This is a genomic window from Arthrobacter sp. G.S.26 (assembly GCF_050847375.1).
Taxonomy (GTDB): Bacteria; Actinomycetota; Actinomycetes; order Actinomycetales; family Micrococcaceae; genus Arthrobacter.
The window spans coordinates 2,782,459-2,840,129 of the sequence record NZ_CP193752.1 but is presented as its reverse complement, the minus strand read 5'-3'; the positions used below and the strand labels follow the sequence as shown (position 1 = coordinate 2,840,129).

Annotated in this window: 49 protein-coding genes and 2 tRNA genes (2 of these 51 only partly in view); 33 read left to right on the top strand and 18 right to left on the bottom strand. The window is 67.4% G+C overall.

The genetic code is table 11. From position 1 onward, the window contains the following. The 3 genes in view from thiO to ACRB8A_RS12960 are tightly spaced (at most 4 nt apart) and all read left to right on the top strand, a layout consistent with a single transcriptional unit that may run on beyond the window. Positions 1-883, top strand: partial view of a glycine oxidase ThiO gene (thiO, locus tag ACRB8A_RS12970; RefSeq protein WP_285240709.1) — the 3' portion only. Its footprint begins 377 nt before the window's first position; the window shows 883 of its 1,260 coding nt (coding positions 378-1,260); its start codon lies beyond the left edge, outside the window; its stop codon occupies positions 881-883. Beyond that, a complete protein-coding gene (thiS, locus tag ACRB8A_RS12965; protein WP_050685922.1) occupies positions 880-1,116 on the top strand; it encodes a sulfur carrier protein ThiS in 237 nt (78 codons plus the stop codon). Before thiO ends, thiS begins: the two co-directional genes overlap by 4 nt. A gap of 4 nt (positions 1,117-1,120) precedes the next feature. Then, positions 1,121-1,939, top strand: a complete 819-nt coding sequence (locus ACRB8A_RS12960; protein WP_285240710.1) for a thiazole synthase — start codon at positions 1,121-1,123, stop codon at positions 1,937-1,939. Positions 1,940-2,020: 81 nt separating this feature from the next. Here ACRB8A_RS12960 and ACRB8A_RS12955 read toward each other — a convergent pair whose 3' ends face one another. The 3 genes from ACRB8A_RS12955 to ACRB8A_RS12945 are packed head-to-tail and all read right to left on the bottom strand — an operon-like array spanning position 2,021 to position 3,295. Beyond that, on the bottom strand, positions 2,021-2,323 hold the full coding sequence (locus tag ACRB8A_RS12955; RefSeq protein ID WP_285240711.1) for a hypothetical protein: 303 nt from the start codon (positions 2,321-2,323) through the stop codon (positions 2,021-2,023). 31 nt (positions 2,324-2,354) lie between these two features. Further along, positions 2,355-2,579: a DUF3107 domain-containing protein gene (locus ACRB8A_RS12950; RefSeq protein WP_050685980.1), complete on the bottom strand. Its 225-nt coding sequence runs from the start codon at positions 2,577-2,579 to the stop codon at positions 2,355-2,357. Between the two features lie 50 nt (positions 2,580-2,629). Further along, positions 2,630-3,295, bottom strand: coding sequence for a TetR/AcrR family transcriptional regulator (locus ACRB8A_RS12945; protein ID WP_050685927.1), 666 nt, complete (start codon positions 3,293-3,295; stop codon positions 2,630-2,632). 86 nt (positions 3,296-3,381) lie between these two features. Between ACRB8A_RS12945 and moeB the strand changes: the two genes are divergently transcribed. Beyond that, positions 3,382-4,581 carry a molybdopterin-synthase adenylyltransferase MoeB gene (gene moeB / locus ACRB8A_RS12940; RefSeq protein ID WP_285240712.1) on the top strand — a complete coding sequence of 400 codons (1,200 nt, stop codon included), beginning with the start codon at positions 3,382-3,384 and terminating at the stop codon, positions 4,579-4,581. An 83-nt stretch (positions 4,582-4,664) separates the two neighbouring features. Here moeB and ACRB8A_RS12935 read toward each other — a convergent pair whose 3' ends face one another. After that, complete coding sequence (locus ACRB8A_RS12935) at positions 4,665-6,017, bottom strand: glutamyl-tRNA reductase (protein ID WP_285240713.1); 1,353 nt, start codon at positions 6,015-6,017, stop codon at positions 4,665-4,667. Between the two features lie 159 nt (positions 6,018-6,176). Here ACRB8A_RS12935 and hemE point away from each other — a divergent pair, with 159 nt between their 5' ends. Beyond that, positions 6,177-7,271, top strand: a complete 1,095-nt coding sequence (gene hemE / locus ACRB8A_RS12930) for a uroporphyrinogen decarboxylase (RefSeq protein WP_285240714.1) — start codon at positions 6,177-6,179, stop codon at positions 7,269-7,271. Positions 7,272-7,275: 4 nt separating this feature from the next. Further along, entirely contained in the window at positions 7,276-8,742 is a 1,467-nt protein-coding gene (hemG, locus tag ACRB8A_RS12925; protein ID WP_285240715.1) for a protoporphyrinogen oxidase, read from the top strand. Between the two features lie 116 nt (positions 8,743-8,858). Here hemG and ACRB8A_RS12920 read toward each other — a convergent pair whose 3' ends face one another. Further along, positions 8,859-9,275, bottom strand: coding sequence for a hypothetical protein (locus ACRB8A_RS12920; protein WP_432244829.1), 417 nt, complete (start codon positions 9,273-9,275; stop codon positions 8,859-8,861). On the opposite strand from ACRB8A_RS12920, the gene ACRB8A_RS12915 reads away from it, so the two are divergent. From ACRB8A_RS12915 to hemL, 8 genes are all read left to right on the top strand, one after another. After that, positions 9,274-9,672, top strand: coding sequence for a hypothetical protein (locus ACRB8A_RS12915; protein WP_285240717.1), 399 nt, complete (start codon positions 9,274-9,276; stop codon positions 9,670-9,672). The genes ACRB8A_RS12920 and ACRB8A_RS12915 overlap by 2 nt on opposite strands. Positions 9,673-9,785: 113 nt before the next feature. Continuing rightward, positions 9,786-10,487, top strand: coding sequence for a hydrogen peroxide-dependent heme synthase (gene hemQ, locus ACRB8A_RS12910; protein WP_056597120.1), 702 nt, complete (start codon positions 9,786-9,788; stop codon positions 10,485-10,487). Then, positions 10,484-11,743, top strand: coding sequence for a ferrochelatase (locus ACRB8A_RS12905; RefSeq protein ID WP_285240718.1), 1,260 nt, complete (start codon positions 10,484-10,486; stop codon positions 11,741-11,743). Before hemQ ends, ACRB8A_RS12905 begins: the two co-directional genes overlap by 4 nt. Next, complete coding sequence (gene hemC, locus ACRB8A_RS12900; RefSeq protein WP_050685944.1) at positions 11,740-12,738, top strand: hydroxymethylbilane synthase; 999 nt, start codon at positions 11,740-11,742, stop codon at positions 12,736-12,738. The genes ACRB8A_RS12905 and hemC overlap by 4 nt, the downstream gene beginning before the upstream one ends. 7 nt (positions 12,739-12,745) lie before the next feature. Next, entirely contained in the window at positions 12,746-13,630 is an 885-nt protein-coding gene (locus ACRB8A_RS12895; RefSeq protein WP_285240719.1) for a uroporphyrinogen-III synthase, read from the top strand. 61 nt (positions 13,631-13,691) lie between these two features. Continuing rightward, positions 13,692-14,672: a porphobilinogen synthase gene (gene hemB, locus ACRB8A_RS12890; protein WP_050685948.1), complete on the top strand. Its 981-nt coding sequence runs from the start codon at positions 13,692-13,694 to the stop codon at positions 14,670-14,672. Then, positions 14,672-15,772, top strand: coding sequence for an LLM class flavin-dependent oxidoreductase (locus ACRB8A_RS12885; RefSeq protein WP_285240720.1), 1,101 nt, complete (start codon positions 14,672-14,674; stop codon positions 15,770-15,772). The genes hemB and ACRB8A_RS12885 overlap by 1 nt, the downstream gene beginning before the upstream one ends. Before the next feature lie 16 nt (positions 15,773-15,788). After that, on the top strand, positions 15,789-17,120 hold the full coding sequence (gene hemL, locus ACRB8A_RS12880; protein WP_050685952.1) for a glutamate-1-semialdehyde 2,1-aminomutase: 1,332 nt from the start codon (positions 15,789-15,791) through the stop codon (positions 17,118-17,120). Positions 17,121-17,203: 83 nt separating this feature from the next. Here hemL and ACRB8A_RS12875 read toward each other — a convergent pair whose 3' ends face one another. The 4 genes from ACRB8A_RS12875 to ACRB8A_RS12860 all read right to left on the bottom strand — a co-directional run bounded on the left by ACRB8A_RS12875 (position 17,204) and on the right by ACRB8A_RS12860 (position 20,693). Further along, entirely contained in the window at positions 17,204-17,941 is a 738-nt protein-coding gene (locus tag ACRB8A_RS12875) for an amino acid ABC transporter ATP-binding protein (protein WP_050685953.1), read from the bottom strand. Then, a complete protein-coding gene (locus ACRB8A_RS12870; protein ID WP_050685954.1) occupies positions 17,938-18,702 on the bottom strand; it encodes an amino acid ABC transporter permease in 765 nt (254 codons plus the stop codon). The genes ACRB8A_RS12875 and ACRB8A_RS12870 overlap by 4 nt, the downstream gene beginning before the upstream one ends. A 16-nt stretch (positions 18,703-18,718) precedes the next feature. Beyond that, positions 18,719-19,654: an ABC transporter substrate-binding protein gene (locus ACRB8A_RS12865; RefSeq protein ID WP_050685955.1), complete on the bottom strand. Its 936-nt coding sequence runs from the start codon at positions 19,652-19,654 to the stop codon at positions 18,719-18,721. A gap of 328 nt (positions 19,655-19,982) precedes the next feature. Beyond that, positions 19,983-20,693: a 3'-5' exonuclease gene (locus ACRB8A_RS12860; protein WP_056597129.1), complete on the bottom strand. Its 711-nt coding sequence runs from the start codon at positions 20,691-20,693 to the stop codon at positions 19,983-19,985. 63 nt (positions 20,694-20,756) lie between these two features. Between ACRB8A_RS12860 and ACRB8A_RS12855 the strand changes: the two genes are divergently transcribed. From ACRB8A_RS12855 to ACRB8A_RS12845, 3 genes are read left to right on the top strand one after another with little or no spacing between them, the layout of a single operon-like run. Then, complete coding sequence (locus ACRB8A_RS12855) at positions 20,757-21,173, top strand: MGMT family protein (protein ID WP_050687949.1); 417 nt, start codon at positions 20,757-20,759, stop codon at positions 21,171-21,173. Between the two features lie 38 nt (positions 21,174-21,211). Then, complete coding sequence (locus tag ACRB8A_RS12850) at positions 21,212-24,454, top strand: ATP-dependent helicase (RefSeq protein ID WP_432246041.1); 3,243 nt, start codon at positions 21,212-21,214, stop codon at positions 24,452-24,454. A 29-nt stretch (positions 24,455-24,483) separates the two neighbouring features. Next, positions 24,484-27,996, top strand: a complete 3,513-nt coding sequence (locus ACRB8A_RS12845; RefSeq protein ID WP_432246040.1) for an ATP-dependent helicase — start codon at positions 24,484-24,486, stop codon at positions 27,994-27,996. Positions 27,997-28,019: 23 nt separating this feature from the next. Here the strand turns inward: ACRB8A_RS12845 and ACRB8A_RS12840 are convergent, their stop codons facing one another. After that, positions 28,020-29,348, bottom strand: coding sequence for a macrolide 2'-phosphotransferase (locus tag ACRB8A_RS12840; RefSeq protein ID WP_432244828.1), 1,329 nt, complete (start codon positions 29,346-29,348; stop codon positions 28,020-28,022). Positions 29,349-29,491: 143 nt separating this feature from the next. On the opposite strand from ACRB8A_RS12840, the gene nudC reads away from it, so the two are divergent. Genes nudC through ACRB8A_RS12825 form a run of 3 tightly spaced genes read left to right on the top strand, consistent with a single transcriptional unit; the run spans position 29,492 to position 33,348 of the window. Next, entirely contained in the window at positions 29,492-30,514 is a 1,023-nt protein-coding gene (gene nudC / locus ACRB8A_RS12835) for an NAD(+) diphosphatase (RefSeq protein ID WP_285240722.1), read from the top strand. 51 nt (positions 30,515-30,565) lie between these two features. Beyond that, positions 30,566-32,701 carry an ATP-dependent DNA helicase UvrD2 gene (locus ACRB8A_RS12830; protein WP_050687890.1) on the top strand — a complete coding sequence of 712 codons (2,136 nt, stop codon included), beginning with the start codon at positions 30,566-30,568 and terminating at the stop codon, positions 32,699-32,701. Beyond that, complete coding sequence (locus tag ACRB8A_RS12825; protein ID WP_285240723.1) at positions 32,698-33,348, top strand: M48 family metallopeptidase; 651 nt, start codon at positions 32,698-32,700, stop codon at positions 33,346-33,348. Before ACRB8A_RS12830 ends, ACRB8A_RS12825 begins: the two co-directional genes overlap by 4 nt. Before the next feature lie 75 nt (positions 33,349-33,423). Here the strand turns inward: ACRB8A_RS12825 and ACRB8A_RS12820 are convergent, their stop codons facing one another. Then, positions 33,424-34,824 (bottom strand): zinc-dependent metalloprotease, encoded by a 1,401-nt coding sequence (locus tag ACRB8A_RS12820; protein ID WP_285240724.1) that lies wholly within the window; start codon positions 34,822-34,824, stop codon positions 33,424-33,426. 136 nt (positions 34,825-34,960) lie between these two features. Between ACRB8A_RS12820 and ACRB8A_RS12815 the strand changes: the two genes are divergently transcribed. The 5 genes from ACRB8A_RS12815 to ACRB8A_RS12795 all read left to right on the top strand — a co-directional run bounded on the left by ACRB8A_RS12815 (position 34,961) and on the right by ACRB8A_RS12795 (position 40,771). Next, on the top strand, positions 34,961-36,145 hold the full coding sequence (locus ACRB8A_RS12815; RefSeq protein ID WP_432244827.1) for a YlbL family protein: 1,185 nt from the start codon (positions 34,961-34,963) through the stop codon (positions 36,143-36,145). 164 nt (positions 36,146-36,309) lie between these two features. Then, complete coding sequence (locus ACRB8A_RS12810) at positions 36,310-39,309, top strand: UPF0182 family membrane protein (RefSeq protein ID WP_056597140.1); 3,000 nt, start codon at positions 36,310-36,312, stop codon at positions 39,307-39,309. Positions 39,310-39,433: 124 nt separating this feature from the next. After that, positions 39,434-39,507, top strand: a tRNA-Met gene (locus ACRB8A_RS12805). 114 nt (positions 39,508-39,621) lie between these two features. Continuing rightward, positions 39,622-39,698 (top strand) — tRNA-Met (locus tag ACRB8A_RS12800). Positions 39,699-39,838: 140 nt separating this feature from the next. Next, the gene (locus tag ACRB8A_RS12795) at positions 39,839-40,771 is read left to right on the top strand and encodes a cytochrome b/b6 domain-containing protein (RefSeq protein ID WP_050687885.1); all 933 of its coding nucleotides are present in this window, start codon (positions 39,839-39,841) and stop codon (positions 40,769-40,771) included. A gap of 42 nt (positions 40,772-40,813) precedes the next feature. Here the strand turns inward: ACRB8A_RS12795 and ACRB8A_RS12790 are convergent, their stop codons facing one another. The 3 genes from ACRB8A_RS12790 to ACRB8A_RS12780 all read right to left on the bottom strand — a co-directional run bounded on the left by ACRB8A_RS12790 (position 40,814) and on the right by ACRB8A_RS12780 (position 45,283). Further along, positions 40,814-42,241 carry a cryptochrome/photolyase family protein gene (locus ACRB8A_RS12790; RefSeq protein ID WP_285240725.1) on the bottom strand — a complete coding sequence of 476 codons (1,428 nt, stop codon included), beginning with the start codon at positions 42,239-42,241 and terminating at the stop codon, positions 40,814-40,816. An 89-nt stretch (positions 42,242-42,330) separates the two neighbouring features. Continuing rightward, on the bottom strand, positions 42,331-43,119 hold the full coding sequence (locus tag ACRB8A_RS12785; protein WP_050687883.1) for a PspA/IM30 family protein: 789 nt from the start codon (positions 43,117-43,119) through the stop codon (positions 42,331-42,333). Between the two features lie 112 nt (positions 43,120-43,231). After that, on the bottom strand, positions 43,232-45,283 hold the full coding sequence (locus tag ACRB8A_RS12780; RefSeq protein ID WP_197273622.1) for a TPM domain-containing protein: 2,052 nt from the start codon (positions 45,281-45,283) through the stop codon (positions 43,232-43,234). A 288-nt stretch (positions 45,284-45,571) separates the two neighbouring features. On the opposite strand from ACRB8A_RS12780, the gene ACRB8A_RS12775 reads away from it, so the two are divergent. From ACRB8A_RS12775 to ACRB8A_RS12760, 4 genes are all read left to right on the top strand, one after another. Next, entirely contained in the window at positions 45,572-47,137 is a 1,566-nt protein-coding gene (locus ACRB8A_RS12775; protein WP_050687881.1) for a S1C family serine protease, read from the top strand. 242 nt (positions 47,138-47,379) lie between these two features. Continuing rightward, a complete protein-coding gene (locus ACRB8A_RS12770) occupies positions 47,380-48,180 on the top strand; it encodes an electron transfer flavoprotein subunit beta/FixA family protein (protein WP_050687880.1) in 801 nt (266 codons plus the stop codon). Between the two features lie 14 nt (positions 48,181-48,194). After that, on the top strand, positions 48,195-49,148 hold the full coding sequence (locus tag ACRB8A_RS12765) for an electron transfer flavoprotein subunit alpha/FixB family protein (RefSeq protein ID WP_285240726.1): 954 nt from the start codon (positions 48,195-48,197) through the stop codon (positions 49,146-49,148). Between the two features lie 4 nt (positions 49,149-49,152). Continuing rightward, positions 49,153-49,932 (top strand): PIG-L deacetylase family protein, encoded by a 780-nt coding sequence (locus ACRB8A_RS12760; RefSeq protein WP_050687878.1) that lies wholly within the window; start codon positions 49,153-49,155, stop codon positions 49,930-49,932. Positions 49,933-50,010: 78 nt separating this feature from the next. Here the strand turns inward: ACRB8A_RS12760 and ACRB8A_RS12755 are convergent, their stop codons facing one another. The 4 genes from ACRB8A_RS12755 to ACRB8A_RS12740 form a co-directional block, all read right to left on the bottom strand. After that, complete coding sequence (locus ACRB8A_RS12755; protein WP_157370897.1) at positions 50,011-50,868, bottom strand: anti-sigma factor; 858 nt, start codon at positions 50,866-50,868, stop codon at positions 50,011-50,013. A 10-nt stretch (positions 50,869-50,878) separates the two neighbouring features. Next, positions 50,879-51,487: a sigma-70 family RNA polymerase sigma factor gene (locus ACRB8A_RS12750; RefSeq protein ID WP_050687876.1), complete on the bottom strand. Its 609-nt coding sequence runs from the start codon at positions 51,485-51,487 to the stop codon at positions 50,879-50,881. A gap of 229 nt (positions 51,488-51,716) precedes the next feature. After that, positions 51,717-52,184 carry a tRNA (cytidine(34)-2'-O)-methyltransferase gene (locus tag ACRB8A_RS12745; protein ID WP_285240727.1) on the bottom strand — a complete coding sequence of 156 codons (468 nt, stop codon included), beginning with the start codon at positions 52,182-52,184 and terminating at the stop codon, positions 51,717-51,719. Positions 52,185-52,204: 20 nt separating this feature from the next. Then, on the bottom strand, positions 52,205-53,149 hold the full coding sequence (locus ACRB8A_RS12740; protein WP_285240728.1) for a J domain-containing protein: 945 nt from the start codon (positions 53,147-53,149) through the stop codon (positions 52,205-52,207). A gap of 234 nt (positions 53,150-53,383) precedes the next feature. On the opposite strand from ACRB8A_RS12740, the gene ACRB8A_RS12735 reads away from it, so the two are divergent. The 4 genes from ACRB8A_RS12735 to ACRB8A_RS12720 form a co-directional block, all read left to right on the top strand. Continuing rightward, positions 53,384-54,079 (top strand): hypothetical protein, encoded by a 696-nt coding sequence (locus ACRB8A_RS12735; RefSeq protein WP_350224280.1) that lies wholly within the window; start codon positions 53,384-53,386, stop codon positions 54,077-54,079. Positions 54,080-54,139: 60 nt separating this feature from the next. Then, the gene (locus ACRB8A_RS12730; protein ID WP_285240729.1) at positions 54,140-55,375 is read left to right on the top strand and encodes a cysteine desulfurase family protein; all 1,236 of its coding nucleotides are present in this window, start codon (positions 54,140-54,142) and stop codon (positions 55,373-55,375) included. A 98-nt stretch (positions 55,376-55,473) separates the two neighbouring features. Beyond that, on the top strand, positions 55,474-56,607 hold the full coding sequence (gene mnmA / locus ACRB8A_RS12725; RefSeq protein WP_056597157.1) for a tRNA 2-thiouridine(34) synthase MnmA: 1,134 nt from the start codon (positions 55,474-55,476) through the stop codon (positions 56,605-56,607). A 285-nt stretch (positions 56,608-56,892) separates the two neighbouring features. Beyond that, a protein-coding gene (locus tag ACRB8A_RS12720; protein WP_432244826.1) for an ABC transporter substrate-binding protein crosses the window boundary here: on the top strand, positions 56,893-57,671 show its start. Its footprint extends 853 nt past the window's final position; only the first 779 of its 1,632 coding nucleotides appear in the window; its start codon is at positions 56,893-56,895; the stop codon falls past the right edge of the window.

Here is a 57,671-nt window from a genome sequence, read left to right as displayed (position 1 = left end):
GCAGCAGGCGAACGGTTTGACCGTGGAACCGCTCACCATCCGGGAGGCCCGCCGCCGGGAGCCATTGCTGGGCCCCGCCATCGCCTGCGCCTTCGATACTCCAGCAGACCACCAGGTGGATCCGCGGCTTCTGCTGGCCAGCATGCGGCGTGCGCTCGCCGGCGATCCGTTTGCGGTAGCGGCCAAGGCCAGCGGCTTGCTGTGGGAAGACGGTGCCGTCGCAGGTGTGCAGCTCGCCGGTGGCGGGACGGTCCGGGCGGCCGAAACCGTGGTGGCCAACGGGCTGCAGGCGGCAGCACTGGGTGGCCTTCCCCCCGGCCTGAGCCTGCCGTTGCGGCCGGTACACGGCGACATCCTGCGGCTCGCCGTGCCACAGCACCTGCGCCCACTGCTGGGCTCCACAGTCCGCGGTCTGGTCCACGGCGTCCCCGTCTACATCGTGCCGCGGCAGGATGGCACGGTGGTGATCGGCGCCACCCAGCGCGAGGATGCCCTGGCCGGCCCCACCGCGGTCTCCGCGGGTGGGGTGTATCAGCTTCTGCGGGACGCCCAGGCCCTGGTGCCTGCCGTTGCCGAGCTCGAGCTGCTGGAGAGCACCGCCCGGGCACGGCCCGGCACTCCGGACAACGCTCCCCTCCTGGGCCGGGTGCCTGCACCGGACGGCACCGGTGCGGACGCGGGCTTCGGGATGGCCGCGCACGTGCCGGGCCTGATCATTGCCACCGGCTTCTTCCGCCACGGCATCCTCCTGGCCCCCGCAGCCGCAGCCATCTGCCGCGACCTGATGGACGGTCACGCTGATCCCCGTTGGGCACCCTTCAACCCCGCCCGGTTCTCCGGTTTTGCCCCTCACCTTCCCCGCACCATCAAGGAGACAGCATGAACATCACCCTGAACGGAACTCCACATGCGGTGGTGGACAGCGCGTCCATCAGCATGCTGGTCAGCCAGGTCACCGGCCGCGTCCTCGCAGCCAATGGGCAGGCCGCCGACGGCGCACGGCTGGGGGTGGCGGTGGCGCAGAACGCCCAGGTGGTGCCGCGCAGCCAATGGTCCGCCACGGCGCTCGCGGACGGCGACGACGTTGAACTCGTCACGGCAGTCCAGGGCGGTTAGGGCCATGGCCAACACCAACACCGAACTGCTGAACCAGGCCGGTGGCACAGGCCGCGATGACCTGGTCATTGACGGCGTCGCCCTGGCCTCGCGGCTCATTATGGGCACCGGTGGCGCCCCCAGCCTCGACGGGCTCGGAGCCGCCCTGATCGCTTCCGGGACGGCCCTGACCACCGTGGCCATGCGCCGGTACTCCACGGCAGAAACCGGCTCGCTGTTCCAGCTGCTGGTGGACCACGGCATCCGGGTCCTGCCCAACACCGCCGGCTGTTTCACCGCCCGCGACGCCGTCCTGACCGCCGAACTGGCCCGCGAAGCACTGGAGACGGACTGGGTGAAACTCGAAGTCATCGCCGACGAACACACGCTGCTGCCGGACGCCGTGGAACTGGTGGATGCCACGGAACAGCTGGTTAACCGCGGCTTCAAGGTGTTTGCCTACACCAATGATGACCCCGTCCTGGCTTTGCGGCTGGAGAACCTCGGAGCCGCCGCGGTGATGCCGCTGGGCTCACCGATCGGCACCGGCCTGGGCATCCTCAACCCCCACAACATCGAACTGATTGTTTCCCGCGCCTCGGTGCCGGTGGTGCTGGACGCCGGAATCGGGACGGCATCCGATGCTGCCCTGGCCATGGAGCTGGGCTGCGATGCCGTGCTGCTTGCCACGGCCGTGACCCGCGCCCAGAACCCGGTCCTGATGGGGGAGGCCTTCAAACACGCTGTCAAAGCCGGCAGGATGGCCGCAGCGGCCGGCCGGATCCCGCGCCGGGAACATGCGTTGGCTTCCTCAGCCATGGCCGGCCGGGCCGAATTCCTCTAAGCCGGCTGCCGCCGTCGGACGCCCTTAAAGTCCTGTGGCCACCACCTCAACGGGTGGTGGCCACAGGACTTTGGCTTGGCGTCAGCGCCGCAGCACCGCAGTGAGCCTATCGGTGTCCTGCCGGGCCCGGGTAGAGCCCAGGTAAACGGCGGCGGCCACGGCGGCGGCAGCCCCCAGCACGATGGGCAGGACCCACGGCAGCCAGGTCAGGCCGGGACGGTACCCGAAGCCCGCAGCCATCAGGATGAGCCAGGCAAGGGCCGCGACGCTTACCGAAACGCCGGCGGGCAGGCCTGCCCCGTACTTGGCATGGCGTTTGTCATTGGCCCACACTATTAACCCCACCGCGACGGCGGCCAGGACAACGATGGTCAGCGAAAGCATGGGGCTCCTTTATTACCTTGCAGGCAGCGCGTCAGAACTGGCCGAAACCGACCCGGCGGGCTTCTTCGGCACCGATTTCCACGTACGCGAGGGCCTTGCCGGGAACAATGACCAGACGGCCCTTTTCATCCTTCAGGCGCAACTCGGTGCCTTTGGTGATGGCCTCTTCCACAACCTTGGCCACCGAATCCGCGTCCTGCGTGGATTCCAGCACAATTTCGCGGCCAACATTCTGAATGCCGATCTTAATTTCCACAGGGGGCCTCCCAGCCAGTCAAAGTTCGTTGCTGATGTCTCCTTTGTAGTCTAGGACTCTTTGGGGAAGCGAGAGATTCCGCGCCAAGCTAAACGGTAGATCAGGTCGCTGGCCACATTGAGGTCCAGGTTTCCGTCCGTTTCAAGCCAGTACCGGGCGCTGACCTGCGCCATTCCGGCGAGGCCGCGGCCCAGGAGCTCAGCTTCCAGGTGCGGAAGCTTGGTGTCCTCGGCGATGACGTGCGCGATGGCGTCGGCAAAGGTCCTGTTAAAGGTTTCCAGCCGGGAACTGACGTCCGGATCGTTGATCAGGTCCGATTCGAAAACCAGCCGGTGGGCCTGGTCATCGCTGGCGATGAACTGGAAGTAGGCACGCATCACCGCCTGGACGCGCTCGTCGTTGTCGGTGGTGGAGTTCAAGGCACCCATCATCAACGCGGTGAGGGAGGTCAGGTGGCTGTCCAGGAGAGCCAGGTACAGCTCCCGTTTGGAGGGGAAGTGCTGGTACAGCACCGGCTTGCTGACATGGGCCGTTTCGGCGATCTCGTCCATGGCGGCGCCGTGGTAGCCGTTGGCCACAAAAACTTCCTGCGCTGCTGAAAGGAGTTGGGCGCGCCGCTCGTCCCGGGGGAGCCGGGCGGAGCGTTGGCCTGCAGGGCGCGGGGAGGTGGGCGGAGCTTCGGCGTTCGGGTGATCAGCCCGTGCATCAGGGACCACGGTTGTCCCTCCTTCCATTGCAGTTACATAGACACTTTACTGCCGGGTAATATGACCGCGCGGTATCCCGGGGCATACATTGAAGTATGGCTTCGATGTTCACCGCAAATGTGTCAGCAGAAACCCTTGAACCGCTGGTGGAACCCGCGGCAGGGCTCAGCGCTGAAGAGGTGGAGCGCTACTCGCGGCACCTGATCATTCCGGAGATCGGCGCGCTGGGCCAGCGCCGGCTCAAAAATGCCAAAGTGCTGGTTATCGGCGCGGGCGGACTCGGTTCCCCCGCACTGCTGTACCTGGCGGCTGCCGGGGTGGGGACCCTGGGCATCGTTGATGATGACGCCGTGGACCTCAGCAACCTGCAGCGCCAGGTCATCCATGGTGTGGCGGACGTGGGGCGGCCAAAGATCGAGTCCGCCCGGGACGCCATCGCGGAGCTGAACCCACTGGTGGACGTCCGGCTCCACAACGTCCGGCTGGATACATCCAACGCCCTGGAGCTTTTTGCCGGCTATGACCTCATCCTTGACGGCGCGGACAACTTCGGCACGCGTTACCTGGTGAACGACGCCGCAGCCATCCTGGGCAAACCCTACGTGTGGGGGTCCATTTTCCGTTTCGACGGCCAGGTCAGCGTCTTCTGGGAGAAGCACGGACCCACCTACCGGGATCTCTACCCCGAAGCCCCGCCCGCCGGGTCAGTGCCCTCCTGCGGCGAGGGCGGCGTCTTCGGGATGTTGTGCGCAGCCGTGGGCTCCCTGATGGTGACCGAAGCGGTCAAGCTGATTACCGGCGTCGGGCGTTCACTGCTGGGCCGGGTGGCGCTGTTCGACGCGCTGGGCGGCAGCTGGCGCGAAATCCGGGTGTCCAAGGACCCGGCCGCGGAGCCCATCACCGAACTGGTGGATTATGACGCGTTCTGCGGCATCACCCCCGACGTTCCCACGGACACCGAGCACACTGTCACCGCCACCCAGCTGGCCTCCATGCTGGCCTCACGGAAGGCCGGGCTCCGGGACTTCGAGCTGGTGGACGTGCGGGAATCCGGTGAGTACGACATTGTCCGGATCGAGGGCGCGGTACTGGTGCCGCAGGGCCGGATCCTGGCCGGGGAAGCCTGGGGCGAGCTTCCGCAGGACAAGGACATTGTGTTCCACTGCAAGGCCGGGACCAGGTCCGCCAATGTGCTGGCCGCGGCCCGGAAAGCCGGTTACCAGCGCGTCAGCCACCTTGACGGCGGCATCCTGTCCTGGGTTCGCGACGTGGAGCCCAACAAGCCGGTCTACTGACCCCGTTGCGCTATCACCTCTGGTCGCAATAAGGGCCCGCAGGGGACCATAAGTGATAGGGCAACGCGGGGGTGCGGGGCGGGTCAGGCGGTTTCGAGGCCCTGGTGACTCTGGTGGCGCTGGTGGTCCTGCCGGCCCTGATGGTCCACGGGGCATTCGGCCTGCGTGGCCTGCGCTGCGGGCTGGTCCACCGTGATGCCGTAGAGCGCCTCCAGGGCGGCCACGTACTCGTCCTGCTGGCCGTTGGCGGCGAGTTCCCGTGCCCGGACGGTGGGGACGTGCAGGAGCTGCTTCACCATGCGGCGGAGCGCGAACTCGACCTCTTCAGCAGCTGCCGTGCAGCCGTGCCGGGCCCGGACCTTTTCCATTTCGGCGTCCAGGACGTTCATGGTGTGCCGGCGGAGGGCAACGATCGCCGAATCGACGGAGCGTGCCTCGCGTTCCTGCTCGAAGGCGCTGGCGGCAGTCCTGACAATCCCGCTGGCCTGGGCCAGGGATTCGGCCTGTTCCTGCGGCGCCGCGAGGCGCACGGATTCGAGGGTGAGCAGTTCCACGCCGTCGAGTTCTCCGACGGCGGGGTCGAAGTCATGCGTCAGGGCAAGGTCGATGGCGATCAGCGGCTGCGGGGAGCCGGCGCGGACCTGCGCCAGTTCGTCGGCTTCAACGCGGGTATCCGAGCCGCTGCAGCCGATCATGACGTCAGCCGCGGCGACCGCGGAACGCAGGGAATCGGCGTCGAGGGCCGTGCCTCCGCGGGTGGCTACAAACCCTTCGGCGCGCCCGGACGAGGAGAAAACCGAGATATCGGTGCAGCCGCGTTCGCGAAGCAGCGCCATGGTGGCGCCGGCATAGGCGCCGGTACCGAAGACGACGACTTTTTTGGCGGCCCAGCCGGGGTTTTCGGAGAGGTCGGTGGCCAGGTCCAGCGCCACGGAGACGATGGAGAGGCCCCGGGAGCCCAGGGCGGTCTGCGCGCCGACGTCCTTGGCGGTCTTGGAAGCGGCCTGGAAGAGCCGGACCAGGCCGGGGCTGGCGGTGCCCTCGTGCTGGGCCATGATGAGGGCACGGCGCACCTGGCCGGCAATTTCGCGTTCGCCCACGACGGCGGAATCCAGTCCCGCGCTGACGGCAAACAGATGCTTGGTCACTTCAGTGCCGGTCCGGGTGCTCAGGGACCGGGAAACGAGCGGTTCGCTAAGCCCACTGGCATCGCTGATCCGGGCCACGAGCGCTGCGCGGGCCGCTTCGACATCATCAGGATGCGGCGCCTCGCCGTAGATTTCGTACCGGTTGCAGGTGGCAAGGACAACCGCACCCGACACTGCCGGCGATCCGGTCAGCATGGATGTAGCGATACCGGAGGAACCGTTGCTCAACTGGGCAACGGTCTCAAGGTCGATGTCGGCGTGTGTAGCCACCAATGAAAAAAGAACCACAACGGACCAATCATAGCTTTTTCGCGGCTCGGTAGAACAACTGCGGCCGCCGGGAAGGGCAGATGGCTGCTGTGATTCCTGCCACGGGGGCTCCTGTCATGGTTTGCGGCGCCTGCCCGCCGTTATCTTTTGCCGCCGATTTTGGGCACAATCGAGAGCATGACTTCCAGCCCTGCCGTGTCCGCTGCCGGCGTCCTAGCGCCAGACCACCCGCTGTTGGATGGCCGCACCACCGATTCCCCGCTGATCACCGCCTACCGTGGCGGCAAGCCGTCCCGCCGTCCCGTCTGGTTCATGCGGCAGGCCGGCCGTTCCCTGCCGGAGTACATGAAGGTCCGCGAAGGCGTGGCAATGCTGGACTCCTGCCTCCGGCCGGAGTTGGCCTCGGAGATCACCCTCCAGCCCGTGCGGCGCCACGACGTGGACGCTGCCATCTTCTTCTCGGACATCGTTATTCCCCTGAAGCTGGCCGGTGTGGGCGTAGACATCGTCCCCGGCGTTGGCCCGGTGCTGGACAAACCGGTCCGGACAGCTGCTGACGTGGCGGCGCTGCCGCAGCTGACGTGGGAGGCCCTGGAGCCCATCCGCGAAGCCGTCCGCCTCACGGTGGCCCAGCTGGGCAAAACCCCGCTGATCGGCTTTGCCGGCGCGCCGTTCACCCTGGCCGCATACATGGTGGAGGGAAAGCCGTCCCGCGACCACCTGGGCCCGCGGACCATGATGCACGCTGACCCAGAAACCTGGAACGCGCTGGCCAACTGGGCAGCTGACGCTTCCGGCATGTTCCTGCAGGCGCAGCTTGAGGCCGGCGCCTCCGCAGCCCAGCTTTTTGATTCCTGGGCCGGTTCGCTGGGCCTGGCCGACTACGAGAAGTACGTTGCCCCCGCCTCGGCCCGCGCCCTGGACCACGTCCGCCACCACGGTGCCCCCCTCATCCACTTCGGCACCGGCACTTCCGAGCTCCTGGTGGCCATGCATAACGTCGGCGTCGACGTCATGGGCGTGGACTACCGGCTGCCCCTGGACGAAGCCAACCGGCGCCTGGGCGGAAGCGTCCCACTGCAGGGGAACATCGATCCTGCCCTGCTGCCCGCCCCTTGGGAGGTACTGGAAGCCCATGTCCGTGAGGTCATCGCCGCCGGCTCCGCAGCCCCGGGCCACGTCCTGAACCTGGGCCACGGCGTGCCGCCCGAGACGGATCCGGCAGTCCTGACCCGCGTGGTTGAACTCATCCACTCCATCGCACCGGAGTAGTCCGGTGGGCACGTTGGCGGCGCAGCCCGGAGCCGCCCTGGTGATCGGTGGCGGCATCTCCGGCCTGCTGGCGGCCAGGGAACTGTCGGCCGCCGGGCACGCCGTCACGGTCCTCGAAGCCGGTAGCAGCTGGGGCGGCTGCATCGGCAGCCACACGCTGGCCGGGCTCACCCTGGACAGCGGCGCCGAATCCTTTGCCACCCGCAGCGACGCGGTGGCCACCCTTGCCGCTGAGCTGGGACTGGCCGGCGAAATTGTGGCACCGCGTCCCGGCGGCGCCTGGGTCCAATTGCCGGATGGTCCCCGCGAGCTGCCTAAAACCGGCGTCCTGGGCATACCCGCCAACCCGTGGGACCCGGAGGTCCGCCGGTCCCTTGGCCTGCTGGGCTCCCTGCGCGCCTCCCTGGACCGCTTCCTGCCGGCCTCGGTGGGCACTTCCGCTCCCGTCACCAGCGTGTCCGCCCTGGTCCGGGTGCGGATGGGCACACGCGTCCTGGAACGTATGGTGGCCCCCGTCGTGGGTGGCGTGCATTCGGCGGACCCGGGACTGCTCGACGTCGACATGGTGGCCCCGGGGCTGCGGGCAGGAATCAGGGACCACGGTTCGCTCGCTGCCGCGGTCTCCGCCCAGCGCCGGGCCCGTGCAGGGACTGCCACCGGGTCAGGGGCTGCCACCGGCAGCGCTCCCGGCCGGCCTGCAAAAGCCGGCTCCGCTGTGGCCGGACTGGCCGGCGGCATGCATACCCTCGTAACCGCGCTGGTAGCTGACCTTCGTGGCCGTGGCGTTGCCCTCCTCCCGAATACCGCAGCCGGCAGCGTCACCAGGAACCCGTCGGGTTGGCAGGTCACCACGCCCGGACAGACTCTTGCCGCAGCCCTCCTGGTGGTGGCTGTGGACGGCCCGGCCGCCGTCGGCCTCCTGGAAAACGCCGTGCCGGCCATTGCGGGCAAGCAGCCCGCGTCCGGCCCGGACGTGAAACTGGTGACCCTGGTGGTGGACGAGGCAGGCCTGGACGCCCGGCCCCGCGGCACGGGCGTGCTGGTGGCGCCAGGCACACCCGGCATCGAGGCCAAGGCACTCACCCACGCCACCGGGAAGTGGGACTGGCTCGATGCAGCGGCTGGCCCCGGCCGGCATGTGCTCCGGCTGTCCTACGGAAAGGTCGATGGCGCCGGCGGGCAGCAGGCGGGCCCGGAAACGGACGGGGACCTCCTGGCAGCTGCCTTGCGCGACGCCACCGCCCTGTTGGCGCAGGCTGTCGGCCCGGACCACGTGGTGGCCTGGGACGTGGTCCGGTGGCGCGGCGCCCTGCCGTTCGCCGCGGTGGGCCACAAGGCCCGGGTGGCCGACATCCGGGCGGCGTGCACGGCCGCCGGCAACCTGGCCGTGGTGGGTGGCTGGGTGGCGGGCAACGGCCTCGCCGCAGTGGTTTCCGACACACGGGAACAGGCGCGCATCCTCATCGGCTGACCATCGTTGCTGGTCAGCGCCGGGTGTAGCGGAAGGGCGCCGAAAACGCGCGTTGTGGGCCCGGGTCACGGACTTCACCCTGCCCCGAACGGGCGGCTAGGGTCGGTGCCCATGGTTTACAACAGGTCCAGGCCAGCACTGTCCTCGGCCGGTATCCATGGGGGAATCCGGCGGGGCGCGGCAGCTGCGGCCATCGGAACGGTACTGGTCCTTAGCTCCGGAGCCGCGTCGTCATGGGGTGCGGATGCGCCGCCCTCCGCGCCGCAACAGAAATCCCGGCCGGAGGCAACTTTTGCGGCAGCCGAGGAGAAGACCCCGGAGCCCGAGCCGGGGAAATCCACTGCCCCTGCCACCACGCCGGCCTCCACGGCTACGGGGTTTCCCACAACGCCGGCCAGCACGGCACCGTCGCCCGGATCGCCGTCGGCCGTTCCCGCTGCCACTGCACCAGCCACTGCGGCGCCGGCACCCACCACGTCACCCACCGCGGCGACGCCGTCGACCACAACACCGACGCCCACCACCCCGGCCATGCCACCCACCACAGCAACGCCCAACGCCGCAACACCCCGTAGCATCCCGGCGGCACCGCAGGCGCCGGCCAGCGAAGCCGCTGCGGCGCCGGGCGGAACCGCACGACAGAATCCGGCGGACAACGGGGGAGCGGCGGCCGCCCCGTCCACTCCGGTACCCGCCCAAACCCCAGCCCCGGGCCCGGCCGCGACGCCGCAGGGCACGGGCATCCCCCGCGTCGGCTCCCAGGGCAGCACGTCGCTGGCGGTCAGCCTGCTGCACGCCGCCAATCCGGCGGCCGCGCCCGGGGCAGATCCAGCGGCCGGCCCGCAGCTGGCGATCGTGGGGCTCGGCGCCGGACTCATCGGCCTGGCCTGCGCTGCGGGCGCCGCGCTGTTCCGGCTCCGAAGCCATTAACCAAGGGCCCCGGGCCAACCCCACCCCGCGCATTGTGTGACATTCAACACTTCTACGCGTTGTAGAAGTTGTGGGTTTCGCCTTGGCGCCCAACAGGGGGCAAACTTGTAACCATGAGCCACACTTCTGCCGAATCTGTCACTAAAACCGAAGAATCAGCCGAGCAGTTCTTTACCCTGTGGACCGTGTTCAAGCGGTCCGGGGAGGTGGTCCGCAGCGCTGACGCCGCGGCCGACTTCGAAGCCCTGCTGGAACGCCTGGGCCAGGCCGGCGTGACCCACCGCGGCAGCTACGACGTTTCCGCCATGCGCGCCGATGCGGACATCATGGTGTGGCTCCACGGCGCCAAACCCGAAGCCCTGCAGCAGGCCATCCGCGACATCCGCAGGAGCGGCCTCTTCGCCGGCACGGAAATCGTCTGGTCCGCCATGGGAGTGCACCGCGAGGCCGAGTTCGCCAAAAACCACACGCCTGCCTACTCCCGCGGCGTGGCGCCGGCCGAATGGCTGTGCGTCTACCCGTTTGTCCGCTCCTATGAGTGGTACATCCTGCCCGAGGAGGAACGCGGCGGAATGCTGCGCGAACACGGCCTCCTGGGCCGCGAATTCCCGCAGGTCATCTCCAACACCGTGTCCTCCTTCGCCCTCGGTGACTGGGAATGGATCCTGGGCCTGGAAGCCCCGGAACTCGTGGACCTCGTGGACCTGATGCGCCACCTGCGCAACACCGAAGCCCGCAACCACGTCCGCGAAGAGGTCCCGTTCTATACGGGCCGCCGCGTGTCGGCAGCTGAAGTTGCGGAGGTCCTGGCATGAGCGCCAACGGATCCGGCATCAGCACCGCCATCAACCCCGTCACCGAAGCCGGCCGGATGGCGCCCAAGGAATATGACGGCGTCCTGCTTGCCTCCTTCGGCGGCCCCGAGGGCCAGGAGGACGTCATTCCGTTCCTCCGCAACGTGACCCGCGGCCGCGGCATCCCGGATGAGCGCCTCGAAGAGGTCTCCCACCACTACCGCGCCAACGGCGGCATCAGCCCCATCAACCAGCAGAACCGCGAACTCAAGGCGGCCCTCGAGGCCGAGCTTGCTGCCCGCGGCATCAACCTGCCCATCCTCTGGGGCAACCGCAACTGGGATCCCTACATCCCGCAGACCCTGCAGGACGCGTACGACGCCGGCCACCGCCGCCTGCTGATGCTCACCACGAGTGCCTACTCCTGTTACTCCAGCTGCCGCCAGTACCGCGAGGACATCGGCATGGCCCTGACGGAAACCGGCCTGGACGGCCGGCTCGAAGTGGACAAGGTTCGCCAGTACTTCGACCACCCCGGCTTTGTGGAACCGTTCGTCGAAGGCACCGCAGCCGGCCTGGCCGATGTCCGCGCGCAGCTCGCCGCGGCCGGGACACCGGATGCTCCCATCCAGATCCTCTTCGCCACGCACTCCATCCCCACCCGCGACGCCGATGCGGCCGGCCGGTCGGACGGCGAGCCCCGCGAATTCGAGGAGGGCTCGGCGTACGTTGCCCAGCACCTTGCCTCCGCCGCCGCCGTCATCCGGCGCGTCGAGGAGGAATCAGGCCTCACCGCTCCTTGGTCGCTGGTGTACCAGTCCCGCTCCGGCGCCCCGCACGTGCCGTGGCTGGAACCTGACATCAACGATGCCATCGAGGAACTCGCCGGCAAGGGCGTCAGGGGCATCGTCATTGTCCCGCTCGGATTCGTCAGTGACCACATGGAAGTTGTGTGGGACCTCGACACCGAGGCCCTGGAGACCTGCGCCAACCTGAGCCTGGCCGCAACCCGGGTACCCACCCCGGGCACCCACCGCACGTTTGTTGCCGGCATGGTGGACCTCATCCTGGAACGGACCGCCACCAACAACATCAGCGACCGGCCCGCCGTCACCGGTCTGGGGCCCTGGTACGACGTCTGCCGTCCCGGCTGCTGCGCCAACTTCCGCGGCGAAAAGCCCACGATCGCCGCAGCCGACACCACTGTAGGCACCGGCCACGACCCTTATCCCGGGACAGCCGCAGCAGGTCCGGCCGGGGGAGCCTCGCAGCAGTGACGGTAAGGATCGGAACGCGCGCCAGCAAACTCGCGCTCACCCAGACGCAGCAGACCGCGGACCAGCTTGCCGCCGTCGGGGGTTTCCCGGTGGAACTGGTGCACATCAGGACCGACGGCGACGTCCTGACCGGGTCGCTGTCGCAGATGGGCGGCACCGGCGTTTTTGTGGCTGCCCTTCGCGACGCCCTGATCCGCAACGAATGCGACGTTGCGGTTCATTCATTGAAGGACCTGCCCACCGGCGCTGCCGTGGGACTGAGCCTCGCGGCAACGCCGCGGCGCGTTGATGTCCGCGACGTGCTGTGCGCACGGGACGGGCTCAAGCTGGCCGACCTGCCTGCCGGCGCAACCGTGGGCACTGGGTCGCCCCGGCGCGCCGCCCAGCTCCGCGCCGCCCGGCCCGACCTGGACATCCTGGACATCCGCGGCAACGTGGACACGCGGCTGGGCCGCGTTGCCGGCCTGCCGGGCAACACCACCGCCGAGGTGGTCCCCGGAAAGACCTGTGACCTGGACGCAGTGGTCCTCGCAGCCGCCGGACTGGAGCGGATCGGCCGGCTGGACGCGGTCAGCGAATTCCTCGAAACCGATGTGATGCTGCCCGCCGCCGGCCAGGGCTCCCTGGCCATCGAATGCCGGACAGCGGACGCGCCGCGGAAGGCCGGCAGTACCGAAGGCTCCCAGGCTGTCCTGGCCCAGGCCCTCGCCGCCCTTGACGACCCCGACACCCGGCTGGCCGTCACCGCCGAACGTGCCCTCCTGGCCCGGCTTGAAGCGGGGTGCGCGGCTCCCGTCGGTGCTTACGCCTACCGCAAGGGCAGCATGCTCCACCTCGAAGCTGCTGTCTGTGCAGTGGACGGCACGGCCACCGTCCGGGACAAGCGCGCTACGGACGGACTGACCGAAGTAGGTGCCACCCTCCTGGGAATCGAACTGGCTGAGGCGCTGCTGGCTGCAGGGGCCGCGGACATCGCCGATCTCCAGGCGTCCTGATCCCGCAATGGGACCCACGTCCAGCGAATCCGGAACCGGGCAGCCGCTGCGCGGCACCCAGGTGCTGGTAACCCGCAGTCCCGAACGGTCCACCGGGCTGGTCGCAGCACTGGAGGCGGCAGGAGCCACAGCCCTGGTGCTGCCCCTGATCGACTTTGAACGGGCAGCGGACCAGCACGCCCTTGAGGTGGCCTGCGACGGCCTGGGTGCCGGTGCCTTCGAATGGCTGGTGGTCAGCAGCGCCACCACCGTCCACGTCCTGGTGGCCCAGGCCGTCGACCGTGGGCGATCCCTGGGGGCCTGGCTGCCCGCTGCCACCCGGGTCGCGGCCATCGGGCCGGCCACCCGCAGGCTGCTCGAAGCCAACGGGGTCACTGTCACCCTGGTCCCAGCCCGCGAACAGTCCGCCGCCGGGCTCCTTGAAGTCTGGCCCGGCGGAACCGGCCCCGTCCTGCTGCCCCAGGCAGACATCGCCGCTTCCCGGCTGGCGGACGGACTGGCAGCTTCCGGCAGCAACGTCACGGCTGTCACCGCCTACCGGACCGTGGACTTCCCGGCCGCACCGGAGCGCCGCCTGGCCATCGCCGCGGAACCCGGCACCCCACAGCCGCGGCTGGTGTCTGCGGCCACTGCAGCTGCCGGCATGTCTGCGGGCACCATCCACGCCGTTGTGGCGGCCTCACCCAGCGCCGTCCGGCGGCTTGCCGTCCTGTTCCCGCTCCAGGCCTGCCGCCTGATCGCCATCGGGACGTCGACGGCGGACCAGGCTGCGGAGCTCGGCTGGCCCGCCGCGGCAGTGGCTACAGACCCCACATCTGCCGGGCTGGTCGAAGCCCTGACAGGTTCCATTGGACCAGGGCACGAGCCCGGTCTGGCCGCAGCACCGCCCTGACCGGCCCTGGCCACTGCCCCCCAACTTCCAGCACCTGAGACACCGTGAAGGACACAGGACCATGACGTTCCCCAACCACCGCCCCCGCCGCCTGCGCACCACCCCCGCCATGCGGCGGCTGACCGCCGAAACCCGGCTGGCGCCGGCAGAGCTGATCCTGCCAGCCTTCATCCGCGAGGGCCTCACCGAACCCAACCCCATCACGTCCATGCCCGGCGTAGCCCAGCACACCACCGAATCACTCCGACGCGCGGCGGCCCAGGCCGTGGAGCTGGGACTGGGTGGCATTATGCTGTTCGGCATTCCCGAGGTCCGCGACGCCGAGGGAACCGCCTCGCTGGACCCTGACGGCGTCCTCAACAAGGCCATCCGCGACGTCCGCGCCGAAGTCGGCGATGACCTGGTCATCATGAGCGACGTGTGCCTCGACGAATTCACCGACCACGGCCACTGCGGCGTTCTCGACGCCGACGGTTACGTTGACAACGACCGCACCGTGGAGATCTACGCCAGGATGGCCGTAGCCCAGGCCGACGCCGGGGCCCACATGCTCGGTCCCTCCGGCATGATGGACGGCCAGATCGCGGCCATCCGCACTGCCCTTGATGCGGCCGGCCACACCACCACGTCCGTGGTGGCCTACGCCGCCAAATATGCGTCCGCCTTCTACGGCCCGTTCCGCGAGGCCGTCGATTCCCAGCTCAAGGGCGACAGGCGGACCTACCAGATGGACGCCGGCAACCGCACCGAAGCGCTCCGCGAAGTGGAGCTTGACCTCGCCGAAGGCGCCGACATCGTGATGGTTAAACCCGCCATGAGCTACCTGGACATCGTGGCGGACGTCGCGGCCATGAGCCCCGTCCCCGTGGCCGCCTACCAGATCTCCGGCGAGTACGCCATGATCGAAGCGGCCGCCGCCAACGGCTGGATCGACCGGAGGGCCGCCATCACCGAATCCGTCCTTGGCATCCGCCGCGCCGGCGCCAACATGGTGCTCACCTACTGGGCCGCCGAGCTTGCCGGCTGGCTGAAGGAATCCTGATGACTGAGACGCAACACGCCACCGCCGGCGGCCCGGCACCGGCCAGCCCCACTGCACCCGTGGGCGCGAACCGTATCCTCCTGGGCCTGAACACGTTCGGGGACGTTGGCGAGAATCCGGACGGCAGCCCACAACCGCACGCCCAGGCCCTGCGCCAACTGCTGGAACAGGCCGAACTTGCCGACGCCGTCGGTCTTCACTCCTTCGGCGTGGGGGAGCACCACCGGCAGGACTACGCCGTCTCCGCCCCCGAGGTCTTCCTGGCTGCTGCCGCCGCCCGGACGCAGCAGATCCGGCTGGGCTCCGCCGTGACGGTGCTCAGCTCAGATGATCCCATCCGTGTTTTCCAGCGTTTCTCGACGGTGGACGCCATTTCCAACGGCCGCGCTGAAGTGATGCTGGGGCGCGGCTCCTTTGTGGAATCGTTCCCGCTGTTCGGGCTTGACCTTGCCGATTACGAGGTCCTCTTTGAGGAAAAACTGGAGCTGTTCGACAAGGTCAGGGCGCAGAAACCGGTCCACTGGGAAGGCCGCACCCGGCCCGCGCTGCACGGGCTGAGCGTCTACCCGCCGTTGGAGCACCACCTGCTGCCCACCTGGATCGGCGTAGGCGGGACCCCCGAATCCGTGCTCCGCTGCGCCCAGTACGGCTACCCCATCATCTTTGCGATCATCGGCGGCCAGCCCCGGTCCTTCGGCCCGTTGGCGGACCTGTACCGCGAAGCGATGGGCAAGTACGGGCACCCGGCGCAGCAGGTTGCCACCCACTCGCCCGGACACGTGGCGGACACCGACGAAGCGGCGAAGGCGGAGTTCTTCCCGCACTGGCTCAAACTCCGGAACAAGCTCGGCGCCGAACGCGGCTGGGGCCCCGCCGGCCGGGGCGAGTTCGAAGCCCTGTGCGCCCCGGAGGGTGCCCTGTACGTCGGGTCACCGGAAACGGTGGCCGGCAAGATCGTCCGGCTCAAGAAGGACCTGGGAGCTGACCGCTTCGACCTGAAGTACAGCAGCGGACCTTTGCCCCACGCCGCGATGCTGCGGTCCATTGAACTGATGGGTACGGCGGTGGCGCCCAGGGTGGCGGAACTGCTGGCCGGCTAACTGAGAGAATAGACCAATGACTTCCAGCAACCTCCGCAACGAGGAACTCTTTGACCGTGCCCGCAAGCTGATGCCCGGCGGGGTCAACTCCCCGGTCCGGGCCTTCGGGTCAGTCGGAGGCACACCGCGCTTTATGGTGTCCGCCAAAGGGCCGTACCTGACGGACGCCGACGGCAAGGAATACGTGGACCTCGTCTGCTCCTGGGGGCCGGCCCTGCTGGGCCACGCCCACCCCGCCGTGCTGGATGCCGTCCACACGGCAGTGGACCGTGGCCTGTCCTTCGGTGCGTCCACCCCGGATGAGGCCAACCTCGCCGCCATCGTGCAGGAGCGGGTGCCCGCCGCAGAGCGTGTCCGGATGGTTTCCACCGGCACCGAGGCCACCATGACCGCTGTCCGGCTGGCCCGCGGCTTCACCGGCCGCAACCTGATCATCAAGTTCGCCGGCTGCTACCACGGCCACCTGGACGGGCTCCTTGCCGCCGCCGGCTCCGGCCTGGCCACGCTGGCGCTGCCCGGCTCCGCCGGCGTCACCGCGGCCACCGCCGCTGAAACGCTGGTACTGCCGTACAACGACCTTGCCGCCGTCGAAGCCGCGTTTGCCCTGCATGGGGCCGACATTGCCGCCGTCATCACCGAGGCTGCCCCCGCCAACATGGGTGTGGTCACCCCCGCGGAGGGCTTCAACCTGGGCCTGTCCCGGATCACCCGGGCACACGGCGCGCTGCTGATTGTGGACGAGGTCCTGACCGGCTTCCGCACCGGATACTCGGGCTACTGGGGACTCACCGGCGGCGCCCCGGACGCGGCGGAGCCCTGGACCCCGGACCTGCTCACCTTCGGCAAGGTCATCGGCGGTGGAATGCCGACGGCGGCCCTTGGCGGGCGTGCCGACGTGATGGATTACCTGGCACCCGTGGGCCCGGTGTACCAGGCCGGTACGCTGTCCGGCAATCCCGTGGCCATGGCTGCCGGGGTTGCCACCCTCACCCACGCCACCCGCGACGTGTACTCCTTCATCGACGTCCGGTCCCTGGAACTGTCCTCGGCCGTGTCCAAGGCCCTCGACGCAGCCGGGGTTGACCACTCCATCCAGTTCGCCGGGAACCTGTTCTCGGTGGCGTTCGGCACCTCGGCCAACGGCGTCCACAACTACGCCGACGCCCAGGCCCAGGAAGTCTTCCGGTACGCACCGTTCTTCCACTCCATGCTGGAGTCCGGCGTGTACCTGCCGCCGTCGGTGTTTGAGGCATGGTTCCTGTCAGCCGCGCACGACGACGCTGCCATGAACCGCATCTTCGACGCCCTGCCGGCCGCCGCTGGGGCCGCCGCCGCAGCCCAAGGCTAGTCCCGGCGTCGACCCTTACCCGCGCAAAAAAATCCCCGGTTGCCACCAAGGCAACCGGGGATTTTCCGTTCCAGCGACGGGGCCTAGAGGACGTCCGAAAGGAAGCCTTTGAGCCGGTCCGTCGCGGGGGACGTGAAGATCTGCTCGGGCGGGCCCGACTCCACCACAACCCCGGCGTCCATGAAGGTCACGGAGTCGGAAACGTTGCGGGAGAAGCCCATCTCGTGGGTCACCACCACCATTGTCATGCCGCCCTTGGCGAGGTCGGTCATCAGCGCCAGGACGCCCTTGACCAGCTCCGGGTCCAGGGCTGAGGTGGCCTCGTCGAAGAACATCACCTCTGGCTTCATGGCCAAAGCGCGGGCGATTGCCACCCGCTGCTGCTGGCCGCCGGACAGGTTGGCTGGCCGTGCATCGGCCTTGTGCTTGAGGCCCACCAGGTCAAGCTGTTCCAGGGCTTCGGCGCGGGCCTGGTCCTTGGACAGCTTGCGGAGCTTCTGCAGCGCCAGCGAAACGTTCTCCACCACTGTTTTGTGCGGGAACAGGTTGAACTGCTGGAACACCATGCCGATGCGCTGCCGGAGCTCGTCCGGATTGTCCTTCAGGACCGAGCGGCCATCCAGAAGGATGTCACCCTGGTCCGGTTCGATGAGGCGGTTCATCACCCGCAGGAGCGTGGACTTGCCGGACCCAGAGGGGCCGATCACCGATGCTGTGGTGCCCTTTTCCACGTGCAGGTCGATGCCACGGAGGACATGGTTGTGCCCGAAGGAGAGGTGCAGGTTCTTGCCGGTCAGGGTGCCGGAAGTAAAGTCCGTCATGCCTGTGCCCCCTTGCCGATAGGTGCTGCCAGCTCGTCCGGTTCACGCTTTTCCGGTTTACCGGTCCGCAGCCTGTTATCGATGTAGTTCACCAGGTGCGTGAGCGGGACGGTCAGGATCAGGTACATCACGCCGGCCGCCACAAGCGGCGACAGGTTGCCCGTGTTGGCCATGGCGTCGTTGCCGATCCGGAAGATTTCCCGGTCGGACGCCGCGAGGCCCAGCATAAACACCAGCGACGAATCCTTCAGCAGTGAGATGAATTGGTTCACCAGCGCCGGCAGGACCCGGCGGATGCCCTGCGGCACCACCACCAGGCGCATGGACCGGCCGTAGCTGAACCCGAGTGCACGGGAAGCCTCCAGCTGCCCCTTTTCCACGCTCTGGATGCCGGAGCGGAAAATTTCGCCGATGTAGGCCGCCGCAATCAGCGTCAGCGCCAGGATACCCAGCGGATACGGGTTGCGGGTGCCGGTGATTTCCCGGGCGATGGGACTCAGGCCGATACCGATCACCAGGATCACCAGGATGGCCGGCAGGCCGCGGAACAGGTCGGTGTAGATGCGCGCCGCCCAGCGGGCGCCGGCGTTGCGCGAAATTCCCATCAGCGCCAGCAGCAGGCCCAGAAGGCATCCGAGGATGCCGGACGCTACGGCCAGAATCAGGGTGTTGGGCAGGCCCACCATCAACAGGGAGGGAATGACCTTGGCCATTTCCTCCCAGTTGAAGAAGGTGTCAGCGAGCTGGTCCAGGAGATCCATGAACGTTGCCGCTCAATCAGCTCTGCGGAACCGTGGCGGCCTTGCTGCCCGGCTTCCAGTCGGTGGGGGTTTCGCGGTCCGGGTACCACTCCTTGGTCAGCTTGGACCAGGTACCGTCGGCGATGACCGCGTCAAGGCCTGAGTTCAGGGCGTCGATGAGCGGCTGGTTATCCTTGGCCACTGCGTAAGCCGTGAAGTTCTGCGTGTTGACCACGGACTCGGCGATGACGGTGCCGTCGCCTTCCTTGACCTGGCCGGTGGCCTGCTGGGAAGGAGCCACCCAGGCATCAACCTGGCCGTTGCGCACGTTGGCGTAGACGGTGGCGTAATCCGGGAAGCGGACCGGTTCCAGCTTCAGGGTGTTGGTGACGTAGTCATCCTGCACTGTGCCCTGGACAACGCCGATGCGCACGTCGTCCTTGAGGTCGGCGAAGCCCTTGATGTCGCCGTCGGTCTTGGCGACCACTGCCATGAAGCCGAAGTCGTAGCCGTTGGTGAAGCCGACGTTCTGGCGACGGGCATCAGTGGTGGAGATCGAGGAGGACCCGACGTCGAACTGCTTGGTGGACACCTGGGAAAGCAGCGCCGAGAAATCGGTGGCAACAAACTCAACCTCAAGGCCCAGCTTGCCGGCAACCGCACGCAGGAGTTCGTTGTCGTAACCCGTGAACTTGCCCGACGGATCGATGAAGATGTTGGGCGGTGCGTCCGAAAGGGTACCCACCTCAAGCTTGCCCTCGGTGTTGAGCCCCAGCTTGGTTTTGTCGATCTTGTCGATCGGGGTGACCTCGGCGGTGGTGTATTTATCCAGCGTCTGCTGGTCGCTGCCGGCGAGGGCGTCCGTGGGGGTTCCGCTCGGCGTGGAGGCTCCCGAGCCGCACGCGGCCAGGGAAACAGCCAGGGCCAGGGCAACAGGAGCAGCGGTGAACCACTTCATTGCTTTGATTCTCATTGGGGATGTCACTTTCATTGAGTCATAAATCAACCGGCCGCGAGGCTGCGCTGGTGGCGCCTGGCATCCGCCCATGCTGATGTGGGCATGAAAGGCAGGGGTGGCCGCAAAACTTTATTGTCTCACCCCCGCCGAACCGACCCGTGAGGTGAATAATAGACGGACGACGGCGGCGAGTCCCGAACGATATTCAGCTTGCAACGGATAACAGTGGCAGGCAGTCCGGGGGGGATGCGGCCGGACCGAATGACCTGCGGATGATTGTGGCGGTTTTATGAAGCAGGGTTACTGTGACTTGCCTCGCAGCCCCGCGGGTGTCCAGCGGCGGTCAGAACCCGCCGACGCCGGCATCCTGTGGCGGCAGGACCGGCCAGTCGCCTTCGATGACCGCCGCCGGCTTGGTTTTGCGCAGGTAGCCCTGGAAGTCGGCGGCCTGGCTGACGGCCCAGTCCACCTGCAGCTGGTGCAGCTTGCTGGCGGGCATGGCCAGCTTGGGGAACTTGCCGGCCATGGCATCGAGTACCCGCAATGTGGCCAGCGCATCCGCAGCTGAGGTGTGTGCGTTGTCCAGGACCACGCCGTACTCCTCGCACAGGGCTGTCAGGGTGCGCTTGCCCTTGCGGTAACGGTCCACCTGCTTGTTCATGATGTAGGGGTCCAGGACGGGGAACCTGGTCAGCTGGGGGACACCGTACCGGGCCGACTCGGCTGCCAGGACCGTGAAGTCGTAACTGGCGTTGAAGGCAATGACAGGGGTTCCGGCGTCGAAGAGTTCCTGCAGCAGCGTGGCAAGTTCCTGGGTGACCTCGCGGGCGGGCCGTCCCTCACGCCTGGCTTTTTCCGTGGTGACGCCGTGGATGTCACTGGCCTCGGTGGGAATCTCCACGCCGGGATCTGCCAGCCACTCGTGCTCGCTGATGACCGCACCCTGGTGGTCCACCACCGTGACCGAGGCGGTGACGATCCGCGCGGAGCGGGAGTTACGGCCCGTGGTCTCAAGGTCAAAGGCTGCGCGGGGGAGGGTGTTCCAGGTGCTCATACCTCAACGCTAACGGTGACCGCAGACAATTCCGGGGAGCGCCACTGCGGCTACATTGGATCAATGCGGATTGAGTATGTGGAGGCGGTACTGGCGGTGGTACAGCTGGTTCCCGCCGGGTCCGCGGTGGCCTACGGCGATGTCGCCGAGCTCCTGGGCGCGGGCGGGCCGCGCCAGGTGGGGGCGGTGATGAGCCATTACGGCACCGGTGTTCCATGGTGGCGCATCCTCAAGGCCAGCGGCCAGGCTCCGGAGGGCCACGAAGCCGACGCGCTGCGGCATTACCTGGCCGAGGCCACCCCGCTCCTCGGTGCCCATCAGGCGTTCCTGGCAACGGGGGAGGGCCGTTGGCGCGTGGATCTGCAGGCTGCCCGGTGGGCGCCGCTGGATGCGGACTTCGACCGGATCGACGCCATCGCCGACCTGCTGGAGCGCCAGGTGCATCGATTGTCAGTGGCTGATGATGGAATGTCGGTGTGAGCGTAACCATCCCCTTCACCGGCGTCCGCGACGGTTTCCTGCAGGACCCGGACCAGCGCTGGGCCACCCCGGAACCGGCCGGTCTCCGGCTTCTTGCGCCCCGCCAGCTGCACGCAGGCGTCCCGCGGCTCTCCGGGGACCAACAGGCCGCCGTGGACGTCAGTCACGGCGCGGGGCCGGTGCTGGTCCCCGGCGCGCCGGGAACGGGCAAAACCACTGTCCTTGTGGAGGCGGCCGTCAGGCGGGTCCAGCGGGACGGCGTCGACCCTGAACGGATGCTGATCCTGGCGCCCAGCCGCCTGGCAGCAGACTTCCTGCGTGACCGCTTTACCGCCCGTCTGGACCGAAGCCTGAGCACCACGCCGGCGCGGACCTGGGCGTCCTATGCCTTCGACGTGATCCGCCGGGCCAAAGTGGCAGGCTTCCTTCCCCTGGACCGGGCGCCACGGCTGCTGTCCGGGCCGGAACAAGACCTCATCATCAGGGAACTCCTTGAGGGGCACCGGATTCCCGGCCTGGAACTGCCGTGGCCCGCAGATCTTGACGGGGCATTGGAGACGCGGGGTTTCCGCCATGAGGTCCGGCAACTTTTTGACCGCATCATCGAGTCCGGCAGGACCGCCGGGGACCTTGAGGACCTGGGCGCCGCCTGCGGGCGGCCGGACTGGGCTGCCGCTGCCCGGCTGTACGCCGAGTACCGCGACGTCCTGGACCTGCGGATGCCTGAGGCCTTCGACCCGGCAGGAATCATCACGGCGGCACGCCAGGTTTTCCAGGACTTTCCTGAATTCCTCGCTGCCGAACGTGACCGTCTCCAGCTGGTCCTGGTGGACGACATCCAGGAAGCCAATCCGGCCGTCTTCGAGCTGTTGGCGGACATCGCTGCGGGGAAGGACTGCTACGTCACCTCGTCGCCGGACACAGTGGTCCAGGGCTTCCGCGGGGCGCGCCCGGACCTCGTGGCCGAACTGCCCCGGCTTCTGTCGCCGGCCGGCCCCGTGGTGGAGCGTCCCCTCGGCTATGCCCACCGGCAGGCACCGGCCGTTGCTGCCGCCTGGCTGGACGTGGCCGGCCGCATCTCGGTCCGGGCAGGCGGCCAGCTTGCCCGCAGGCTTGAAGCACCGGAACCGGACCGGGCCCGGGGAATGGTCGAAGCACACCTGGTTCCCTCGCCCGTCCATGAGCTGCGGTACGTTGCCCAGCGCATCCTGGACCAGCACATCAACCATGGCAGGAACCTGACTGACGTGGCCGTGATCGTCCGCAACGGCGGGCAGGTCAGCGAACTCCAGCGCTACCTCTCCGGCCAGGGCATCCCGGTCCGCGTTTCCGTGGCAGAGTCCGCCGTCCGGGACGAGGTGGCGGTCCGGCCCCTGCTGGACGCCTTCGCCATTGCATTGGACCCGCAACTGTTGACCCCCGAGGCGGCAGTTGCGCTCCTGACTTCCAGGATTGGCGGCGCCAGTCCCATCGAGCTGCGCCGGCTGCGGCAGTCGCTGCGCCGCGAAGAACTCCTGGGCGGCGGTGGCCGGACCAGCGACGCGCTGTTGATCGAAGCCCTGCTGGACCCCGCGGAGCTGGCATCGCTGGGTATCGAGGGCAGGGCCGCCCGGCGGACGGCCCGGATGCTTCAGGCCGGCCGCAAGGCCGCCGCCGTCCCCGGCGCCAACGCCGAGTCCATGCTGTGGGCGCTCTGGAACTCCACCGGGCTGTCGTCCCAGTGGACGGGCACCGCGCTTGCCGGTGGCCAGCCCGGCGCCCGTGCCGACCGGGACCTCGACGCCATGATGGCGTTGTTCCACACCGCCGAACGGTACGTGGACCAGGTTCCAGGGGCCGGGCCGGAACAGTTCCTGGAGTACCTGCTGAACCAGGAGCTTCCCATGGACACCCTGGCTGCCCGGGCCCAGGTGGACGACGCCGTGGAAATCATGACTCCGGCCAGCGCAGCGGGCCGGGAATGGCCGGTGGTCCTTGTTGCAGGGCTGCAGGAAGGCGTCTGGCCCAACACAAGGCTGCGCGGCGAGCTGCTGGGCAGCACCCTCTACAGCGACGCCGTCGAGCACGGCCCCGCGTATGCCGTGCAGCGGGACCCCCTCAGCCGGCTGCGGGACATCCGCTACGACGAACTGCGCAGCTTTTCCACCGCAGTCTCCCGGGCCCGCGAACTGCTGATCTGCACCGCCGTATCCTCAGAGGACCACCAGCCGTCGTCGTTCCTGGACTACGTGGCCCCCCTTGAACGGGGCCAGGAAAGCAGGCCCTTCACCCAGGTGGAGCGGCCCATGACCCTTCGGGCCCTCGTTGCCGAGTTGCGCCAGCATGCCCAGGCGGAGGACAGCGCGGCTCCCGAGGCCGCACGGATCCTGGCACACCTTGCATCCGCCCAGCCACCCGTTCCCGGCGCCCACCCGGACTCCTGGTGGGGGCTGGCGCCCCCCACCTCCACGGACGCGGTGGTGCCGCCCGGCGGGACCGTCTTTGTGTCGCCGTCCAAGGTGGAGACCGTCCAGAAGTCACCGCTGGACTGGTTCGTCCAGGCAGCCGGGGGAGAGGCCGCCACGGATTTCGCCCGCAGCCTGGGCACACTGGTCCACGCCATCGCACAGGAACTGCCGGACGCCTCCGGCTCCGAATACGTGGCCGAACTGGTCCGCCGCTGGCCCGCGCTGGGGATGAAGGACAACTGGGAGGGCCGGCTGGATTTCCAGCGTGCCGAAACGATGGTCCGCAAGCTGGCCCAGTATGTTCTGGTGATGCGCAGCGAGGGCCGCAGCCTCCTGGGCGTGGAAACGGACTTTGACGTGGCGCTGGGGACTGTAGCCGTGGACGGGGACCAGCCACGCGACGCCGTACTCCGAGGACAGGTGGACCGGCTGGAAATTGACGGCCAGGGCAGGCTGGTGATTGTGGACCTCAAAACCGGCAAACGCCAGCCAGGCCGTGCCGACCTGGCACGGCACCCGCAGCTGGGCGCTTACCAGGCAGCGGTCCTGGCCGGCGGCTTCGCAGCCCCGGAAGGCGGCGGCACCGGCACGCCCGGCGGAGCGGTCCTGGCCCAGCTGGGAACCGGAGCAAAAACCCCCGCCATCCAGCAGCAGGAACCCGTTGACCCGCAGGAAAACTGGGCCATGGACATGGTCAAGGACGCCGCGGCAGTGATGGGCGGCAGCGAATTCGAGGCCCGGCATGACCCGTCGAAGGGCAGTCATGGCGGCCACGGCTGCCGGCTCCCGGAAGTGTGCCCGCTGTGTGCGCGCGGCCGGCAGGTGACCGAATGAGTACTGACCAGGCAGATGACCGAACGGGAATGGACCAGGCAGGGGGCGGAATGGGCACGGACCAGGCCGGGCAGCTGCCGCCGGAGCCGCTGTTCACACCCGAAGAGCTCTCCGTGCTGTTGGGGGAGAAGAACGTTCCCACCCCCGAGCAGTCCGCCATCATCTCTTCACCACTGACGCCGCGGCTGGTGATCGCCGGCGCGGGATCCGGCAAGACAGCCACCATGGCCGACCGCGTGGTGTGGCTGGTGGCCAACGGCTGGGTGCGGCCCGAGGAAGTCCTGGGCGTAACCTTCACCCGCAAAGCCGCCGGTGAGCTTGCTTCCCGGATCCGGGCCAAGCTGGTGGCACTGCAACGCCTGTCAGGCCAGGACGAGGGCCACAAGATCTTCCCGGCCGGCCTGCTCGGTGCCGACGCCCTCGAACCCAAGGTCTCCACGTATCACTCGTTCGCCAGCGGCATCGTGTCCGACTACGGCCTGAGGCTGGGCGTGGAGCGGGACGTGGTCCTCCTGGGCGGCGCCCAGGCGTGGCAGCTGGCCAGTGAAGTGGTGGAAGCCTACGACGGCGAATACGCCCATTTCCGTGCCGCGAAGTCCACCCTGGTCAAGGCCGTTATCCAGCTTGCGGGCGAATGCGCGGAACACCTGCAGGAACCCGAGGATGTTGAGGCGTGGCTGATGGCCAGGCTCTCCGAGTTCGAGGCTTTGCCCTACCTGGCCACCAAAAAGAAGAACCCGCCACAGGCCGCCGCTGAACTCGCCGGGATGCTGCGCACTAGGGCCAGCGTGGCCGACATGGTGGGCCGCTACGCCCTAGCCAAACGCGCCCGCGGCGCCCTGGACTTCGGCGACCTTGTGGCGCTCGCAGCCAAAGTGGCGCAGGACGTGCCCCTGGCAGCCCACATGGAGCGGCAGCGCTACAAGGTGGTGCTGCTTGATGAATTCCAGGACACCTCCTACGCCCAGCTGGTGCTCTTTTCCCGGCTCTTCGGCGGCGGGCACGCCGTGACAGCAGTGGGTGACCCCAACCAGTCGATCTACGGCTTCCGCGGCGCGTCAGCAGGCCAGCTCTTCCACTTCGTACGGGAATTCCCGGTCCGCAACACCAGCCCCGGCTTGCTCGGGGACTGGTCGCCCGCACCCACCTCGTACCTCACCACGGCGTGGCGCAACGGGCGCTCCATCCTGTCCGCGGCAAACGTGATGTCCGAGTCCCTGGTCCGGGCGGCCGGACAGAAGGGGCCGGCAGGCGGTGCGCCGGGTGCCGTGGCGGACGTACCCCCGCTTCAGCCCAGCCCCTATGCCGTGGACGGATCAGTGGTTCTGGGCCGGTTCGGCAGCGACGCGGACGAGGCCGCGGCGCTGGCGGCGGACGTCCTGAAATACCGGGTTACGGACTTCGAACTGGCCCCGGACGGAACACCTGTGCCGCCTGCACTGGCGGTCCTGTGCCGCCGGCGTGCCCAGATGGAACCGGTGCGGCGCCAGTTCGAAGCCCGGGGGATTCCCTACGAAATAGTCGGCCTTGGTGGCCTGCTGGACACACCGGAGATTGTGGACCTGGTAGCCACCCTGAGGGTGCTTGCCGATCCGGGCCGGTCCGATGCACTGATGCGACTGCTGGCCGGCGCCCGCTGGCGGCTGGGTCCGGCGGACCTGATGGCTTTGCGGGACTGGTCCAGCCAGCTGGCGCGGCGGCGGGGACGCGCTGCGGAGGGATCAGCCGCAGACGCTGACGGCCCGCCGGATGCCCCGGCCGAACCTGAGGTGCTCGAAAGCGACCTCACGGATGGCGCCAGCCTGGTGGAAGCCGTGGACTGGCTGCCGCGGGAAGACTGGGTTTCCGTCCACGGCCGGACACTGGGCGCGGACGCCCGCCACCGGCTGGGCCGGCTTGCCGCCGAACTCCGCCAGCTGCGCGGCTACCTCGGCGACGACCTGACCACGCTGTTGGGCGAAGTGGAGCGGGCCATGCTCCTTGATATTGAAGTGGCGGCCCGGCCCGGCATCAGCATCCACCAGGCCCGCCGGAACCTCGATGCCTTCCAGGACGCCGCCGCGGGATTCCTGCGGACCTCCCAGCGTGTGGACATCCTCGCCTTCCTCGCATGGCTGGAAGCAGCGTCCGCTGAGGAAAACGGGTTGGAGGCGCCGGCGAGCGACGTCAACCGGGAAGCAGTGCAACTGCTGACGGTCCATGCCTCCAAGGGGCTGGAGTGGGACGTGGTGTTTGTGCCCGGGCTGAACGCGGGTGCCTTTCCCAGCGACCGTGATTCCCGCTGGAGCAGCGGGGCGGCAGCGCTGCCATGGCCGTTGCGGGGGGACCGCGCCGACCTGCCGCAGTGGGACCTGGACCAGCCGGACCAAAAAGGGTGGCTGGACGCCGAGAAGGACTACAAAGCCAACGTCCAGGCGCACGGCGACTCGGAGGAGCGCCGGCTGGCTTACGTTGCGTACACCCGAGCCAAGCACGTCCTGTGGGTATCCAGCGCTGCATGGGTGGGATCCAGGGCCGGCCAGGCAGCCATGTCACCATTCCTGGCCGAGCTGGAACCGTTGGCGCAGGTACCGGCGGGTGCCGGACACCAGGCGCAGGCCACCGTCCACCCGCTGTCCCTCGATGAGGAGTCCCTCCCGGAGGCCAGTCCACTGACCCTGGAAACCGAAATCGCCACCTGGCCATACGACCCCCTGGAAGGGCCAGTGGATCCGCGGACCGGAGGGCGGCTCCGGCTGTCAAGGGGCCGCCGGGCAATGATGGAGGCCGCCGCCGCGCGGGTGGTCGCTGCCCTGCCGGCCGTGGCCGCGGGGGAGGAGCTGCACAGCCCAGCCGACGCCGGAAAACCGACTCCGGCCAGCCTGCCCGCCGGGCCGGCCGCTGGGTGGGCCCGTGAAGCGGCGCTGCTGCTGGAGCGGCGGTCCCGCCGTTCCCATGGCCAGGACGTGCACCTGCCCAGCCACATCTCGGCGTCAACGCTGGTGGACCTCGGCGAGGACCCATCGGCAGTCCTGTCCCGGCTCCGCCGCCCTGTGCCCCGCGAACCGGGCATGTCGGCCCGCAAGGGCACGGCGTTCCACGCCTGGGTGGAGGACTACTTCGGCACCACCGGGATGCTGGACCTGGGGGAGGCCCCCGGCGCGGACGACCACATCGACGCCGCCTACGATCTCGACGCCATGGTGGCCACGTTCAAGGCTTCTCCTTGGGCGGAAAGGTCGCCGGCATTTGTGGAGGTGCCGGTGGAGACCCGGGTAGGGGACGTGGTGGTCCGTGGCCGGATTGATGCCGTCTTCCAGGACGCTGACGGGCGCTGGGACCTGGTGGACTGGAAAACCGGCAGGCGTCCATCAGGTGCCCACCTGCGGACCAGGGCCGTGCAGCTGGCCGTCTACCGGCTGGCCTGGGCCCGATTGAAGGGTGTCCCGCTGGATGACGTGCGCGCGGCCTTCTTCTACGTGGCTGACAACAACGTGGTGCGGCCCCATGACCTGGCAACGTCAAGGGAACTCGAGGAACTGGTCCAGGCCGCCCTGGCCTAATCAGGGGTGCGCCCGGGGCCCGCTCAGCTGCCGGACTTGGCCGGGCCCTGCCCGGAGGGTTCCGGTTCAGCCTGCTTGGCCTCAACGATCGAGATGGCGGCGGTGGAGGTATCCTCCCCGGTTTCGCCGGGTGAAGTATCCGCTGCGGGCGCCGCGGAGTCCGCAGGAGCCGGGGCCGCCTCAACCGGGGCCGCCTCGACTGGAGTCACAGGAACCGGAGCCACCGGGATCGGCGCCACGTGGACGGCCGGCTGCACGGCTACCGGTACCGGTGTCACGGTGACGGCTTTCCCGGCCGCGACGTGGCCGCCGTCGTCCGTTGCCACGGCATTTCCAGCGACGGCGGCGACCGGCTCCCCAGGTCCGGCCGGCGAAGCCCCGGCGTCCTGGGCGGCGCTGCCGGAGGCGGGCTGCGGCTCCACGCTGATGGGCTGCCCGCCGTATTCGGCGATATCGCTGGCCAGGGTCTCGAGCATGGATTCGGCCTCGGCCACCATGGCGGTGTCGCCCGCGGCGATGCCCTTGACCAGGTACTGGGCCAGGGCGAACTCGGCGGAAAGGGCCGCCCGGCGGAGCAGGTGCTGGTCAGGGGTGTCCCGCCGTCCGGCTGTGTAGCCGGCCAGGACCGCGGCCACGAAGTCCTGTTCGTTGGAGGCCACCAGCCAGGCGAAGTCGTCGGCAGGGTCGCCGATCCGGAGGTCGGTCCAACCGGTGACGGCGGTGACGCGGGGACCCTCCACCAGCAGGTTGTCCTCGTGCAGGTCACCATGGACCACGCAGGGGTTGAAACGCCACAGGGACACGTCCTCCATGGCGTGTTCCCAGCGGCGGAGCAATGCCGACGGGATCTTGCCCGTGGTGGCGGCCTGGTCCAGCTCGTTGAGCCGGCGCTGGCGGAACTCGTTGGGGGTGTAACTGGGCAGGTCGGCGTTGCTGACCAGCGCGCGGGGCAGGTCGTGGATGGCCGCGAGGGCGGCACCAACTTCCCGGGCCAGGCTGTCCGGCCCGGCGGTGAGGTCTTCAATGCTGCGGTTGTTGCCCGCCAGATGTGAGTAGACAAACGTGGTGAGCGTGCCAAGCCTGACGCTGCCGGCCACCGTGGGCATCAGGAATGGCAGCTCGGCGCGGATGCCGGGGGCGAAGGCGCGCAGCACCAGGAACTCGGTTTCCAGCCGGGCGCTTGCTTCGGCGTGCCGGGGTGACCGGACCCGCCAGCGCTTGCCCTCGGAATCCAGGAGGAGGGCCGAGTCGAAGTCCGCGGGATCGTCCGGGGCTGCGCTGACGGCCGTGGGGGTCAGCCCGGGGACTGCCGCGGTTGCAATGGCGGCCAGTTCAATCGGTTTTCTTCTCACCGTTCAACGGTAGATTGCCCGCCCGCCCGCGGGCCCATCCGGCGGCGGCGAGTCTTGAGATATGTGGAAATAGTGCGGTCCGCTGATCCACAGCCGGGCCCTTGGAAATGTCAATTGTCAGTCCCAGTCAGTACGGTGGACCTATGAGCCACGCTGAGTCTGTAATGCCGCTCCACCGGAAGGTGCCGGCGCAGCTGCCGGCCAACCACCTGACGGACGCCCTCCTCCCGGTCCGGCCTGCCCTGGTGGACCGTGGCTCGGTGGGACGGGTCAGGCCCGGCATGGTGGCGCACCTGCTGGCAGGCTCCGGGACAATGGCTGTTGTCCTGTCCCGGCGGCAGGGCCTGATCCACGGCACCGGCCTGTTCATGGCCGGGGCCAGGGAGCTCCACGAAGCCCTCGCAGCTGCCGGCCAGGGCCCGGAACTGGTGGTTTACCTGGGCGCTGCCCTTCCGGGCGGGGAGCTTGCCGAAGGCACCGAACTGCTGCTCTTTGTCCTGTCCGAACCTGCAGCGCCCGGCACGGCTGGGATCCCCGAGGACGCCGCCTGGGCCGGTTTCCGTGACGTCGCAGCGGGCCTGAGCAGCCTGCACACAGCCTTGTTTGTCGAAGCCAGCGCCATCACCAACTGGCACGCCCTGCACACGCACTGCCCGCGGTGCGGCACGCCCACAGAGGTCGAAGCCGGCGGCTGGGTCCGGCGGTGCCCTTCGGACCAATCCGAACACTATCCGCGGACGGACCCCGCCATCATCGTGACCGTGGTTGGCCCGGACGGCCGGGTGCTGCTGGGCGGCGGGGGTCCTGCGGAAGCCAAAAACTATTCCACCCTGGCCGGCTTTGTGGAGCCCGGCGAGTCCCTCGAGCAGGCAGTGGTCCGCGAGATCCACGAGGAAGTCGGCGTCCGGGTGGCAGCCTGCCAGTACCTCGGGTCGCAGTCGTGGCCGTTTCCTGCCTCCCTTATGCTTGGATTCACCGCCATCACTGAAGACACCGAGGCAACGCCCGACGGCGTTGAGGTCACCAGGGCGCGCTGGTTCAGCCGAGAAGAACTCCAGGCAGCCGTGCTCGCTGGTGAGATCACCATCTCCAGCAGGCTTTCCATCGCCAGGTCCCTGATCGAACACTGGTACGGCGGACGCATCCAGGACCTCACCGGTTCCTGAGGCCAACCATCCACCGGATTCATCCGGCAGTCGAGACTAAGAACAGCAGAAGTGACTACAGAGAATTTTGACGGCACAGCCTCCCTCGAGGACCGCATCCTTGGCGGCCTGGACGCCGAACAGCGTGAGGTGGCCAGTACCCTCAACGGTCCGCTGTGCGTGCTGGCCGGCGCCGGAACCGGAAAGACCCGCGCCATCACCCACCGCATCGCCTACGGCGTGCACTCAGGCGTCTACTCGCCGCAGCGGCTTCTGGCCGTCACCTTCACCGCGAGGGCTGCCGCGGAAATGCGCAGCCGGCTGCGGGACCTCGGCGCCGGCAATGTCCAGGCCCGCACCTTCCACGCAGCCGCGTTGCGCCAGCTCCAGTTCTTCTGGCCCCAGGCCGTGGGTGGCACCTTGCCCAACCTCCTGGACCATAAAGCCCAGATGCTCGCGGAGGCTGCACGGCGCCTTCGGCTGAGTACTGACAGGGCCTCCATCCGCGACCTTGCCTCGGAAATCGAATGGGCAAAAGTGTCAATGCTCACCCCGGCGAACTACCTGGAGAACGCCCAGGACCGTGGCGCGCCGGGTGGCTTCGACCTGACCGCCGTCGCCCGTGTTTTCCAGTCCTACGAGGACGTGAAAACGGACCGGAACGTCATCGACTTCGAGGATGTCCTGCTCATCACGGTGGGCATCCTGCAGGAGGACGAAAAGGTCGCCGCCACCGTCCGTGAGCAGTACCGGCACTTTGTGGTGGACGAATACCAGGACGTTTCCCCGCTCCAGCAGCGGCTCCTGGAGCTGTGGCTGGGCGGCCGGGACGAGCTTTGTGTGGTGGGTGACGCCAGCCAGACCATCTACTCCTTCACCGGCGCATCGCCGAAGCACCTGCTCGATTTCAAGGCGCGCTATCCGGAAGCCAACGTGGTCAAGCTCATCCGCGACTACCGTTCCACCCCGCAGGTGGTGAAGCTGGCCAACGACCTCCTGGCCGGACGGCGCAGCGGCGGTCCGGTCGCTGACGCCGCTTGGGCGTCGCCGCTGCAGCTTGTGGCGCAGCGGCCCGCGGGCCCGGTCCCCGAGTTCACCGAGTGCTCGGACGACGAAGCCGAGGCCGCCACCGTGGCCCGGAAGATCAAGGCACTGCTCGACGACGGCACCCAGGCCAGCCAGGTGGCTGTCCTTTTCCGAACCAACGGACAGTCCGAAGCCTACGAGCAGGCGCTGGCAGCGGCCGGAATCGGCTACCAGCTGCGCGGCGGCGAACGGTTTTTCGCGCGCAAGGAAGTCCGGGACGCCATCCTGCAGCTGCGGGCAGCCACGCGGGCCGTGGCCGAGGATGACTCGGCGGGCACGCTGGGCCAGGTGGTCCGCGATATCGTGGCCTCCCTCGGCTACACCGAATCAGCTCCCCACAGCGGCGGCGCCCTGCGGGAACGGTGGGAATCCCTGGCAGCGCTGGTGGCGCTGGCCGATGAGCTGCGCGAGGTCCGCGGGCCGGAGTTCAGCCTCGCTGATTTCGTCAACGAACTGCAGGAACGTTCACTTGCCCAGCACGCGCCCACCGTGCAGGGCGTTACCCTGGCCTCCCTGCACGCCGCCAAGGGTTTGGAATGGGACGCCGTCTTCCTGGTGGGGCTCAGTGAAGGCCTGATGCCCATCTCGTTCGCAGATTCACCCGAAGCAGTGGACGAGGAACGGCGCCTCCTCTACGTGGGCATCACGCGGGCCCGTGAGCACCTGTCCCTGTCCTGGTCAACGGCCAGGACACCGGGCGGGCGCGCCAACCGCAAACCGTCGCGGTTTATGGATGGGCTCCGGCCCAACTCGGTGGCCACCTCCAGCCTGCGGGGCAAAGGCCCGGCGCCACGCCGGAAGGCCGCGGCCCCGGCCATGTGCCGGGTTTGCGGCACCATGCTGGGCACCGGCGCGGAACGGAAAGTGGGGCGCTGCAATTCGTGCCCGCCCACCTACGAGGAACAGACCTTCGACGCCTTGCGGAATTGGCGCCGCGACGTGGCGCAGTCGGCGGACGTCCCGGCGTTTGTTGTCTTCACGGATGCAACGCTCACGGCCATCGCCGAGGCCCGGCCTGAATCGTTGGAGGAACTCGCGGAACTCGCCGGAGTGGGGCCCACCAAGCTGGAACGCTACGGCGAGGACGTCCTGCGGGTCCTCATCGAAAGTACCGAACTGTGACAGAGCCGGCAGTCGTTGCGGCGCCGGTCCTTGGCCGGCGGGCGGCAGCCCCGTTGACCACCGCTGATGGTGCCCCCGTGGAGATCCGGCGGTCAGCACGGCGCACCCGCACCGTGGCGGCGTTCTGGGAGAACGGCACGGCGGTAGTGGCCATCCCGGCCCGCTTCACCAAGGCCCAGGAAGCGGAGTGGGCCCACCGGATGCTGGCCAAGCTGCAGCGCCAGGGGGAGCGGCCGACGGCCGCCGGCAGGAAACGTCCCGCTTCCGACGCAGCCCTCGCGGCCCACGCGGCGCAGCTCTCCGGGCAGTACCTCGGCGGACGCGCAGTACCGACGTCGGTGCGCTGGGTCAGCAACCAGAACTCACGCTGGGGTTCGGCGACGCCTGCCCAGGGCTCCATCCGCCTGTCGGACAAGCTCCGGCCCATGCCGCAGTGGGTTATCGACTACGTCCTGCTGCATGAACTGGCCCACCTCCTGGTGGCCAGCCACAATGCCGCTTTCTGGCAACTGCTCACGGCATACCCGGAGACACAACGGGCCAAGGCGTTCCTCGAAGGCGTCTCGTTTGCCACCGGCCGGGGCCTGCCGAAGAGCGGATCCGAGGCCGGCGCGGAACCGCACGGGTGGCCGGCTGACGCCGACTGATTTTTCCGCCGCAACGCCTGATTGACGCGACGGATGCCGAAGGCCCGGCACTGGCGTGCCGGGCCTTCGCGGCGGTTACCCTTTCGGCTGGGGCTCCCCGCTGTCGTCGTCGTCGGTTTTCTCCGGGGCGTCATCGAAGCCACCGCTCAACAGCTTCTGCAGCGCGTCGTCCACTTCGCTGTCGCTGGCTTCCGCGAGTTTCCGGCGGGCGCTGAAGCCTTGAGGATCATCCAGGTCCTCTGACGTGGGCAGCAGGTCAGGGTGGTGCCAGATGGCGTCCCGGCCTTCGATGCCGCGTTCGTCCTTGAGGCTGGCCCACAGGGTGGCGGCGTCACGCAGGCGGCGCGGGCGCAGTTCAAGACCCACCAGCGAGGCGAAGGCATGCTCGGCGGGTCCGCCGGTGGCGCGGCGCCTGCGGACGGTTTCGCGGAGAGCACCCGCCGAGGGCAGGACCTTTTCCGTGGCGGCCGCGGTGAGCTCGTCCACCCACCCTTCCACCAGGGCCAGGGCCGTTTCGAGCTTTTCCAGGGCCTGGTCCTGGGCGGGAGTGCGCTGCGGCATAAACACGCCCTGGGACAGGGCTTCCTGGATGCCTTCGGGATTGCTCGGATCCAGGTCCCGTGCCAGTTCCTCGATGCGGGACGTGTCGATGTGGATGCCCCTGGCGTACGCCTCGATGGCGCTGAGCAGATGGCCCCGCAGCCACGGCACCTGGACGAAGAGTCGTGCGTGCGCAGCTTCCCGGACGGCCAGGAACAGCCGGATATCGTTGGCCGGCAGGGAAAGGCCCTCGCCGAAAGCCGCCACATTCGCCGGCAGCAGGGCCATCTCCAGGTCGGCCAGCGGCACGCCGATGTCGGTGGAACTGACCACGTCCGCCGACAGGGCGCCGATGGCCTGCCCCAGCTGCATGCCGAATATCGCTCCGCCCATGTTTTGGAGCATGGAGGACGCTCCGCCCATCATGGACTTCATCTCTTCGGGCATCTGCTCGGTCATGGCTGCGGACAGCGCGTTGGCAATGCTGTTCGCCACCGGTTCGGTGAGCCGTTTCCACGTTCCCAGGGTGGCTTCCACCCACTCCGCACGGGACCACGCACGGCCAATCAGGCCCGTGGCAGGAAGGTCGGTGACCGGGTCCAGCCAGAGCTCGGCCAGGCGCAGTGCCTCGTCCACTTCCTTCGACTGCTGGGAGGTGACGGACGGGTCTGCGCCGGTGGCGGCCACGCGTCGGGCGTTTTCGTGGGCCAGCTGCCAGTTGACGGGTCCCTCGGACGGTGCACTCATCATGGCCTGGACCTGGGAGAACATCTGGGCCAGGAGGTTGGGGTCGTCCGGCAGGCCGGCAGCTTTGGCCAGCTCGGCGGGGTCGAAGTTCTCCATCCCCTTGCCGCCCATCAGGTTCTGCAGCATTTCGGTCAACGGATCCTTCGGCGTATCGTCGCCGTTGGAGGAGTTGAGTGGATTGGAGGTCATGATCCCGCCGATCGTCGGTGTGACTGTTGATCAACCTTCACGGTACCCCGGTGGTGCACGGCTGTCTGCCGCCCCGCGGCGCCGTTCGCTGTAGGCAAAGAGCTGTCAACGGCCAGCACCGCGTAATGTTGGTCCGGTGACTACGACCCGTGGCGGACTCCCGCCAGAGGACCATGCCTCCGGGCTGACCCCGCCGCCCGCCACACCTGAGGCAGCCGGTGGCTGGCCTGCCGAAGGCTTCCCGCCGGATGCCCCTACCGGGCCTTCGCCCCGGGACCGTAAGGTCTCGGCCATGATGCTCGCCGGTGTGTCCGCGCTGGGACTGGGGATCGCCGTCGCCACCATTCCCGTTCCCTACGTAGTGGAATCACCCGGCCCCACCTACAACACCCTGGGACAGAGTCAGGGCCACCCCGTCATCAGTGTGACCGGCAGGGAAACATTCCCCGCGGCCGGAAACCTGGACCTGACCACCGTCTACGTGGACGGCGGCCCCAACGGGCCGGTCAGCATCCTGGGTGCCTTTTCCGCCTGGCTGGACCGCTCCAAGGCCGTCTACCCGCAGGAACTGCTGTACCCAACGGGTACCTCCAAGGAGGAAGCCCAGGAACAAAGCACTGTGGCAATGACCACCTCGCAGGAAAACGCCATCGCCTCAGCGCTGACCGAACTGGGCATCCCCTACGGCCAGCAGCTCCAGGCCGTAGACCTCTCCACAGGGGCCGCCGCGGAAGGCAAGATCCAGCCCTCTGATGTCCTTGTCTCCATCAACGGCAAGGACATCACGTCCCTCGCCGTCATCCAGGAGGACCTCGCGGCAGGCAAGGGTGCCCCCGTGGACGTAGTGGTGGAACGCGACGGGCAGCAGGTCACCCAGACCATCACTCCCAAGGACAACGGCGAGGGCAGGTTCGTCCTGGGTGTGGTGCTCAAGGCACTCTTCACCTTTCCCTTCGACGTCCAGATCTCCCTGGACAAAGTGGGCGGCCCCAGTGCCGGAATGATGTTTGCCTTGGGAATCATCGATACCGTGACGCCCGGTGACCTCACCGGCGGCAAGCACGTGGCCGGAACTGGAACCATCTCACCGGACGGTGCCGTGGGACCCATCGGCGGCATCGGACAGAAACTCATCGGCGCACGGGCCGCCGGAGCCACTGTATTCCTCGCGCCCGCAGGCAATTGCGACGAAGTGGTGGGGCACATCCCCGACGGCCTGCAGGTGGTCCGGGTGGAGAATCTCGCCGGTGCGCGTGCCGCCGTCGAACTGGCCGGCAGCGGCCAGGACACGTCCGGCTTGCCAGCGTGCACAAACAACTAGACTGGGCGCATCTGTCCTCGACAGGAACTAAGCAATACCGCCACTCGTGGCAATTATGACGGACTGATCCAGCGGTTTGGCCGGGACCTGACGTCACTCGCACGCACGCTCGTAAATCTGACGACCAGCTATGAGGTACCAGTTTGTCCCGTCCTGCCAGCTCCATGCCCACCGGTAGACCCCCTTCAAGACGCGGCGCACTGACGCCCACCCTGATCGTTGTTGCCCTGGTGGTTGTGGGCTTCATTTTCTTTGCCAATGTCTGGACTGACGTCCTTTGGTACCGCCAACTGGGGTTCTTGGAAGTCTTCCTCACCGAGAACCTGTCACGGATCGGCATCTTCCTGGCCGGCTTTGCGCTGATGTTCGCCGGTGTTTTCTTCGCCATCCGCATCGCCTACCGGTCCCGGCCGGTGTACGCCCCGGACTCCGAAGTCAGGGACAACCTCAACAGGTACCAGGCCCAGCTGGAACCCGTCCGGCGCGTCGTCATGATCGGCCTGCCTGTCCTCTTTGCCCTGTTTGCCGGCAGCGCCGCAGCCAGCCAGTGGCAGAAAGTCCTGCTGTTTTTCAACCAGGAGCCGTTCGGCAAGACTGATCCCCAATTCAACATGGACATCAGCTTCTACCTGATGGTCCTGCCGTTCCTGGGCTTCGTGGTGGGCTTCCTGATCAGCGTTGTGGTCATCGCCGGCATTGCGGGCATCCTGACCCACTACTTGTACGGCAGCATCCGCCTGATGGAACGCGGTGTGTTCACCAGCCGCGCAGCCCAGATCCACATCGCCGTCACCGGTGCCGCCTTCCTGGTCCTCCTGGGCGTCAACTTCTTCCTGGACCGGTTCTCCGCCGTGCAGAGCAACGGCGGACGCTGGGCCGGTGCGTTGTACACCGACGTCAACGCCGTCATTCCCACCAAGGCGATCCTCGCCGTCGCGGCCGTCCTGGTTGCCATCCTCTTTGTGGTGTCCGCTGTGATCGGCCGCTGGCGGCTGCCGGTGATCGGCACGGCCATGCTGGTCATCACATCCATCCTGGCCGGCGGCGTCTACCCGTGGGTCATCCAGCAGTTCCAGGTCCGTCCGTCTGAGGAGACCCTGGAAAAGCCGTACATCCAGCGGAACATCGACAACACCCGGGCCGCCTACGGCCTGGATGCGATCCAGGTGGACCGGTATGACGCCACGAACACGGCGAGCACCGGTGCCCTCGCCCCGGACGCCCAGACCACGGCGAACATCCGGTTGCTGGACCCGAACCTGATTTCGGACGCGTTCTCACAGCTGGAGCAGTACCGCCCGTACTACCAGTTCCCCGAGGCGCTGAACGTTGACCGGTATGAGGTTGACGGCAAGATCCAGGACACCGTGATCGCGGTGCGTGAACTGAACCCGTCGAACGTCGCCAACAATCAGCAGGGCTGGCTCAACCAGCACGTTGTGTACACGCACGGCTACGGCGTGGTTGCTGCCAAGGGCAACAAGTTCACGGTGGATGGCAAGCCCGAGTTCCTGCAGTCCGGAATCCCCTCCACAGGTGTGCTGGGCGATGACTCCACCTACGAGCCGCGCATCTACTTCGGCGAGTCCTCGCCGGACTACTCGATCGTGGGTGCCCCGGACGGAGCGCCGGCGCGTGAGCAGGACCGGCCCTCAGGCCGCGAAGGCGAAGGCGATGCGCAGTACACGTTCGAAGGCAACGGCGGTCCCAACGTGGGCAGCTTCTTCAACAAGATCCTGTACTCCATCAAGTTCCAGTCCTCCGACCTGCTTCTCTCCGACGGCGTGAACGAGGAATCACAGGTCCTTTACGACCGGAACCCCCGCGAACGCGTGGAGAAGGTCGCCCCGTACCTGACCGTCGATGGCAACGCCTACCCGGCAGTGGTGGACGGCAGGGTCAAATGGATCGTGGATGGCTACACCACCAGCCAGTACTACCCGTACTCGCAGCAGGAGCAGCTTTCCGATGCCACCACTGACACCCAGACCACGTCCGGACGCGCCGTGGCCCTGCCCAACAGCTCGGTGAACTACATCCGGAACTCGGTCAAGGCCACTGTTGACGCCTACGACGGCTCCGTCACGCTCTACGCCTGGGATGACCAGGACCCGCTGCTGAAGGCCTGGCAGAAAGTGTTCCCCACCTCGCTCAAGCCGTTCTCCGAAATGTCGGGCGATGTTATGAGCCACGTCCGCTACCCGGAGGACCTGTTCAAGGTCCAGCGCCAGCTCCTGGGCGAGTACCACGTGACGGACCCGTCCACCTTCTACCAGACCAAGGACGTCTGGAGCGTACCGGCGGACCCCACAGTGGATTCGACCAGCGGCGTCAAGCAGCCGCCGTTCTACATGTCACTGCAGATGCCTGACCAGAAGGAACCCGCGTTCCAGCTGACGTCCTCGTTCATACCGCAGATCGTCAACGGCAATGCCCGCAACGTGCTGTACGGCTTCCTTGCGGCGGATTCCGACGCCGGGAACGAGGCTGGTGTGAAGGCTGACAGCTACGGCCAGCTGCGGCTGCTCCAGATCCCGCCGGAGACCCAGGTCCCCGGCCCTGGACAGGCCCAGAACAAGTTCAACTCGGATCCCACGGTCTCCCAGGCGTTGAACCTGCTGCGCCAGGGTGCTTCGGAAGTCCTCAACGGCAACCTGCTCACCCTTCCGGTGGGCGGCGGCATCCTGTACGTCCAGCCCGTCTACCTGAAATCCACTGGTGAGACGTCGTACCCCACACTGCAGCGCGTGCTGGTGGCGTTCGGTGACAAGGTGGGCTTCGCGCCCACCCTGGATGAGGCGCTGAAACAGCTCTTCGGTGGCGACTCCGGTGCTGCGGCCGGCGACTCGGACAACAACGGCCAGACGCCCGTGGACCCGGCAGCGCCGACCACACCGGGGAACGCCGACGCCAAGGCCGAGCTCAAGGCGGCCCTGGACGAGGCCAACTCCGCCATCCAGGCCGGTCAGGCCGCACTGGCAGCGGGAGACTTCGCAGCCTACGGCGAGGCGCAGAAGCGCATCTCTGCAGCACTGCAGAAAGCCCTCGACGCCGAGGCCAAGGTGCCGGCCAGTGCAGCACCGGAGGCCACACCGGCTCCGGATGCCTCGGCTGAACCCTCGGCCTCGCCGTCCGCTTCGCCCTCGGCGTCCGCCGGAAACTAGGCAGTAAAGGCATTGCAATGGCGGCGTCCGCTCCTCTATGGGGCGGGCGCCGCCGCTGCGAGACGCACATCACGCCCTCCCGATTTGGCCCCACGTTCACCTCCCGGTAAAGTAGATCTTGCGACGCGGGGTGGAGCAGTTCGGTAGCTCGCTGGGCTCATAACCCAGAGGTCACAGGTTCAAATCCTGTCCCCGCAACTGACGGAAAGTCCGGACACATAGTGTCCGGACTTTCCTGTTTAACAACCAGGTGCAGCCTGGCGGGACAGTGGTCCGGAGGGTCGGAAAAGTAGGGTAGTGTTGATCAAGCGACGCGGGGTGGAGCAGTTCGGTAGCTCGCTGGGCTCATAACCCAGAGGTCACAGGTTCAAATCCTGTCCCCGCAACCATATGAAGAAGACCCCGATCGGCTGACCAGCCGGCCGGGGTCTTCTTTTCCGTGATGACCGGCACTTCCTAGTATTCTCATTCGCAGGGCCTTCCACGCGGTGGAAATCCGGCCGGTCATTCTCGAAAGGAATGTTGCTCGATGTCCACACCCACGAAGAAGCCAGGCACCGCCGCAGGAAAGCGGTCCAGGATCTATTGGGGCGTCCCCGCGGCGCTTGTGGTACTGGTGCTGCTGGTACTGGCAGCACGGTGGCTCATCGGGCTGCCTGCGGTCGCATCCTTCGTGGCGGACTATCCCGGCCATTCCGAACTTCCGGCCGCTGCGCCGGAAGGTTTTCCGGCGTGGCTGGCGTGGCAGCATTTCCTCAACGGCTTTTTCCTGCTGCTGATCATCCGCACCGGCTGGCAGGTGCGCACCACCACCCGGCCCAGCGGCCACTGGACCAGGAACAACAAGGGTCTGATCAAGACGCGGAATGCGCCCACCAAGATCACCCTGGAGTTGTGGTTCCACCTGACGCTCGACGCCCTGTGGATCCTCAACGGTGTGGTCTTCGCCGTCCTGCTCTTCGCCACCGGACAGTGGATGCGGATCGTGCCCACCAGCTGGGACGTTTTCCCCAACGCGCTGTCCGCCGCGCTGCAGTACGCCGCACTGAACTGGCCCACGGAAAACGGCTGGATCAACTACAACGCCCTGCAGCTGCTGGCTTACTTCACCACAGTGTTCATTGCCGCGCCGCTGGCGTTCATCACGGGCCTGCGGATGTCTTCGGCCTGGCCCCGTAAGGCTCCCGCGCTGAACAAGGCGTTCCCCATCGAGTGGGCCCGGGCCGTGCACTTCCCCGTCATGATCTACTTTGTCGCGTTCATCGTGGTCCACGTGTTCCTGGTCCTGGCCACCGGTGCATTGCGGAACCTGAACCACATGTATGCCGTAAGCGACGGCGAGGGATGGCTTGGGTTCTGGCTGTTCCTGGTGTCCGTCGCGGTAATGGTGGCTGCGTGGTTCCTGGCCCGCCCGCTGTTCCTGCGGCCCATCGCGTCCCTTATGGGCAAAGTCAGCCGCTGAGGTCCTGCGGGCCTGAATCAGGCCCGCCCACCTGCCCGCGGCTCAGGCGTCCTTGAGCTTCTGGAAGGCCGCCAGCGCCCGTTCCCGGGACTCCGGCAGTTCCACCAGGGGTGCCGGGTAGCCGGGAGCGTCGGCGGTCCACGGCTCATGGACTGCTTTGCCTTCCACCCCGGCAAGTTCAGGGATGAACTCGCGCAGGTAGTTTCCGGCGGCGTCGAACTTCTTGCTCTGCGTGACGGGGTTGAAAATCCGGTAGTACGGTGATGCATCCGCTCCGGAACCGGCCACCCACTGCCAGTTCGCCGGGTTGCTGGCCGCGTCGGCGTCCACCAGGGTGTCCCAGAACCACTGCTCGCCAATCCGCCAGTCGGCCAGCAGGTTCTTGACCAGGAACGAGGCAGCGGCCATCCTGACCCGGTTATGCATCCAGCCGGTCTGCCACAGCTGCCGCATCCCGGCGTCCACAAAGGGGTAGCCGGTGTGCCCCTGCTGCCAGGCGGCGAGCTCCTTTTTGCCCAGCGACTCCCACTCAAACCTGTCGAACTCCGGGCGGTAGTTGCGGGTGGCCAGCTCCGGGTTGGTGTAGAGCAGGTGCCAGCAGAACTCCCGCCAGCCGAGTTCGGAACGGAAGATCCCGACGTCGGCCGGTATCCGGTGCGGGAACCGGCGCCGGATCTCGCGCCAGACGCGGAACGGGCTGACCTCGCCGAAGCGGAGATGGGGCGACAACCGGCTGGTCCCTTCGGTCCCCGGGATGTTCCGGCCGGTACCGTAATCATCGGCCGGGCCGGACAGGAAGTCGGTGAGCCGCTGTGCGGCGCCGTCCTCGCCAGGCGTCCAGGTGGCTGCAAGCCCGCCGCTCCAGTCAGGGGCGTGGGGGAGCAGGTTCCAGCTGCCCAGCGCGTCGCTCGCCGGCACCCCCCGCCCGGACGCCGCCGGAGCGGGCAGTTCAGCGGGTGGGTCCAGTGGGTCCCGGACGTCGTGGGCGGCGAGGCACGCCCGCCAGAATGGTGTGTAGACCTTGTAGGGGCCACCCGCTCCGGTCCGGACCGTCCAGGGCTCGAAGAGGAGGTTCGCCTGGAAGCTGGTGGCTTCGATGCCTGCCTCCTCGGCCCAGGACTTCAGCTCGGCGTCAATGGTACGTTCCGGCAGGCCGTAGCGGCGGTTCCAGAAGAGATGACCTGCCCCGGTCTGGCTGGCCAGCGTCCGGATGATGTCGCCGGCCGGGCCGCGGCGCAGCACCAACCGTGAGCCCTTCTCCTCAAGGTGCGTGGCCAGGGCGGCCAGCGAGTGGTGCAGCCACCAGCGTGCTGCGCCGCCCAGCGGCCGGATTCCTTCCGATTCCTCGTCCAGGACGTAGACCACTGTCAGGGGCAGGCCCAGCCTGGCGGCTTCGGTCAGCGCGGGGTTGTCGTCCAGGCGGAGGTCATCACGCAGCCAGACGAGGGAGGTCTTTTCAGTTGCAGCCATCCCACCACGCTACACAAGCCGGACGCGGCTGAGGCCGGGGCTGACAGCCCCGGCCTCTCCGGTTTGGTTCAGGATGGTCGGTGCAGGGCCTACAGCTTGTCGAAGTCTGCTTCGTCGACAGTGTTGGCGGAGTGAGCGGAACCGGCAGCGCCGATGGCGGGCTTGGCGCCGCCGGACTTAAGGGCAGCCAGGCGGGCTTCGATTTCAACCTGCTCGCCGAGGTCCTCAAGCTGGTTGAACTGGGCGTCCAGGCTGGATTCCGTCAGCTCCTGCTGGCCACGGACCTTGGCTTCTTCGCGGCGGATCTTTTCCTCGAACCGGCCAACCTCGCTGGTGGGGTCCATGAAGTCGATGCTCTTGATCGCGTCGTGGACCTGGGACTGTGCCGCGGCGGTCTTGGACCGTGCCACCAGCTCGTTGCGCTTGCTGGTGAGTTCGTTCAGCTTGCCCTTCATCTGGTCCAGGCCTGTCTTGAGCTTGGCCACGACTTCCTGCTGGGACGAGATGCTGGGCTCGGCGCCCTTCGCTTCACTTTCGGCCGCCATCTGCCGCTGGAGGGCAACCTTTGCCAGGTTGTCGAACTTCTCGGCGTCGGCTGGATTCCCGCCGGAGCGGTACTCGTCGGCCTTCCGCGACGCGGCCAGGGCCTTGTTGCCCCAGTCGCGGGCGTTCTTGACGTCTTCGTTGTAGTCGTCCTCGAGCATGCGAAGGTTGCCGATGGTCTGCGCTACGGCGGACTCAGCCTCGGCGATGTTGTTGGTGTAGTCCCGGACCATCTGGTCCAGCATTTTCTGCGGATCCTCAGCGTTGTCCAGCAAGGAGTTGACGTTAGCCTTTGCCAGCTGCGCGATACGGCCGAAAATGGACTGCTTAACCATGGTGATACCTTTCGTCCTGCTCTGTGATGGCCACTGGGGTCGTGGCCAGTGGTGTACTGCCGTGCGCCGGCCGGGTCGTTCCGGCCGGCACCTCTGTTGGGTGAATGGGAGTCTAGAAGCTACCCGAGTCGCCGCCGCCGAAATCTCCGCCGCCGCCGCCAAAGTCTCCGCCGCCGAAGCCGCCGCCACCGCCGTCGCTGTGGCCGCCGCCCCAACCGCCGCCACCGCCGCCGCCGTTGAGGATGGAGTTGATCAGGATCCCGCCCAGGATGGCGCCGCCCAGGCCGCCACCCCCGCCGCCGCCACCGAACATACCGCCACGGCCGTAGCCCTGGTTGGCGTAGCCGTCGAACTGGTTGACGTCCGACTGTGCCAGCTGGGCTGCCTGCGCTGCGAGGGCGTGCGCCTGCTGGGCGTATGTCAATGCCGTGACCGGGTCGGTCCGTGAGATGGAGAGCGCGTAATCCAGGTTGCGCTGCGATTCGGCCAACCGGGTCCGGGCTTCGGTTCCAACGCCGCCGCGCCGCGCCGTGATGTAGTCGGACGTAGCACTGATCTGGGCCTGCGCCGACATGATGCTTTGCTGCAGGGAGGCCTGCGCGCGTCGGGCCTGGTCCTGCTGGTCCCGGATGCCCGTCAGTGACTGGTCAAGGGACTGGTGGGCCGTCTCAACCCGCTGCAGCGTTGCAATGGGGTCGATTTTTCCGCCCTGAATTTCGGCTTTTACCTGTGCCAGTGCAGCTTCGACAGCCGCCACCGGCCCGGCCAGCTCAGGGTGTGCACCGGACTGGATGATGGCCCGGGCCTGGGCAAGGTCCTGTGAGGTGTCCACCACGGCCGCTTCGAGGCCGTTGTGGGCGTCGTCCAGGCTGGCGGAGACCCGCGAAATGGCATCGATCAGGACATTTGTCTGGTGCAGGCTTTCCTCGGCCGCACGGACGGCTACCGCCGCCATGCTGCTTTCGCCCTCCGCCAGTTTCTGGCCGGCTGTAGCGGTGGCGTTCTGGACAAACGCCAGGCGCTCCTTGGCCTGCAGGATGTTGTCCGACACCTGGGTCAGTGCGGAGTCTGCGTATTTGGACCGCAACAGGGTCAGCGACTGCTCGGCGCTGGCGATCTTCGCATCCGCCTCGGCTGCGCCGGCATTGACGGCTGCCACGGCCTGCGGAGCATTCTTTTCGAGCTCGCGCAGCGAATCGAAATCTGCCTTCTGTTCCTGGAGGGAGCTCAACGCGGCTTCTGAGCGCCGGATGATCTCGCCCAGCCAGGTGCGCTGCTGCTCCTCGGTGTCAGGGATGTGGTCATCGAGCTGCTGCTGGAGCTTGAAGGACTCGCTCATGTGGGCCTTGGCTTCGTCCAGGGCCTTGGTGAAGTTGCCCACGGCGTTGTCGCCGTACTGGGCCTGCGCGAACCCGAGCTCCTGCTCGCTGGTTTTAATGGCGTCGTCAGCTTCGATCAGCAGGGATCCGCTCTTGCGGCGGAGTTCCTCCACGGTGAGTCCTGCAAGCGGGTCGAGATCGGCGCCCTGCGGACCGTAATTTCCGGTCGAAGCCTGTCCTGCAGTCTTCTTGCGCCGGTTGCGCAGGTACAGGAAAGTACCGGCACCACCCGCGGCAACTACGCCTGCGCCCACGAGTACAGCGGTACCTGCGCCGTTCCCGGAGGACACAGTCCCGGATCCACCACCTGCGGCGTTGCCTATCGCTGAAGCCGTGTCGATGGCAGCCTGGGCATAGTCTTTCTTACCGCCGGCGAGATTGGCCGTGACGGCGTTCTGGGTGATGTTCCCTTGTTCGGCCCGGATGGGGCTCGAGGAATTCGTGGCGAAATTAAACTTTCCATCCACGGTAGCGATGGCCAGGATTGCATCGGCCCGGCCCATCCCCTTCTGCGTGGCAACCGCCTGGGTCCACTCGCTGGGGTTGGTCGGATTCTCGAAAGAATCCACCGTCACCACATACAGGTTGTACTTGTGGTCCTTGAGGAGATCCTGAATGGCTTTCTGGACGTCGCCTTCCCGCGACCCCAGGACCTTGGCATTGTCCACGATGTTGGTTCCCGAGGGAATCGTCACCGGATCCTCAGCCCAGGCCGCCCCGGCCGGAAGCGCCAGCAGACCGGCAAGGCCGATCACGGCGAGTGTACGTTTGATCTTTGACCGCATGTGCAACCCTTCAGCACGCCTGACACCGATTCGGGACGAATCAGTCGTCTCAGAATCCAGCAGCGCCCCCACGCTCGTGTGAAGCCGCAGGTCGCTGTGGCAATTCATCTTGATTCTATGGTGCACCGCGAAGCCCGTCCATGACGGCAAATATGCCACCAGCGAAACGGGGAACCATGGTGGAACTTCGCCGTCGCCGGAACCTTCAGCAAGCTCACAGCAAACATCCGAGCTTGATCCAGCATCGCAGTCCATAGTTAATGCAGACGAGGATTGAAAGGAAGTCCCATGACTGAGAACCAAACCCCCGGACCGGCCCCCGAGGACCCCCGCGGCAACCGCGGAAACCCGTGGCAGCAGGACTCCACGCAGTCCGGCGGAACCCCCGCGGAGGCTCGGCATGAGGACGGCGGCGCCCCCGGCCAGGACCAGACCCAGGAGATCCCCCGGAACCAGACCCAGGAGATCCCCGGCGCACCCCGCCCGGTGTACCCGCAGCACCAGCCGTTCTACGGCCAGCAGCAGCACCAGCCGAACCCGCAGTACGGCGGGCACCAGCAGCACCAGGCAAACCACTACGGCGCGCACGCAGCCGCCGGGGGAGTGGCCACGGCCCCGAACCCCAAGGACGCCCCACGGCGCAAGGCCGCGTTCGGCGTCGGCACCCTGGTGGCCAGCATCCTGGCCGCCGGGCTGGTGGGTGGCGGTGTTGCCACTGTTGGCTCCGGCGAGCTTTTTGGCAACGGCGGCTCAACCTCCACGGCCAGCAGCAACAGCCAGCCCGGAACCGTGATCGTCAACAACCAGGAAAAGGTCAATGCCATCACCGCCGCGGCGGTGAAGGCATCACCCAGCGTGGTGACCATCAGTGCCGCCAGCGGAAGCGCCGGCGGCACGGGCTCCGGCATCGTCCTGGACGACCAGGGCCACATCCTCACCAACACCCACGTGGTCACCCTCGATGGGCAGAGTGCCAACGCCACCCTTGAGGTCCGCACCAGCGATGGCCGGGTCCTCACGGCCAAGCTCGTGGGCACCGACCCGTTGTCCGACCTTGCGGTGATCCAGGTGGATGCCGGTTCCGGCCTCACCCCGGCCACCCTGGGCGACTCGGGCAAGCTGAACGTGGGCGACACCGCCATCGCCATCGGCTCCCCCCTCGGCCTGACCGGCACGGTCACGGACGGCATCGTCTCCACCCTGAACCGGACCATCAGTGTGGCGTCCTCGGCGGCCCCTGAAGAGGGCGACACCACCCAGGGCGAAGACGGGGGCTTCCAGTTCGCGCCTCCAGGTGGCGGCCAGAGCCAGCAGACCGCGGACAAGGGCTCCATCGCCATCAATGTCATCCAGACGGACGCAGCGATCAACCCCGGCAACTCCGGCGGCGCGCTGGTGAACACCAGCGGCGAGATCATCGGTGTCAACGTGGCGATTGCGTCCGCAGGCTCTGATTCCTCCTCGACCACGGGCGGAAACATCGGTGTCGGCTTCAGTATCCCCATCAACCACGCCAAGCGCGTGGCGCAGGAGATCATCGACACGGGCAAGGCTTCCCACGGCCAGCTGGGAGTCAGCGTCAAGGCAAAGTCGGCGAGCGGGTCCACCACCAGCTCCTCCGGTTTCTCCGTCGGGGCTGACGTCGCCACCGTAGAATCCGACTCCGCCGCCGGCAAGGCCGGCATCAAGGTGGGCGACGTCATCACCAAGTTCAACGACCTCGCCATCGGCGAACCCAACCAGCTGACCGCCGCGGTCCGCGAACAGGCCGCCAACGCCAAAGTGAAAATCACGGTGCTGCGCAACGGTTCAGAACAGACGTTCGACGTCACGCTTGGTGAGGCCGCCAGCTGACCCGGCCCGGCAAACGCAGGAAACCACGACGGCGGGGTCCCCACGAAGGTGGGGGCGCCGCCGTCGTTCGTTGGGAAATTTTCCCGTAACGGCACCGGCTCCGCGTAACGCAAGAAGGAAAGCCTGTCCTTCTATATGGTTAGCTAGGAGCTACCCGGATGCCGGGCATTCCGCGGCCATGACCTTATCCGGCTGGCTGCCCATACGCACGGAAGGCTGCTGTCACTACAGTGGAAGATACATTGAAGATCATTGTCCTGGTCAAGCATGTACCGGACGCCCAGTTCGACCGTCACCTCACCGGGGCCGGCCACACCACGGACCGGGACGAAAGCATCCTGTCCGAGCTGGATGAATACGCCCTCGAAGCGGCCCTGCAGCTTGCCGAGGCACGCGGCGGCAGCAAAGCCGGAAACCAGGTCATCGCCCTGAGCATGGGCCCGGCCGCCGCTGTCAACGCGGTCAAGAAGTCCCTCCAGATCGGCGCCACCGAAGGCGTCCACCTCACGGACACCGCGCTGGCCGGCTCCGACGCCGCCGCCACCTCCCTGGCGCTCGCCGCAGCTGTCCGGCACCTTGGCTCCGATGGGGCCGTCGACCTGGTCATCACGGGCATGGCATCGACCGACGGGGAGACCTCCCTGGTGCCTGCGCAGCTCGCCGAGCGGCTTGGCCTGCCCCAGGTCACCTTCGCGTCGTCGCTGGAGGTTTCAGGCGGACGCCTGACGGCCCGCCGGGACGCCGACACGTCCTCTGAGACGGTGGAGGCACCGCTGCCTGCCGTTGTCTCGGTGACGGACCAGATCAACGAGCCGCGGTACCCCAATTTCAAGGGCATCATCGCCGCCAAGCGCAAAAACATCACCACCTTGTCCCTCGCCGACATCGGTGTGGACGCCTCGCAGGTGGGCCACGCAGGGTCCTGGACCACAGTGGCCAGCGCCGAGGAACGCCCGCCGCGGACAGCCGGCACCATCATCACCGACGAAGGCGACGCCGGCATCAAGCTGGTTGACTTCCTGGCCGCCCAGAAGCTGCTCTAAGAGGGATCACGAACATGGCAAAAGTACTTGTATTCATCGACAACCCCGGCGCTTCGCTCAAAAAGAGCAGCCTTGAGCTCCTGACACTGGCGCGCACCCTGGGTGAGAGCACAGTCGCCGTCAACGGGGACGTGTCCGACGCCGTTGCCGCCACCTTCGCCGAATACGGCGTAGGCACCGTCTTCCACCCGTCAGCCCGGGACCTCAACGATTTCCTGGTGGCCCCCAAGGCCGCGTACCTGTCCGCCGCCGTCGAAAGCGCCGGCGCAGGCATTGTGCTGCTCGACAACTCACCGGAGGGCAAGGAAATTGCCGCCCGCCTGGGCGTCCGCCTCAGTGCCGGTGTGATCACGGACGCTGTTGCCGTGGAAGCTGACGGAACGGCCCACAAGTCAGTCCTGGCCGGCTCCTACACCACCGCCTGCAAGGCCAGCACCCCGGTGTCGGTAGTGACCGTCAAGGCCAACAACGTGGTCCCCGAGGCTGCGGCGGCGCCCAGCAGTCCTGAGGCAGTCACGATCGAGGTCCCGGCGGACAGCACAGCGGCTGCAGCACGGATCACCGCCCGTGAGCAGAAGGCCGCCAGCGGCCGGCCGGACCTCACCGATGCCCGGATCGTGGTGGCGGGTGGCCGCGGCCTGGACGGCGACTTCGGTCCCGTGGAAGCCCTGGCCGATGTGCTGGGTGCTGCCGTGGGCGCCTCCCGGGCAGCAACCGACGCCGGCTGGATCAGCCATGATGCGCAGGTGGGACAGACCGGCAAGACCGTGTCCCCGCAGCTGTACATCTCCGCCGGCATCTCGGGAGCCATCCAGCAGAAGGCCGGCATGCAGACCGCCAAGGTCATTGTTGCCATCAACAAGGACGCCGAGTCCCCGGTCTTCGAGATTGCGGACTTCGGCATCATCGGGGACGTCTTCGACGTCCTGCCCCAGGCCACCGAAGAGATCAAGAAGCGTAAGGGCTGATGCAGTGAGTTTTTCCCCGCGCCAGGGACAGAGCCCGTTCAATCCGGAAAAGCACCGGATTGAGCGGGTGCTCTGTTTTGCGGCCCATCCTGATGACATCGACTTCGGCGCGGCAGGCACCATCGCCGGCTGGACGGCGGCGGGAGTCCAGGTCAGCTATTGCATCATGACCGACGGCGACGCCGGCGGCTTTGATCCTGCGCACAGGGCGGACATCATCGCCCTGCGGGACGCCGAGCAGCGCCGCGCGGCGGGTCTGGTGGGTGTCGCGGACATCCACTACCTGCACCAGCGGGACGGTTATCTTGAACCCTCGCACGGGGTGATGAAGGAAGTGGTGCGGCTGATCCGGGAGATCAGGCCCGACGTCGTACTGGCCATGCACCCGGAACGCAACTGGGACCGGATCCAGAAGAGCCACCCTGACCACCTGGCGGTGGGGGAGGCGGTGACCCGTGCGGTGTACCCCGCCGTGGAAAACCCGTTCGCGTACCCGGAACTGGCGGAAGCCGGGCTGGACGCCTACAAACTGCCGTGGCTGTGGCTTTATGCTGGTCCTGCCGACAGGGAAAACCACTTTGTTGATGTCACGGAGCAGGTGGATGCCAAGCTCGCGGCAATCCATGTCCATGTCAGCCAGCATCCGGATGTGCAGGCGATGGAGGCTGCAGTTCGCGGGGGTATGCAGGGCAATGCTGCCCGCGGTGGACTGCCGCAGGGCCGCAGCGCCGAAGCCTTCCATGTTGTGGCAGTCAACGGTCCCGGGACCATCGCCGGTTTCTGACCGCCCCGGATACGGCAAGCGCCCCGCCTGTCTCTTCCTTGGAAAAGGCAGGCGGGGCGCTTATGGTTCTACTGCGGTTCAGGCTCCCAGGGGAGCGGCAGCCACCGTGGGCAAGGTGGGGGACGTGGATCCACCCACCGGCTCCACCGTGATGCCCAGGCTGGCGGCGGAGGAAATTCCGCGGACCACAGCGGGCTTGGATAGGGCTTCGGCATCCATCAGGCCCTGGGATACCGGCGCGGAGCCATCCTTGGGGATCAGCCACATCTGGTAGACCTTGCCGGCCGGGGGTGCCGGAACGTCCTTCATCTTGACCACTGCAGCGTCCTGGGCAGACGAAATCTGCAGGGTTGCCGTTCCGCCGCCGCTTACGTCGACGGAGGCTACCCGCAAGTCGCTGGCCCGGACCACCTGGTTGAGCGGATCGTTCTGGTCCGCGAGGTATGCACCCACACCCACGCCGCCCAGGGCGATGGCTGCCGCGGCAGCCACACCCACAAACCAGCGGCGTGCGCCGGAGGGCTTACGGTCAGTTCTGCGTTGCCGGGCCCGGGCCAGTTCGTCGACGGGTGCAGGAGCCGGCGCTGCTGATTCAGTGACCGCCTCCGTGACCGGTGGCACGGCTGGCGCCTGCTCCGTTGTGGTGCTCTGGACAGGCAGCTGCGCCATGATGCGGTCAAAGAGGTCAGCCGGGGGCTCCTCTTCGGCTTTGAAGGTCATGGCCAGCGTTTCGCGGGATTGGCGGACACGTTCCAGGAAGGCGGTTCGCTCGGCCGGGGGTGCGGCCGAAAGGTAGTCTTCGATGAGCTCGCGTTCGGGATCCGTGACGGCGTCCAGGGCATACAGTTCAGCGAGGTCCACGGCACGCCCGGATGCGAGGTCCGCGGCAACGGTGTCGCCGAAGGACCCTGAGCGGCTGGTGCGTCCATCGTTCATGCCTGTCATCTCAACTCACCCCCAAACAGGTCTTTAGTCGGATCAGTCCGTCGCGGATGCGGGACTTGATGGTGGGAACCGCCGCGTTGAGGCGCTCTGCGACTTCCCGGTAGGTCAGGCCGCCGTAGTAGGCCAGGCGGACGGATTCCTGCTGCGTTTCCGTCAGCGTTTCCAAACACCTGACAACTGCTTCGGCCTCAAGCCGGCTGCCCACTTCATCTGAGACGCTGTCGTGGGCAATGTCCTGGCTGCTGGCTCCGTATTTGGCTTCCCTGTCAGTGGATGACTGCGAGGACCGTACCTTGTCCACTGCGCGGCGGTGCGAAATGGTCATCAGCCAGGAGAGCGGGCTCCCGGCCTGCGGATCAAATTTGGAGGCGTTCTGCCACACCTGAAGGAACACTTCCTGCGTGGTGTCCTCGCTGAGTTCCGGGTCGATCAGGACCCGGCGGGCCATGCCGAAGACCCGGCGCGAGGTGAGCTGGTAAAACTCCGCAAAGGCCGGTTGGCTGCCCTGGGCAATGCCGGCAAGCAGCACGGCGAGGCGGCGGCTTAGATCAGCCGGCGAATCTGTCACCGCTGCCGGGGCCTCGGTATTTGGCGCGTTGGGAGTTTCCATTACTTCCAAGCATAAGTCTCCGGGCGGTGAAACCTGCGCACCGCAGCCCGGCTGCCGGGCCCTGGTCCTGGAACCTGCGTCTAGAAGTGTCACCTGCCGCTCCTCATGTGCCGTGGAATGTTCTCAGGTGTAATTCGGCGCTGCAGGTCAGGCGGATGGGCGGGGCACGGTAATTGTTTCAATCCGCCGGGGGGACGTGGCCCGGGGCGTCATGGCCGCACCAGGCTGCTCAGATTCGGGCGCCGGCGAAACCGTTTTGCCGCCAGGCTTCGTAGACGGCGATCGAGGCTGCATTTGCGAGGTTGAGCGAGCGCAGGGCGGGGAGCATGGGCAGCCGGACAGTGGCGGTCACGTGCGGATCTGATTTCAGCGCCGCGGGCAGCCCCACGGACTCCTGCCCGAACATCAGGACGTCCCCGGGCTGGTAGGCGATGTCGGTGTAGCTGGCCGTTCCATCCGAGGTGAACGCGTAGACGCGCTCCGGCTCAAGGTGTTGCCACGCTGCGTTGATGTCCGGGTGGACCGTCACCAGTGCAAGGTCGTGGTAATCCAGTCCGGCGCGGCGGAGTTTGGCGTCGGAAAAGTCGAACCCGAGCGGTTCCACCAGGTGCAGCTCGGCGCCGGTGATGGCGGCCAGCCTGATGGCGTTGCCGGTATTGCCGGGGATTTCGGGGGAGTGGAAGAGGATGCGGAACACGGATCAATCCTAGCCAAGGCTCAGTGCATGCCGCGCAGCAGCCTGGCGAGCACTGACACGTTGACGGTGTTTGGCGCCGGCCCCGAGGCCAGGAACTCCTTGAGGCCCCGGACCATTCCCGCGGCGTTGACGATCTGCACGCTGTCCAAACCGCCTGCGGAGCGGCGATGGTGGTCGATGACTGGTTCGTGCAGGTTGCCCCCGGGGCTGTGGACCACCGTCCATCCGGTCACGTTGAGTTCGGGGAAGATGTCCTGCATGGCCCGCACCACGTGGCCCAGCTGCGGCGGGGCAATGGAGCGCCCGCCGTGGTTCAGTGTCTGGCCGTCCCAGGCGTAAGCGCCCTTGGGCAGCAGCATGGAACCGATCAGGGCCAGCCGGTAGCCGGAGAAAAGGACATGGTCGATGTGGCTGTTGTCGGCAGGGGACTGCAGGCCGTTGATGAGCCGGGCCGCCGGAATGGCAGGCAGGACCTGGCGGCTCAGCAGCTGGACTGTGCGCATCTCCCGCTGGATCCGGGCTTCCGCGCCGAAGATCCCGCGCTTGCGGGGCATGCCGTGGACCTGTTGGCTGGCTTCCGTCAGGGAGAGCAGCGGAACGCCGTTGCCCGCACCGAACGGCGGGACGTAGACGGGCGGGTCACCGGCCGTATTCCTGGCGGTGGCAGGCCGGTGGACAGTGGCCGAGGCCCGGCTGCCTGCAGGCGGCGCATCAAAATGCGCTTCGGAGCTCCCGGTGCCAGTCCCGGTGGTTCCGGCCGCATAGGAACGGTCGTAGGCCTTGCGGCGCTGGGGGTCGATCAGCGTTTCGTAGGCCGAGGTCACGCGGCGGAACGCTGCAGCGTCACCGCCCTGGTCCGGATGGGCGGTCCTGGCGGCGCGACGGTACGCCACTCTGATTTCCTTCTCGGTGGCGGTGACGGCCACCTGGAGGACCTGGTAATGGGAGCTGCTGCTCTCGGTCAAACACTCATCCTTTGCATTGTGGCCAATCACCCGGGAGGCGGACCGGCCTGCCCAGTTTAGCCAGCGTGATCGCTTCCCAGGCAGTACGGACCGGTGCCGGCAGGACTGGTCCTTTCTTTGTCAACGCCCATGGAGGCCCCGCTGGTTCCCTGTGCCCGGCGGCCAGGACGGAGTTTAGACTCGACTTGCGCGCCTGGACCGGCAGCGCAGGAAGCATTGGGGTTGGAGATGGTTTTGCGGACGACGACGGCGGGCAGGGGCCGGAACGCCGTGCAACGGGCGGCGCAACTGGCGGCAGCCGCGCTCGCCGTGGCGTTGCTGGGTGCCTGCAGCGTTGACGTGCGCGACCCTGCCGCACCGGCCCCGGTCAGCAACAGCGCTGCGCCGGCGACGCCCACCATAACTCCTGGTCACGACGCTGATGCGGTGGCAGCGCAGGACATGCCGTTCTCTGCCGGCGGGGTCTTGGCCCCTGGGGTCCCCGTAGGGATCGGAGATTCCTTGGCAGAGGTTCCCGGCTGGAAGCTCGCCAAGGCCAACGTGGCAGGTGAAAGCCAATACGCCAAGGCGGATGGCTGCGTGGCTGCCGCCAAAGTCCGAACCGACCAGGGGCCCCTGGTGCGGCAGGACGACCGCGACTCAACGGTTGCTCTTTTCCAGTACCTGGACCCAACCATCCTTCCCGAATACCTGAAGCCGGGATCGTTGCGGTGGGGCGGCGACAATGACGCGCCGCCAAAATCGGTCGAGGTCCTGGTCCTCACAGAAGCCGCGGCCGCCGGCGGACGGGCCACCGCTGTCCTGGCCCGCCTGTTCGGGACCGCGGGTTCATCCATCTACGTGTCCGTGTCGTGCCCGGATGCAGGTTCCCTGGCCGCTGCCCGTTCGGAAGTGGAACGGTTCCTGCCGGTTTTGCCGCCCGCCAACTAGCGGCCCGCATGTGCGGTGGGACCGGTGGGGGGTGGAAAGGCCCAGCGATAGAATGGGCAGGTGCCTGCCTACCTTGACCATGCCGCCACCACGCCGCTTTCGGCCGGGGCCCTGGCCGCCATGACCCGCGAGCTTGCCCGCACAGGAAACCCGTCGTCACTGCACGGGGCCGGGCGGCGGGCCCGCCGCGTGGTCGAGGACGCCCGGGAAACCGTTGCGGCTGCCGCGGGCGCCCATCCGTCGGAAGTGATCTTTACGTCCGGCGGCACGGAGGCGGACAACCTCGCGGTGAAGGGCCTGTATTGGGCCCGGGTGGCAGCCGACCCCACCCGACGGCGCATCCTCTGCTCCGCCGTCGAACACCATGCAGTACTGGACACGGTGGAATGGCTGGAACGCCACGAGGGTGCCCAGGTCACGTGGTTGCCGGTGGATGCCGCAGGCGTCCTGGACCTCGAAGTCCTGGCGGCCGAAATCGCGCGCGACCCCAAAAGCATCGCGCTGGTGACAGTGATGTGGGCCAACAATGAAGTGGGTACGGTCCAGCCCATCAGCCGCATTGTGGAAATCGCCAGCGCCAGTGGCATTCCGGTCCACTCCGATGCGGTCCAGGCGTTTGGTTCCGTGCCGGTGGACTTCAAGGCATCCGGCTTGGCCGCGATGTCCGTTTCCGGCCACAAAATCGGCGGACCCGTGGGGGTGGGGGCCCTTCTGTTGGGCAGGGCGGTTACCCTGACCCCGGTCCAGCACGGCGGGGGCCAGGAACGCAACGTCCGTTCGGGCACCCTGGACACCCCGTCCATTGCGGCCTTCGCAGCGGCAGCCGAGGGCGCCGCTGCCGCGCTCGGACCGGATGCGCTGCGGATCGCGGAACTCCGGGACCGGTTGGTGGCCGGCGTCCTTGACCGCGTCCCTTCCGCCGTCCTTCGCGGTGCAGCGGCGCCGGACCGCCTGCCGGGCAACGCACACTTTACGTTTCCCGGTTGCGAAGGCGACTCCCTCCTGTTCCTCCTGGATCTGGCCGGAGTGGAGTCCTCCACGGGTTCGGCCTGTACCGCGGGCGTCCCCCGTCCCTCGCACGTATTGCTCGCCATGGGGCTGGACGAGGAGACTGCCCGCGGCGCGCAGCGCTTCACGCTGGGGCACAGTTCCACTGAGGCCGACGTCGACGCGTTGCTCACTGCGTTGCCCGAGGCTTACGCCCGTGCACGGCAGGCAGGAATGGCCGGGCATGAGTCGTCGATCCAGACAGCGGGAACGGTGGCCCGGCAGGGAACCGGCGCCGGGTTTGCATAGGCCCGTAGAATAGATAGGCGAGGATCGTTTCCGGGGACCAGCCTGGCCGGTCCGCACCTTCCGGTGGAAGCGCCGGAACCATCAACCAGAAAGCCAGCATGCGAGTTCTAGCAGCCATGAGCGGCGGCGTTGATTCCGCCGTTGCCGCAGCCCGTGCCGTCGAAGCCGGGCACGACGTCGTCGGCGTCCACCTGGCGCTGTCCCGGATGCCCGGCACCTTGCGCACCGGCAGCCGAGGCTGCTGCACCATCGAGGACTCCCGCGACGCGTGGCGTGCCTGCGACGTGCTGGGCATCCCGTATTACGTGTGGGACTTCTCCGAGCGGTTCAAAGAGGATGTGGTCCAGGACTTCATCGACGAATACGCCGCGGGCCGTACCCCCAACCCCTGCATGCGGTGCAACGAGCGGATCAAGTTCGCCGCCCTGCTGGAAAAAGCCATTGCGCTCGGCTTTGACGCCGTCTGCACCGGGCACTATGCCAAGGTGATCGAGGACGCCGACGGAAACCGGGAACTGCACCGGGCCGCTGACTGGGCCAAGGACCAAAGCTACGTCCTCGGCGTGCTCACCCACGAGCAGCTCAAGCACTCCATGTTCCCGTTGGCCGAAACGCCATCCAAGGCCGAGGTACGGGCCGAGGCTGAGCGCCGCGGACTCTCCGTCGCCAACAAGCCGGACAGCCACGACATCTGCTTCATTCCCGACGGCGATACAGCCGGCTGGCTGGCCGAGAAGATCGACATGTCCACCGGGGACATCGTGGACGAAACCGGGACCAAAGTAGGCGAGCACCCCGGCGCCAATGCCTTCACCGTCGGACAGCGCCGCGGGCTGAAGCTGGGCACCCCGGCCGCCGACGGAAAACCGCGCTTTGTCCTGGAGATCCGGCCCAAGGAAAACAAGGTTGTGGTGGGCCCGGAAGCCCTCCTGGCCATCGACGAGATCCGTGGCATCAAGGTGTCCTGGGCCGGTCTGCCCATCAGCGAAGTTGGAACGGGCGCCGGCTTTGACTGCTACGCCCAGGTCCGTGCGCACGGCGACCCCGTGCCGGCGCAGGCCTGGATGGAACCCGATGCTGACGCCTCGGCACCGGGCCAGCTGGTGGTCCGCCTCGGCACGCCGCTCCGCGGAGTCGCCCCCGGCCAGACGGTGGTCCTCTACCAGGGCAGCCGGGTCCTGGGCCAGGCCACCATCGACGCCGCCCGCTCGCTGCAGCGGACGGAGCTCTAAGCCACCCACGCTGATGCGCCGTCCCATGAGGGGCGGCGCATTTTGCTGTGCCCCGGCCCAGGCCTGTTCCGGACTCCGCCGGGCCGCTTCAGGGGTTGTCGGCGCCGCGCCGAAGTGAGAGTCGCTGATCAATCGTGTAAATTTTGTGTCTCAACTCACAAATCACCCGTTGCGGCGGGTGGGTCGGTGGTTGAATCAACGCATCAGCACAGCGCACCTCCCGCTTAGGCGAAGTGACCCCTTAGCGGGCGGCAGGCGCGTACTCATCGAACAGAAAGTTCACAGATGATGAAGAGCAACAAGGCCCTGAACGGCGCGATCGCGCTGGCAGGCATTTCCGCCCTGGCACTGACGGCCTGCACGGGCCCCTCGGGCGGTGGCGGGACCTCAACCGAAGGCTCCAGCAGCAGCACCATCACCTTTGGCACCACGGACAAGGTTGTCACCCTGGATCCGGCAGGGTCCTACGACGCAGGCTCCTTCCTGGTGATGAACCAGATTTACCCGTTCTTGCTCAACGCGAAGCCCGGCAGCGCCGACGCCGTCCCCGACATCGCCGAGTCGGACTCCTTCACGGCACCCACCGACTACACCGTCAAGCTCAAATCCGGCCTGAAGTTTGCCAACGGCCATGAGCTGACGTCCTCGGACGTGAAGTTCTCCGTGGAGCGGATCATCGCCATCAATGACCCCAACGGTCCAGCATCACTCTTTGCCAACCTGGACTCGGTCGAGGCCACGGACGATGCCACCGTGGTGTTTAAGCTCAAGGCCGCCAACGACCAGGTGTTTGCCGGCGTCCTGGCATCCAACACCGGCCCGATCATCGACGAGGAAGTGTTTCCCAAGGACAAGGTCATGTCTGACGATGACATCGTCGCTGCCAAACCTTTCGCCGGCCCGTACACCATCGAGAGCTACAAGAAGAATGAGCTCATCAGCCTCAAGCCGAACGCCGACTACAAGGGCCTGCTCGGTGCGCCGGCCAATGGCGGAGCCAACATCAAGTACTACGCGGACGCCAATAACCTCAAGCTGGATGTGCAGCAAGGCAACATCGACGT

Coding starts and splice junctions, on each gene's coding strand:
- thiS (WP_050685922.1), top strand. CDS start 880: ATGAACATCACCCTGAACGGAACTCCACATGCGGTGGTGGACAGCGCG.
- ACRB8A_RS12960 (WP_285240710.1), top strand. CDS start 1,121: ATGGCCAACACCAACACCGAACTGCTGAACCAGGCCGGTGGCACAGGC.
- ACRB8A_RS12955 (WP_285240711.1), bottom strand. CDS start 2,323: ATGCTTTCGCTGACCATCGTTGTCCTGGCCGCCGTCGCGGTGGGGTTA.
- moeB (WP_285240712.1), top strand. CDS start 3,382: ATGGCTTCGATGTTCACCGCAAATGTGTCAGCAGAAACCCTTGAACCG.
- hemE (WP_285240714.1), top strand. CDS start 6,177: ATGACTTCCAGCCCTGCCGTGTCCGCTGCCGGCGTCCTAGCGCCAGAC.
- ACRB8A_RS12915 (WP_285240717.1), top strand. CDS start 9,274: ATGCCACCCACCACAGCAACGCCCAACGCCGCAACACCCCGTAGCATC.
- ACRB8A_RS12920 (WP_432244829.1), bottom strand. CDS start 9,275: ATGGCCGGGGTGGTGGGCGTCGGTGTTGTGGTCGACGGCGTCGCCGCG.
- hemQ (WP_056597120.1), top strand. CDS start 9,786: ATGAGCCACACTTCTGCCGAATCTGTCACTAAAACCGAAGAATCAGCC.
- ACRB8A_RS12905 (WP_285240718.1), top strand. CDS start 10,484: ATGAGCGCCAACGGATCCGGCATCAGCACCGCCATCAACCCCGTCACC.
- ACRB8A_RS12895 (WP_285240719.1), top strand. CDS start 12,746: ATGGGACCCACGTCCAGCGAATCCGGAACCGGGCAGCCGCTGCGCGGC.
- hemB (WP_050685948.1), top strand. CDS start 13,692: ATGACGTTCCCCAACCACCGCCCCCGCCGCCTGCGCACCACCCCCGCC.
- ACRB8A_RS12885 (WP_285240720.1), top strand. CDS start 14,672: ATGACTGAGACGCAACACGCCACCGCCGGCGGCCCGGCACCGGCCAGC.
- hemL (WP_050685952.1), top strand. CDS start 15,789: ATGACTTCCAGCAACCTCCGCAACGAGGAACTCTTTGACCGTGCCCGC.
- ACRB8A_RS12875 (WP_050685953.1), bottom strand. CDS start 17,941: ATGACGGACTTTACTTCCGGCACCCTGACCGGCAAGAACCTGCACCTC.
- ACRB8A_RS12870 (WP_050685954.1), bottom strand. CDS start 18,702: ATGGATCTCCTGGACCAGCTCGCTGACACCTTCTTCAACTGGGAGGAA.
- ACRB8A_RS12865 (WP_050685955.1), bottom strand. CDS start 19,654: ATGAGAATCAAAGCAATGAAGTGGTTCACCGCTGCTCCTGTTGCCCTG.
- ACRB8A_RS12860 (WP_056597129.1), bottom strand. CDS start 20,693: ATGAGCACCTGGAACACCCTCCCCCGCGCAGCCTTTGACCTTGAGACC.
- ACRB8A_RS12855 (WP_050687949.1), top strand. CDS start 20,757: ATGCGGATTGAGTATGTGGAGGCGGTACTGGCGGTGGTACAGCTGGTT.
- ACRB8A_RS12845 (WP_432246040.1), top strand. CDS start 24,484: ATGGACCAGGCAGGGGGCGGAATGGGCACGGACCAGGCCGGGCAGCTG.
- nudC (WP_285240722.1), top strand. CDS start 29,492: ATGAGCCACGCTGAGTCTGTAATGCCGCTCCACCGGAAGGTGCCGGCG.
- ACRB8A_RS12820 (WP_285240724.1), bottom strand. CDS start 34,824: ATGACCTCCAATCCACTCAACTCCTCCAACGGCGACGATACGCCGAAG.
- ACRB8A_RS12810 (WP_056597140.1), top strand. CDS start 36,310: ATGCCCACCGGTAGACCCCCTTCAAGACGCGGCGCACTGACGCCCACC.
- ACRB8A_RS12795 (WP_050687885.1), top strand. CDS start 39,839: ATGTCCACACCCACGAAGAAGCCAGGCACCGCCGCAGGAAAGCGGTCC.
- ACRB8A_RS12790 (WP_285240725.1), bottom strand. CDS start 42,241: ATGGCTGCAACTGAAAAGACCTCCCTCGTCTGGCTGCGTGATGACCTC.
- ACRB8A_RS12785 (WP_050687883.1), bottom strand. CDS start 43,119: ATGGTTAAGCAGTCCATTTTCGGCCGTATCGCGCAGCTGGCAAAGGCT.
- ACRB8A_RS12780 (WP_197273622.1), bottom strand. CDS start 45,283: ATGCGGTCAAAGATCAAACGTACACTCGCCGTGATCGGCCTTGCCGGT.
- ACRB8A_RS12775 (WP_050687881.1), top strand. CDS start 45,572: ATGACTGAGAACCAAACCCCCGGACCGGCCCCCGAGGACCCCCGCGGC.
- ACRB8A_RS12765 (WP_285240726.1), top strand. CDS start 48,195: ATGGCAAAAGTACTTGTATTCATCGACAACCCCGGCGCTTCGCTCAAA.
- ACRB8A_RS12755 (WP_157370897.1), bottom strand. CDS start 50,868: ATGAACGATGGACGCACCAGCCGCTCAGGGTCCTTCGGCGACACCGTT.
- ACRB8A_RS12750 (WP_050687876.1), bottom strand. CDS start 51,487: ATGGAAACTCCCAACGCGCCAAATACCGAGGCCCCGGCAGCGGTGACA.
- mnmA (WP_056597157.1), top strand. CDS start 55,474: ATGCGAGTTCTAGCAGCCATGAGCGGCGGCGTTGATTCCGCCGTTGCC.